This window comes from Frondihabitans peucedani (assembly GCF_039537585.1).
Taxonomy (GTDB): domain Bacteria; phylum Actinomycetota; class Actinomycetes; order Actinomycetales; family Microbacteriaceae; genus Frondihabitans; species Frondihabitans peucedani.
In genome coordinates this window covers 1-57671 of record NZ_BAABAU010000005.1, presented here as the reverse complement: position 1 = coordinate 57671, position 57671 = coordinate 1, and the positions used below count along the sequence as shown (strand labels likewise).

The 57671-nt window shown below is 70.3% G+C and carries 50 protein-coding genes and 1 tRNA gene (1 of these 51 running past the window's edge); 28 read left to right on the top strand and 23 right to left on the bottom strand.

From position 1 onward, the window contains the following. On the bottom strand, positions 1-122 hold the 5' end (the start) of the coding sequence (gene rsmI, locus ABD733_RS16235; protein ID WP_344798136.1) for a 16S rRNA (cytidine(1402)-2'-O)-methyltransferase. 694 nt of this gene lie to the left of the window's left edge; only the first 122 of its 816 coding nucleotides appear in the window; its start codon is at positions 120-122; the stop codon falls past the left edge of the window. 39 nt (positions 123-161) lie between these two features. Here rsmI and ABD733_RS16230 point away from each other — a divergent pair, with 39 nt between their 5' ends. Then, positions 162-1832: a dolichyl-phosphate-mannose--protein mannosyltransferase gene (locus ABD733_RS16230; RefSeq protein WP_344798134.1), complete on the top strand. Its 1671-nt coding sequence runs from the start codon at positions 162-164 to the stop codon at positions 1830-1832. A 6-nt stretch (positions 1833-1838) separates the two neighbouring features. Here ABD733_RS16230 and ABD733_RS16225 read toward each other — a convergent pair whose 3' ends face one another. Further along, positions 1839-3695, bottom strand: coding sequence for a thioredoxin domain-containing protein (locus ABD733_RS16225; protein WP_344798132.1), 1857 nt, complete (start codon positions 3693-3695; stop codon positions 1839-1841). A 105-nt stretch (positions 3696-3800) separates the two neighbouring features. Between ABD733_RS16225 and ABD733_RS16220 the strand changes: the two genes are divergently transcribed. The 5 genes from ABD733_RS16220 (at position 3801) to ABD733_RS16200 (ending at position 9944) form a co-directional block, all read left to right on the top strand. Beyond that, a complete protein-coding gene (locus tag ABD733_RS16220; protein ID WP_344798130.1) occupies positions 3801-4514 on the top strand; it encodes a hypothetical protein in 714 nt (237 codons plus the stop codon). Between the two features lie 225 nt (positions 4515-4739). Further along, positions 4740-6293, top strand: coding sequence for a long-chain-fatty-acid--CoA ligase (locus ABD733_RS16215; protein WP_344798128.1), 1554 nt, complete (start codon positions 4740-4742; stop codon positions 6291-6293). Between the two features lie 63 nt (positions 6294-6356). Further along, positions 6357-7892: an MmgE/PrpD family protein gene (locus tag ABD733_RS16210; protein WP_344798126.1), complete on the top strand. Its 1536-nt coding sequence runs from the start codon at positions 6357-6359 to the stop codon at positions 7890-7892. After that, positions 7892-8794 carry a methylisocitrate lyase gene (gene prpB, locus ABD733_RS16205; protein ID WP_344798124.1) on the top strand — a complete coding sequence of 301 codons (903 nt, stop codon included), beginning with the start codon at positions 7892-7894 and terminating at the stop codon, positions 8792-8794. Before ABD733_RS16210 ends, prpB begins: the two co-directional genes overlap by 1 nt. Before the next feature lie 4 nt (positions 8795-8798). After that, positions 8799-9944 carry a bifunctional 2-methylcitrate synthase/citrate synthase gene (locus ABD733_RS16200; RefSeq protein ID WP_344798122.1) on the top strand — a complete coding sequence of 382 codons (1146 nt, stop codon included), beginning with the start codon at positions 8799-8801 and terminating at the stop codon, positions 9942-9944. Between the two features lie 5 nt (positions 9945-9949). On the opposite strand, the gene ABD733_RS16195 is transcribed toward ABD733_RS16200, so the two are convergent. Then, positions 9950-10426, bottom strand: coding sequence for a hypothetical protein (locus tag ABD733_RS16195; RefSeq protein ID WP_344798120.1), 477 nt, complete (start codon positions 10424-10426; stop codon positions 9950-9952). 115 nt (positions 10427-10541) lie between these two features. On the opposite strand from ABD733_RS16195, the gene hrpA reads away from it, so the two are divergent. The 5 genes from hrpA to arfA all read left to right on the top strand — a co-directional run bounded on the left by hrpA (position 10542) and on the right by arfA (position 18177). Beyond that, a complete protein-coding gene (gene hrpA / locus ABD733_RS16190; RefSeq protein WP_344798118.1) occupies positions 10542-14333 on the top strand; it encodes an ATP-dependent RNA helicase HrpA in 3792 nt (1263 codons plus the stop codon). A 30-nt stretch (positions 14334-14363) separates the two neighbouring features. Beyond that, positions 14364-15182, top strand: coding sequence for a 4'-phosphopantetheinyl transferase family protein (locus tag ABD733_RS16185; protein ID WP_344798117.1), 819 nt, complete (start codon positions 14364-14366; stop codon positions 15180-15182). A 75-nt stretch (positions 15183-15257) separates the two neighbouring features. Beyond that, complete coding sequence (locus ABD733_RS16180; RefSeq protein ID WP_344798115.1) at positions 15258-16265, top strand: LacI family DNA-binding transcriptional regulator; 1008 nt, start codon at positions 15258-15260, stop codon at positions 16263-16265. A gap of 73 nt (positions 16266-16338) precedes the next feature. Continuing rightward, the gene (locus ABD733_RS16175; RefSeq protein ID WP_344798113.1) at positions 16339-16581 is read left to right on the top strand and encodes a PLDc N-terminal domain-containing protein; all 243 of its coding nucleotides are present in this window, start codon (positions 16339-16341) and stop codon (positions 16579-16581) included. A 60-nt stretch (positions 16582-16641) separates the two neighbouring features. Further along, complete coding sequence (gene arfA, locus ABD733_RS16170) at positions 16642-18177, top strand: arabinosylfuranosidase ArfA (RefSeq protein ID WP_344798111.1); 1536 nt, start codon at positions 16642-16644, stop codon at positions 18175-18177. Here arfA and ABD733_RS16165 read toward each other — a convergent pair. Beyond that, positions 18174-18689 carry a GNAT family N-acetyltransferase gene (locus ABD733_RS16165; RefSeq protein ID WP_344798109.1) on the bottom strand — a complete coding sequence of 172 codons (516 nt, stop codon included), beginning with the start codon at positions 18687-18689 and terminating at the stop codon, positions 18174-18176. The two genes, arfA and ABD733_RS16165, sit on opposite strands and share 4 nt — an antisense overlap. A gap of 131 nt (positions 18690-18820) precedes the next feature. Between ABD733_RS16165 and ABD733_RS16160 the strand changes: the two genes are divergently transcribed. Genes ABD733_RS16160 through ABD733_RS16140 form a run of 5 tightly spaced genes read left to right on the top strand, consistent with a single transcriptional unit; the run spans position 18821 to position 22674 of the window. Continuing rightward, positions 18821-19873, top strand: coding sequence for an amidohydrolase family protein (locus tag ABD733_RS16160; RefSeq protein WP_344798107.1), 1053 nt, complete (start codon positions 18821-18823; stop codon positions 19871-19873). Next, on the top strand, positions 19870-21150 hold the full coding sequence (locus ABD733_RS16155) for a kynureninase (protein ID WP_344798105.1): 1281 nt from the start codon (positions 19870-19872) through the stop codon (positions 21148-21150). The genes ABD733_RS16160 and ABD733_RS16155 overlap by 4 nt, the downstream gene beginning before the upstream one ends. A gap of 16 nt (positions 21151-21166) precedes the next feature. After that, positions 21167-21994, top strand: a complete 828-nt coding sequence (locus tag ABD733_RS16150; RefSeq protein WP_344798103.1) for a class I SAM-dependent methyltransferase — start codon at positions 21167-21169, stop codon at positions 21992-21994. Further along, positions 21991-22146 (top strand): hypothetical protein, encoded by a 156-nt coding sequence (locus ABD733_RS16145; RefSeq protein ID WP_344798101.1) that lies wholly within the window; start codon positions 21991-21993, stop codon positions 22144-22146. Before ABD733_RS16150 ends, ABD733_RS16145 begins: the two co-directional genes overlap by 4 nt. A 60-nt stretch (positions 22147-22206) precedes the next feature. Then, entirely contained in the window at positions 22207-22674 is a 468-nt protein-coding gene (locus ABD733_RS16140; RefSeq protein ID WP_344798100.1) for a GNAT family N-acetyltransferase, read from the top strand. A 684-nt stretch (positions 22675-23358) separates the two neighbouring features. Here ABD733_RS16140 and ABD733_RS16135 read toward each other — a convergent pair. The 3 genes from ABD733_RS16135 to ABD733_RS16125 are packed head-to-tail and all read right to left on the bottom strand — an operon-like array spanning position 23359 to position 26597. Next, on the bottom strand, positions 23359-24264 hold the full coding sequence (locus ABD733_RS16135) for a carbohydrate ABC transporter permease (RefSeq protein WP_344798098.1): 906 nt from the start codon (positions 24262-24264) through the stop codon (positions 23359-23361). Between the two features lies 1 nt (position 24265). After that, positions 24266-25222, bottom strand: coding sequence for a carbohydrate ABC transporter permease (locus tag ABD733_RS16130; RefSeq protein ID WP_344798096.1), 957 nt, complete (start codon positions 25220-25222; stop codon positions 24266-24268). Between the two features lie 34 nt (positions 25223-25256). Next, positions 25257-26597, bottom strand: a complete 1341-nt coding sequence (locus ABD733_RS16125) for an extracellular solute-binding protein (RefSeq protein ID WP_344798094.1) — start codon at positions 26595-26597, stop codon at positions 25257-25259. A gap of 184 nt (positions 26598-26781) precedes the next feature. Here ABD733_RS16125 and ABD733_RS16120 point away from each other — a divergent pair, with 184 nt between their 5' ends. Continuing rightward, entirely contained in the window at positions 26782-28281 is a 1500-nt protein-coding gene (locus tag ABD733_RS16120) for an MFS transporter (RefSeq protein WP_344798092.1), read from the top strand. On the opposite strand, the gene ABD733_RS16115 is transcribed toward ABD733_RS16120, so the two are convergent. From ABD733_RS16115 to nrdH, 5 genes are all read right to left on the bottom strand, one after another. After that, the gene (locus ABD733_RS16115; protein WP_344798090.1) at positions 28254-30434 is read right to left on the bottom strand and encodes a phosphocholine-specific phospholipase C; all 2181 of its coding nucleotides are present in this window, start codon (positions 30432-30434) and stop codon (positions 28254-28256) included. The two genes, ABD733_RS16120 and ABD733_RS16115, sit on opposite strands and share 28 nt — an antisense overlap. Positions 30435-30656: 222 nt before the next feature. Continuing rightward, positions 30657-31658, bottom strand: coding sequence for a class 1b ribonucleoside-diphosphate reductase subunit beta (nrdF, locus tag ABD733_RS16110; RefSeq protein ID WP_344798088.1), 1002 nt, complete (start codon positions 31656-31658; stop codon positions 30657-30659). 61 nt (positions 31659-31719) lie between these two features. Further along, a complete protein-coding gene (nrdE, locus tag ABD733_RS16105) occupies positions 31720-33864 on the bottom strand; it encodes a class 1b ribonucleoside-diphosphate reductase subunit alpha (protein WP_344798086.1) in 2145 nt (714 codons plus the stop codon). Beyond that, positions 33861-34277: a class Ib ribonucleoside-diphosphate reductase assembly flavoprotein NrdI gene (gene nrdI / locus ABD733_RS16100; protein ID WP_344798084.1), complete on the bottom strand. Its 417-nt coding sequence runs from the start codon at positions 34275-34277 to the stop codon at positions 33861-33863. Before nrdI ends, nrdE begins: the two co-directional genes overlap by 4 nt. 19 nt (positions 34278-34296) lie before the next feature. Next, the gene (gene nrdH, locus ABD733_RS16095) at positions 34297-34530 is read right to left on the bottom strand and encodes a glutaredoxin-like protein NrdH (RefSeq protein WP_344798082.1); all 234 of its coding nucleotides are present in this window, start codon (positions 34528-34530) and stop codon (positions 34297-34299) included. 446 nt (positions 34531-34976) lie between these two features. On the opposite strand from nrdH, the gene ABD733_RS16090 reads away from it, so the two are divergent. The 4 genes from ABD733_RS16090 (at position 34977) to ABD733_RS16075 (ending at position 38035) form a co-directional block, all read left to right on the top strand. Further along, positions 34977-36188 carry an MFS transporter gene (locus ABD733_RS16090; RefSeq protein ID WP_344798080.1) on the top strand — a complete coding sequence of 404 codons (1212 nt, stop codon included), beginning with the start codon at positions 34977-34979 and terminating at the stop codon, positions 36186-36188. An 85-nt stretch (positions 36189-36273) separates the two neighbouring features. Continuing rightward, a complete protein-coding gene (locus ABD733_RS16085; protein ID WP_344798078.1) occupies positions 36274-37104 on the top strand; it encodes an aldo/keto reductase in 831 nt (276 codons plus the stop codon). A 71-nt stretch (positions 37105-37175) separates the two neighbouring features. Beyond that, positions 37176-37703 carry a ribonuclease H family protein gene (locus tag ABD733_RS16080; protein WP_344798076.1) on the top strand — a complete coding sequence of 176 codons (528 nt, stop codon included), beginning with the start codon at positions 37176-37178 and terminating at the stop codon, positions 37701-37703. A gap of 17 nt (positions 37704-37720) precedes the next feature. Beyond that, on the top strand, positions 37721-38035 hold the full coding sequence (locus ABD733_RS16075) for a hypothetical protein (RefSeq protein ID WP_344798074.1): 315 nt from the start codon (positions 37721-37723) through the stop codon (positions 38033-38035). 127 nt (positions 38036-38162) lie between these two features. Here ABD733_RS16075 and ABD733_RS16070 read toward each other — a convergent pair whose 3' ends face one another. The 8 genes from ABD733_RS16070 to galU all read right to left on the bottom strand — a co-directional run bounded on the left by ABD733_RS16070 (position 38163) and on the right by galU (position 47234). Beyond that, positions 38163-40733 carry a DEAD/DEAH box helicase gene (locus ABD733_RS16070; protein ID WP_344798072.1) on the bottom strand — a complete coding sequence of 857 codons (2571 nt, stop codon included), beginning with the start codon at positions 40731-40733 and terminating at the stop codon, positions 38163-38165. A gap of 259 nt (positions 40734-40992) precedes the next feature. Beyond that, positions 40993-41652 carry a hypothetical protein gene (locus ABD733_RS16065; protein WP_344798070.1) on the bottom strand — a complete coding sequence of 220 codons (660 nt, stop codon included), beginning with the start codon at positions 41650-41652 and terminating at the stop codon, positions 40993-40995. Between the two features lie 113 nt (positions 41653-41765). Next, the gene (locus tag ABD733_RS16060) at positions 41766-43346 is read right to left on the bottom strand and encodes a DUF7059 domain-containing protein (protein WP_344798068.1); all 1581 of its coding nucleotides are present in this window, start codon (positions 43344-43346) and stop codon (positions 41766-41768) included. Between the two features lie 441 nt (positions 43347-43787). Continuing rightward, entirely contained in the window at positions 43788-44066 is a 279-nt protein-coding gene (locus tag ABD733_RS16055; RefSeq protein WP_344798066.1) for a hypothetical protein, read from the bottom strand. A gap of 112 nt (positions 44067-44178) precedes the next feature. Continuing rightward, a tRNA-Ala gene (locus ABD733_RS16050) sits at positions 44179-44254 on the bottom strand. Positions 44255-44316: 62 nt separating this feature from the next. Next, positions 44317-45519: a DUF3040 domain-containing protein gene (locus ABD733_RS16045; protein WP_344798064.1), complete on the bottom strand. Its 1203-nt coding sequence runs from the start codon at positions 45517-45519 to the stop codon at positions 44317-44319. Positions 45520-45673: 154 nt separating this feature from the next. Continuing rightward, positions 45674-46312, bottom strand: coding sequence for a GNAT family N-acetyltransferase (locus ABD733_RS16040; protein ID WP_344798062.1), 639 nt, complete (start codon positions 46310-46312; stop codon positions 45674-45676). A gap of 28 nt (positions 46313-46340) precedes the next feature. After that, complete coding sequence (gene galU, locus ABD733_RS16035; protein WP_344798060.1) at positions 46341-47234, bottom strand: UTP--glucose-1-phosphate uridylyltransferase GalU; 894 nt, start codon at positions 47232-47234, stop codon at positions 46341-46343. 51 nt (positions 47235-47285) lie between these two features. Here galU and ABD733_RS16030 point away from each other — a divergent pair, with 51 nt between their 5' ends. The 3 genes from ABD733_RS16030 (at position 47286) to mscL (ending at position 48872) form a co-directional block, all read left to right on the top strand. Beyond that, on the top strand, positions 47286-47867 hold the full coding sequence (locus tag ABD733_RS16030; protein ID WP_344798058.1) for a 5-formyltetrahydrofolate cyclo-ligase: 582 nt from the start codon (positions 47286-47288) through the stop codon (positions 47865-47867). Between the two features lie 18 nt (positions 47868-47885). Continuing rightward, a complete protein-coding gene (locus ABD733_RS16025) occupies positions 47886-48284 on the top strand; it encodes an FmdB family zinc ribbon protein (protein ID WP_344798056.1) in 399 nt (132 codons plus the stop codon). A gap of 81 nt (positions 48285-48365) precedes the next feature. Next, a complete protein-coding gene (gene mscL / locus ABD733_RS16020) occupies positions 48366-48872 on the top strand; it encodes a large conductance mechanosensitive channel protein MscL (RefSeq protein WP_344798054.1) in 507 nt (168 codons plus the stop codon). A 127-nt stretch (positions 48873-48999) separates the two neighbouring features. On the opposite strand, the gene ABD733_RS16015 is transcribed toward mscL, so the two are convergent. Then, positions 49000-49194, bottom strand: coding sequence for a hypothetical protein (locus tag ABD733_RS16015; protein WP_344798052.1), 195 nt, complete (start codon positions 49192-49194; stop codon positions 49000-49002). Positions 49195-49204: 10 nt separating this feature from the next. Continuing rightward, positions 49205-53077, bottom strand: a complete 3873-nt coding sequence (locus ABD733_RS16010) for an AAA family ATPase (RefSeq protein ID WP_425552942.1) — start codon at positions 53075-53077, stop codon at positions 49205-49207. Between the two features lie 164 nt (positions 53078-53241). On the opposite strand from ABD733_RS16010, the gene ABD733_RS16005 reads away from it, so the two are divergent. The 4 genes from ABD733_RS16005 to ABD733_RS15990 all read left to right on the top strand — a co-directional run bounded on the left by ABD733_RS16005 (position 53242) and on the right by ABD733_RS15990 (position 55782). Further along, positions 53242-53706 (top strand): hypothetical protein, encoded by a 465-nt coding sequence (locus ABD733_RS16005; RefSeq protein WP_344798050.1) that lies wholly within the window; start codon positions 53242-53244, stop codon positions 53704-53706. A gap of 90 nt (positions 53707-53796) precedes the next feature. Beyond that, positions 53797-53994: a YegP family protein gene (locus ABD733_RS16000; protein ID WP_344798048.1), complete on the top strand. Its 198-nt coding sequence runs from the start codon at positions 53797-53799 to the stop codon at positions 53992-53994. 130 nt (positions 53995-54124) lie between these two features. After that, positions 54125-54817 carry a DUF4166 domain-containing protein gene (locus ABD733_RS15995; protein WP_344798046.1) on the top strand — a complete coding sequence of 231 codons (693 nt, stop codon included), beginning with the start codon at positions 54125-54127 and terminating at the stop codon, positions 54815-54817. After that, entirely contained in the window at positions 54814-55782 is a 969-nt protein-coding gene (locus tag ABD733_RS15990; protein ID WP_344798044.1) for an epimerase, read from the top strand. The genes ABD733_RS15995 and ABD733_RS15990 overlap by 4 nt, the downstream gene beginning before the upstream one ends. A 46-nt stretch (positions 55783-55828) precedes the next feature. On the opposite strand, the gene ABD733_RS15985 is transcribed toward ABD733_RS15990, so the two are convergent. Further along, on the bottom strand, positions 55829-57073 hold the full coding sequence (locus ABD733_RS15985; RefSeq protein WP_344798042.1) for a GAF domain-containing protein: 1245 nt from the start codon (positions 57071-57073) through the stop codon (positions 55829-55831). Between the last annotated feature and the right edge of the window lie 598 nt (positions 57074-57671).

The window sequence follows — 57671 nt, the reverse complement described above, 5'->3', positions numbered from 1 at the left end:
ATCAGGTGAACGGCCGTCCGGGTGTCCTCCGCGGCGATCACCTCCGTGTTCGACAGCGCTTCCACCAGCCGCTTGGAGGCGTCTCCGAGGTTGCCGATGGGGGTTGCGGCGAGAACGATCACCCGACCATTCTCCCTGTCCCTGCCCTCTACGATGGCCGAATGACCCTGAGGCCCGGTGACGACTTCGACCAGCTCGTCGAAGAGTCCCCGGCTCCGGCTCCCGCTTCGGAGGGGGCCGGGCGTCACGCCGACGCCCTGCGCGAGCCCCGGCTGACCCGTCTCGACGCGTGGTGGGGACGGGTGCTCTCGACCCCGACCAGGCAGCGGGTATGGGCCTGGGGCGGGCCGGCGCTGGTCACGCTGGTGGCGGCGATCCTGCGCCTGTGGCATCTCGGTCACCCCGATGCGCTCGTCTTCGACGAGACGTACTACGTCAAAGACGCGTGGACCCTGCACAACCTGGGCTACGAGGGCACCTGGCCGAACGACGTCGACGGAAAGTTCGCCGCCGGTCAGACGAGCCTCTACACCTCGGCGGCGGAGTTCATCGCGCATCCGCCGCTCGGCAAGTGGCTGATCTCGCTCGGCATGTGGGCCCTGGGCCCGAGCAATCCCGCCGGGTGGCGGCTCAGCACGGCCATCGCCGGCACCGTCGCCGTCCTGCTCGTCACGGTGATCGCGCGGCACCTCCTGAAGTCGACGCTGCTCGGCGTCCTGGCGGGGTTCTTCCTCGCCATCGACGGCCAGGCCATCGTGATGTCGCGGGTGTCGCTGCTGGACAACTTCGTGATGCTCTTCGCACTGATGGCGTTCGGCGCGATCCTGCTCGACCGGCACCGGACGAAGCGGAAGCTCGACGAGTGGGTGGTCCGGATGGACCACCGGGGCCGCGACCTCGCCTGGGGCCCGGCGCTCTGGAACCGGCCGTGGCTGATCGTCGCGGGCCTCCTCCTCGGAGCGGCCACCGGGGTGAAGTGGAACGGCCTCTACTTCCTCGCGGTCTTCGCCGTGTACACGATCGCCGTCGACATGGCGGCCAGGCGACGCGTCGGCGTCGAGTTCTGGGGCACGGGCACGCTGTTCAAGCAGGGTCCGGTCACGTTCGTCCTGATGATCCCGATCGCCGTCGTCACGTACGTCGCGACCTGGACCGGCTGGTTCGTGACGAAGGGCGGCTACTACCGCGAGTGGGTCACCTCGGCTCCCGGGCTGCACTGGACGGGCGCCCTCGCGTGGGTGCCCGACGTGGTGCAGAACTTCTGGCACTACCAGGCAGGCATCTACGCCTTCAACGTCGGGCTCTCGACTCCTCACCCCTACCAGGCGAATCCGCTGCTGTGGCTCCTGATGCAGCGCCCGACGAGCATGTACTACCTCGGCCTGACCACCGGCCAGGAGGGGTGCACCGCCGACCGCTGCGGCCAGGCGATCACGGGGATCGCCAACCCGCTGATCTGGTACGCGGCCGTCATCGCCTGCCTGTACCTCGTCTACCGGCTGGTCCGCCACCGCGAGTGGCAGTCGGGCGCGATCCTGATCGGTGTGGCGGCGGGCTACGTGCCGTGGTTGATGTACCTGAACCGGACGGTCTTCCAGTTCTACACGATCGCCTTCGAGCCCTACCTCGTGATCGCGCTCGCGGCCGCGCTCGGCCACATCCTCGGCCGGCGCACCGACGACGAGATCAGGAGGCTGAGCGGCATCCGGGTCGTCGGGATCCTCGTCATCGTCGCCGTCCTCCTCACCGCCTTCTACTACCCGATGTGGACGGCGATCCAGGAGCCCTGGTCGTTCATCAACCTCCACTACTGGATCCCCAGCTGGAAGTAGCCGCTCTCACACCTGCGCGACGAGCTCCTCGAGCGAGGTGACCGGCAGCGCGCAGACGAAGTCGCGGCAGAGGTAGGCCGTGTCGGAGCCACCCTGGGCGACTCGCCCGTCGAACAGGTCGAAACCCGCGTCCGACCACGAGGCGGCGGCGGCGGGCGACACCACGACGGACGCCAGCCCGGGCCGGAACCAGGCGTGAGCGAAGGAGGTCAGCCCGGATCCTGCGCCGCCCGGGGAGACGACCACGAGCTGCGTCGCAGGAGTCGCGAGTCCGGCCGCCACCGAGAGCATCGCCCCGAAGGCGGTCGGGTTCTCGACGGCCCGCTCTGACACCAGGGCCACCGCGCCCTCCGAAGCACGGCGGTATTGCGGCTCGTGGACGAGCTGGGCCAGCGTCGCCGCCGCAGACGCGATCGCGCTGAGCCCCGAGGGATACGCGCCCTCCGACGGGTCGCTCGCGAGGCCGAGGCCCTGCGCGGCAAGGACGGGGTCGCCTCCGCCCGGTGCGGCGAAGACCCTCTCGTCGCCGGTCAGGCAGGCGTCGACGAGAGGGCGGGCCTCTGCCGCGTACCGGGGCTGCCCGGTGGCCAGGGCGAGACGCAGGATGCCGTCGGCGAGCATCCCGTAGTCCTCGAGCGTCGCGACCGCGGTCGACACCCCGCGCTCCGTCGCCGCCCGGAGGAGCGTCCCGTCGGCCGAGCGGTGGCGGGCGAGGAGTCGATCGGCCGCTCGCACCGCGGCGGCGGTCCAGTCCGGCCGGTCGTGGCGGGCCCCGGCTTCGGCGAGAGCGCCGATCGCCAGGCCGTTCCACCCGGTCAGCACCTTCTCGTCGACGCGCGGGGGTGCCGCCTCGCGCCGCTCCTCGACCGAGAGGGCGTAGTAGGCGCCCTCGCCGAGCTCGCTCTCGCTGTCCTGAGCGGAGCCGAAGCCGCCGTCGGGGCGCTGGAGGGTGCCCAGCAGGAACCCGGCGATGCCCGTCGCCGCCTCGGTCGCCGCGGCGCTCTCGTCGCCCTCGGTGAGAGCGGAGAGGCGCGAGTAGGCGGTCAGGAGCAGGGCGTTGTCGTAGAGCATCCTCTCATAGTGCGGCTCGTGCCAGTCGCGGCGGACCGCGTATCGGAAGAACCCGCCCTCGACGGGGTCGCGGAGCGGCGAGGCGGCCATGGCTCCGAGGGTCCGGCGGACGATATCCCGGGCCGCACCGTCACCGCGGGCAGCGAGGTCGACGAGCAGCAGCTGCACGGGAGCGATCGGGAACTTGGGCGCCCGACCGAAGCCGCCGAACTCGTCGTCCTCGAAGGAGGCCAGCCGGTCGACGATGCCGGACAGCTGCTCGGCCGTGGGCAGGCATCCTGCGCTCGCGGACTGCGACGACGCGAGAGCCGCAGCGATCTGCGACGCGTTCTGCTCGACCTCGTCACGGCGTCCGGTCCAGGCGTCGGTGACGGCGTCGAGCACCTGCGAGAAGGAGGGTCGGCCCTGCACGGGGACCGGGGGGTGGTAGGTGCCCGCGTAGAAGGCCCGACCCTCAGGGGTCGTGAAGACAGTGAGCGGCCAGCCCAGCTCGGAGGTGAATGCGGAGGCCGCCGCCAGGTAGCTGGCGTCGACGTCGGGGTGCTCCTCGCGGTCGACCTTGATCGCGACGAAGCGCTCGTTCAGCTGTTCGGCGATCGCAGGATCGCTGAAGCTCTCGCGCGCCATGACGTGGCACCAGTGACATGTCGAGTACCCGATCGACACCATCACGGGCACGCCCCGCCGGGCCGCCTCGGCGAACGGCTCGGGCCCCCACTGCTGCCACGCGACGGGATTGCCGGCGTGGCTTCGGAGATACGGGCTGACGGCGTCACCGAGGGCGTTCGACATCCGTCCACGCTACGCGCACCGGCGAAGAATCGACGATCGGGCGATATGAGATGTATCGTGAGGATAGCTCTGGCGAATGGCCTGACCGAGGACGAGGATGACCCCATGGAGCAGACGATGAAGTCGCAAGCACTCGACACCCACGGCGCCTCTCTCGACACCGGAGCAGCTCTCGCGGCCGGGGGCGGTGTGGCCTTCATCGCGGTGACGCACCTCCTGCCCTCCGGCGCGTACTACCTGCTCCAGCCGGCCCTCGGCCTCGTCGCGGCGCTCGCCGGCTTCGCAGCCTTCGCCGCCCTCGCGTTCGGCATCCCGCGCGTCGGAGCGCACCGACCGACCGGGCTCGTGGGCACCAGCCGCCTCACCCGCTGGTCCCTCGTCCTGAGCGGCGCCCTGCCCCTGGCGACCGCTGTCGCACTGCCTCTGCTGCCGCGCGACTCCGATGAGCTGTTCGCCCCCGCGGGCCGGATCGCCTCCGGAGCCGTCGGGGCCGCGAGCTACGCCGCCCTCCTCGCCCTGCTCCTCGCTGCCGTGTCGGTCTCGTGGTCTGACGGCGCCTGGCGGACCGCGCGCACCGCTCTCCGCGTGCTCGCCGTGATCGCCCTGGTGCAGACACTCCTCCCGCTGCCGCTGCTGCAGCTCGACGCCGACTCCCTGCAGGTCGCAGGGATCGCGCTCACCTGGATCGAGCGCCTCTTCGCCCTCGCCTCGCTCGCCGTCGGCATCGGCCTCGCCTGGCCATGGCTCGCGCCCCGCGTCGCCCGGCTCGCGGCACGGGCGACTGCCGCTCGCGACCGCTGGGTCGACTCGACGCCCTGACATCCGCCAGCCGCCCAGCGGGCGGACGATCAGGTGATTCGAGCACGCGGTCCTCGCGGCCACAAGCATGCACTCGTATGATTCGACGAAGAAGGGCTCCGGGCGGAGCAGCGACAGGATCAGTCGCCGCGGCCCGGCCAGTCGGACCGACAGACCAGTCGCACCGCCTCCGCCCTCCGAACCACTCCGCAGCACTGCCGTCACCGTCGACGAAAGAAGAGCCCGATGAGCCACACCTCCACCGCCTCGGTCGCATCGATCCTGAAGGAGTCCGCCGACCGGTTCCCCGACGAGGTCGCAGTCACCGTCGGGCCGGTCTCCACGACGTACTCCGAGCTCTGGGATCAGACCCGCGCCTACGCGGGCGCCCTCCGCCTGAAGGGAGTGACCGAGGGCACCAGGGTCGCGATGCTGGTGCCGAACGTCGCCGACTTCCCGCGCGTGTACTACGCGGTCCTCGCGCTCGGGGCCGTCGCCGTCCCGATCCACGCCCTCCTCAAGCAGCACGAGATCGAGTACGTGCTCCGCGACAGCGGCGCGACGATGCTCGTCTGCGCTGCCCCGCTCCTAACCGAGGGCGCTCCCGGCGCAGGCCTCGCCGGGGTCGACGTCGTGACCGTCCTGGCGCCAGCCGACGCGGCCACCGGGTTCGACCGCCTCGAAGCGCTCGCGGAGGCCGCCGAGCCCCTCGACACGTACGTCCCGCGCGACCCGTTCGACACCGCGACGATCCTCTACACGAGCGGCACCACCGGCCAGCCGAAGGGCGCCGAGGGGTCGCACTTCTCGCTCCTCGAGCAGGCCAACGTCCTCCTGCTCAGCACGTTCCAGATGACCGCGGGCGACAAGGTCCTCGGCGCACTCCCCCTGTTCCACACCTTCGGCCAGACCTGCACGATGAACGTCGCGTTCCGCGCCGGTGCCACGGTGGTCATGGTCCCGAAGTTCTCCGGAGACGCCGCCCTCCAGGTCATGGCCGAGCAGGGCTGCGACATCTTCATGGGCGTCCCGACGATGTACATGGCGCTGCTCGACGCCGCCACGCGCTCGGACGCCCGCCCCGCCCTGAAGTACGCGATCTCGGGCGGCGCAGCACTGCCGGTCGCCGTCATCGACCGCTTCCGCGAGGTGTACGGCGCCGAGATCCACGAGGGCTACGGCCTCACCGAGACCTCGCCGGTCGCGACCTTCAACCACGTGGGCAGGACGCCGCGGCCGGGGACGATCGGCACGCCGATCTGGGGCGTCGACGTCGAGATCGCCGACTCCAGCGTCGCCGACTCGGTGGTCCTGATGCCGAGCGGATCCATCGGCGAGATCGTGATCCGCGGCCACAACCTGATGAACGGCTACCTCAACCGGCCGGAGGACACGGCGCACGCGATCGTCGACGGCTGGTTCCGAACGGGCGACCTCGGCACCAAGTCGGACGACGGCTACATCACGATCGTCGACCGGACGAAGGACATGATCATCCGCAACGGCTACAACGTCTACCCGCGCCAGGTCGAGGAGGTCCTCGCCGCGCACCCGGACGTCCAGATGGCAGCCGTCTTCGGCGTGCCGCACGAGACCCACGGGCAGGAGATCGAGGCGGCCGTCGTGCTCCGCGCCGGCGCCACGACGACGCCGGAGGAGCTCATCGCCTTCGTCAGCGACGAGATCGCCGCCTACAAGTACCCGCGGGTGGTCCACATCCTCGATGCCCTGCCCCTCGGCCCGAGCGGCAAGGTCCTGAAGCGCGAGCTGGTGACGCGGTTCGCCCCGGCGCACGCGTGATCCTGCACCCGAGCCGCCAGGAGGCGCGCAGGATCCCGAGACGGGCGGCCTAGAGTGAGCCGGGTGAGGCTCAACGAGGTGCAGGTCCATCGAAGCGGCGACGACTTCGCCCGAGACGACGAACTCGCGTGGAAGATCGCGACCGTCGCCGCCGACCCGGTCGCGGTCGACGCCGACGTGACTCAGATGATCGTCAACCGCGTCATCGACAACGCCGCGGTCGCCACGGCGTCGCTCCGGCGGCCGCCTGTCGTCGCGGCCCGCTCGCAGGCGGAGGCGCGGCCGCTCACGGGCGATCGACCCGAGGGCAAGCGGGGCGCGACCGTCTTCGGCACCGCCGCCGACCGGCGCTTCGAGCCGGAGTGGGCGGCCTGGGCGAACGGTGTGGCGGTCCGGGAGCTCGATTTCCACGACACGTTCCTCAGCGCCGAGTACTCGCACCCCGGCGACAACATCCCGCCGATCCTGGCCGTCGCCCAGCACACCGGGCGGAGCGGCGCCGACCTCGTGCGCGGCATCGCGACCGGCTACGAGATCCAGGTCGACCTCGCCCGGGCGATCAGCCTCCACCAGCACACCATCGACCACGTCGCGCACCTCGGCCCGAGCGCAGCCGCCGGCATCGGGACGCTCCTCGGCCTGGACACCGAGACGATCTACCAGGCCGTCGGCCAGGCTCTTCACACGACGACGGCGACGAGGCAGTCCCGCAAGGGCCTCATCTCGACCTGGAAGGCGTACGCACCGGCCTTCGCCGGGAAGCAGGCCGTCGAGGCCGTCGACCGGGCCATGCGCGGGCAGACGAGCCCCTCGCCGATCTACGAGGGCGAGGACGCCGTGATCGCCACCCTCCTCGACGGACCGGGCGCCCTCTACCGGGTGCCGCTGCCCGAGGTCGGCGAGCCGAAGCGCGCGATCCTCGACACGTTCACCAAGGAGCACTCGGCCGAGTACCAGGCCCAGGCGTGGATCGACCTCGCCCGGCGGCTCGGCCGGGAGCGGCCGGAGCTGAGCGACCCCGAGCGCGTCGAGGGCATCGTGCTGCACACGAGCCACCACACGCACAAGGTGATCGGCTCCGGCGCGAACGACCCGCAGAAGTACGACCCGCGCGCGAGCCGCGAGACCCTCGACCACTCCATCCCCTACATCGTCGCGGTCGCCCTCCAGGACGGCGAGTGGCACCACGAGCGCAGCTACGCGCCGGAGCGCGCCCAGCGCGCCGACACCGTGGCCCTCTGGCGCAGGATCACGACGGCCGAAGACCCCGAGTGGACGCGGCGCTACCACTCCCTCGACCCTCGCGAGCAGGCCTTCGGCGGCCGCATCGAGGTGCGCTTCACCGACGGGACGACCCTCGTCGACGAGATCGCGGTCGCCGACGCGCACCCGCTCGGCGCGAGGCCGTTCGGCCGGGCCGACTACGTCGAGAAGTTCCGGACCCTGGCCGAGGGCGTCCTCGACGACGCATCGGTGGACGCGTTCCTCGACGCGGCGGAGCGCCTCCCCGACCTCCAGGCGGACGAGCTCGCCGCACTCACGGTCACTCCCCCGGCCGGCTACCTCGACGGCCTGGCCGTGCCGCAGGGACTCCTCTGATGCTGTACTCATCGAAGACCCCCGCCGAGAAGCGCGTCGCCCTGCGTCAGGCGCTCGCGGGGCCCGGGCTCGTCCGGTTCCCGGGCGCGTTCAACCCGCTGAGCGCGAGGCTCATCGAGAGCAAGGGCTTCGAGGGCGTCTACGTCTCGGGCGCCGTCATCAGCGCCGACCTCGGACTGCCCGACATCGGCCTCACGACCCTGACGGAGGTCGCGACGCGGGCCGGGCAGATCGCGCGGATGACCGACCTGCCCTCGCTCGTCGACGCCGACACGGGCTTCGGCGAGCCGCTCAACGCCGCGCGCACCGTGCAGACGCTCGAGGACGCCGGCCTCGCCGGCATGCACCTCGAGGACCAGGTCAACCCGAAGCGGTGCGGACACCTCGACGGCAAGAGCGTCGTCGACCTCGACACGGCCGTCAACCGGATCAAGGCGGCCGTCGATGCGCGCCGCGACGCGAACTTCGTCGTCATGGCCCGGACCGACATGCGCGCCGTCGAGGGCTTCGCGGCCGCAGTCGACCGGGCGAAGGCCCTCGTCGACGCGGGAGCCGACGCGGTCTTCCCCGAGGCGCTCGAGGGGCTCGCCGAGTTCGAGGCGATGGCCGAGGCGCTGGACGTTCCGATCCTGGCCAACATGACCGAGTTCGGCAAGGGCCGGCTGCACACGCAGGACGAGCTCCGCGACGCCGGTGTGCGCATGGTGATCTACCCGGTCACCCTGCTGCGCCTGGCCATGGGCGAGGCCGAGCGGGGGCTCGACGAGATCATCGCGAGCGGCACGCAGGAGGCCCTGCTCGACCGGATGCAGCACCGAAGAGACCTGTACGACCTGATCGACTACGAGGGCTATTCGCAGTTCGACGACACCGTCGCCGGCTTCACCGTCACGAAGGAGTAGACGCATGACCGACACCCTGAACGCCCAGGCACCCGAGATCCGCAAAGGACTGAACGGGGTCGTCGTCGACGAGACCCGCGTCTCGAAGGTCGACGCCGCCTCGAACTCCCTGCTCTACCGCGGCTACCCCGTGCAGCAGCTGGCCGGCGTCGTGCCCTTCGAGGACGTCGTGTGGCTGCTCTGGCACGGTGAGCTGCCGACGGACGACGAGCACGCCGCGTTCACGCGCACCGAGCGCAGCGCGCGCCAGCTCGACCCCACGCTCCGGGCGCTCATCGACTCGCTGCCCGTGACGGCGCACCCCATGGACGTCCTGCGCACGGCCATCGCCGCCATCGGAGCGCAGGATCCCGAGCCCCAGCGTCCCAGCGCCGACCAGACCTACGAGCACGCCCTCCGCGTCCTGGCGCAGACTCCCGGCCTCATCGCCTACGACCAGCGCCGCCGGCGAGGGCTCGGCCCGGTCGATCCTCGCGACGACCTCGGCTACTCGGCCAACTTCCTGTACGTCGTGTTCGGCGAGGAGCCCGACCCGGCCGACGTCAGGGCCTTCGACGTGTCGATGACCCTCTACGCCGAGCACTCGTTCAACGCGTCGACCTTCACCGCGCGGGTCGTCGCCTCGACGCTCTCCGACCTCCACAGCGCTCTCGTCGGCGCGGTCGGCGCTCTCAAGGGCCCCCTGCACGGCGGCGCGAACGAGGCGGCGCTGGCGCTCCTCGACGAGGTGCACGACGCCGAGCGCGTCGACGCGTGGCTCGACGAGGCCCTGGCCGAGAAGCGCACGCTGATGGGCTTCGGGCACCGCGTCTACAAGAACGGCGACAGCCGCGTGCCGACGATGGAGGCGGCCCTGGAGCGGCTCCTCGACGCTCGCCCCGGGGGTGAGAACGAGCGGCTCCGCGACGTGTACGACTCCCTGCAGGCGGCGGTGCTCGAGCGGAAGAACCTCAAGCCGAACGTCGACTACCCGTCGGGCCTCGCCTACCACCTGCTCGGCTTCGACACCGAGGTGTTCACGCCCCTCTTCGTGGCCTCGCGGATCGCCGGCTGGACCGCCCACGTCGTCGAGCAGCGCCAGGCCAACGCCCTGATCCGCCCGCTCAGCGAGTACGTCGGCGAGCCCTACCGCGACCTGCCCGCCCGCTAGCCCCCTCACGCGACCTCGGACGCGTCGCCGGGCCACGGCTGTCCCAGCGTGTGCTCCGCGCAGCGCGCCCGGAAGCGCGCGCCGGCGGGCGAGCTCCGGAAGAGGGCGCCGAGGACCCGGCGCCCGGGATCGTCGCTCCGCGTGTTCCAGGCCGCGTCGATCGCCTCGACGCAGTCGAGGGCGTGCTCCTCCTCGCCGACCGCGCGCAAGAGGTCCAGCTGGTCGAGCGCGGCGTCGATGACGGCTCCGAGGTGACCGGGACCCCGCGGCTCGACGCGGCCGAGGCTCGTGCGGCTGACGTAGCCGATCCCGGCGAGCCCGTCGAGGACGGAGACCGATCGGCGCTCCGAGACGCCCAGGCGCTCGGCCACGCGTCGGGCGATCTCAGCCTCGGAGGTGACTCCGTCGTGGACGAGGTCGAGGGTGAAGACGCAGAGCGGGTCGGTGAGGACGATGAGGGCCTGGATCGCGTTCGGTTGCATGCCCGAGACGCTCCCGCACGAGGCGACCGCCCGCATCCTGCGCCATCACGCCTGGGGAGAACAGAGCCGCCGGACGGACCTGGGGAGAAGCGCCACGACCTAGACTGGAACGCTCATGAATCCCACCATCACGTTCCCGCCCGAGCTCCCGGTCAGCCAGCGGCGCGACGACATCGCCGAGGCGATCCGTGACAACCAGGTGGTGATCGTGGCCGGCGCGACCGGCTCCGGCAAGACGACGCAGCTGCCGAAGATCTGTCTCGAGCTCGGCCGCGAGATGATCGGTCACACCCAGCCCCGCCGGATCGCGGCCCGCACCGTCGCCGAGCGGATCGCCGACGAGCTCCACGAGGAGGTCGGCGGGCTCGTCGGCTACCAGGTGCGCTTCACCGACCAGGTCGGCGCCGACACGCGCATCAAGCTGATGACCGACGGCATCCTGCTGAACGAGATCCACTTCGACCGCGACCTCACGAAGTACGACACGATCATCATCGACGAGGCGCACGAGCGCAGCCTCACCATCGACTTCCTGATCGGCTACTTCAAGCAGCTCCTCCCCCGCCGCCCCGACCTCAAGCTCATCATCACGAGCGCGACGATCGACCCCGAGTCGTTCTCGAAGCACTTCGGCGGCGCCCCGATCATCGAGGTCTCCGGCCGCACCTACCCGGTCGAGATCCGGTACCGGCCGCTGGTCGCCGAAGACGACGCCGCGGGCGACGACGACGACCTCGACGACGAGGCACCCGGCGACCGGACGCGCGCCGCGCGGGCCGACGACAAGGACTACCTCCAGGGCATCAACGACGCGCTCGACGAACTGGCCCGCGAGGGCAACGGCGACGTGCTCGTCTTCCTCTCGGGCGAGAACGAGATCCGCGACGCCGAGGAGTCGATCCGCAGCCGCAACCTCCCCTTCACCGAGGTCCTCCCCCTCTACGGCCGCCTCAGCGCGGCCGACCAGCACCGCGTCTTCGAGACGAGCCGCACAGCAGGCACCAGGCGCAGGATCGTCCTCGCCACGAACGTCGCCGAGACCAGCCTCACGGTCCCGGGCATCCGGTACGTCGTCGATGCGGGCACCGCCCGCATCAGCCGCTACTCGACGCGCGCGAAGGTGCAGCGCCTCCCGATCGAGGCGATCTCGCAGGCCAGCGCCAATCAGCGCTCCGGCAGGTCGGGGCGCACCAGCGACGGCATCGCGATCCGCCTCTACTCCGAGCAGGACTACGACCGGCGCCCGGAGTTCACCGAGCCCGAGATCCTGCGCACGAACCTCGCCGCGGTGATCCTGCAGATGATCTCGCTGGGCCTCGGCGACATCGCGGGGTTCCCCTTCCTGCAGCCGCCGGACTCCCGCGGCATCAAAGACGGTCTCGACCTCCTGCGCGAGCTCACGGCCGTCGACGCCGAGGGCAGGATCACGCGCGTGGGCCGGCAGATCACGCGGCTCCCGATCGATCCTCGTCTCGCCCGCATGGTGCTCGAGTCGAAAATGCACGGCACCACGCGCGAGGTCATGGCGATCGTCGCGGCGCTCAGCATCCAAGACCCACGCGAACGCCCTCTCGAGAAGCGCCCGCAGGCCGACCAGCAGCACGCCCGCTTCACCGACCCGTCGGGCGACTTCCTCACCCTCCTCAACCTCTGGAACTACCTCGAGGAGAAGCAGCGCGAACTCGGCTCGAGCGCGTTCCGGCGCCTCTGCAAGGCCGAGTTCCTGAACTACCTCCGCATCCGAGAGTGGCAGGACGTCTACCGGCAGCTCGTCCGAGCGTCGAAGCCGCTCGGCCTCCACATCGGCGACCCGTCGGCCAACCCCGACGGAGTCCACAAGTCGCTGCTCGCCGGGCTCCTCAGCCAGATCGGCCTGAAAGACCTCCAGAAGAAGGACTACGTCGGCGCCCGCCAGTCGAGGTTCGTGATCTTCCCGGGCTCGGCGCTGGCGAAGAAGCAGCCGAACGCGATCATGAGCGCCGAGCTCGTCGAGACCAGCCGCCTGTTCGCCCGCGTGAACGGTGCCATCGATCCTGCCTGGGCCGCCCCGATCGCGGGCGACCTCGTCAAGCGCAGCCACTCCGAGCCGCACTGGGAGAAGAAGCAGGGCGCGGTCGTCGCCTTCGAGCGGGTGACGCTCTACGGGGTGCCGATCATCCCGAGGCAGCGGGTGCAGTTCAACAGGATCGACCCGGTCTACGCGCGCGAGCTGTTCATCCGCCACGCCCTCGTCGAGGGCGACTGGGAGTCGCACCAGAGGTTCCAGCAGCAGAACGCCGACCTGATCGACGAGCTGACCGAGCTCGAGGAGCGCACCCGCCGCCGCGACATCCTGGTCGACGGCGATGCCGTCTTCGAGTTCTACCACCGCAGGATCCCCGCCGAGGTCACCACGACCCGGAGCTTCGAGGGCTGGTGGCGGAAGGCCCGCGCCGAGACCCCCGATCTCCTCACGATGAAGGCCGAGGACCTCCTCGGCGACGACGAGCCCGAGGTCGACGACGATGCCTATCCGACGACCTGGCGGCAGGGCGACCAGCAGCTGGCGCTCCGCTACCGGTTCGAGCCGGGCTCGCACGACGACGGCGTGACCGTCCTCGTGCCGCTGCCGCTGCTCGCTCGCCTGAAGCCCTCGGGCTTCGACTGGCAGGTGCCGGCCTTCCGCGTCGAGCTCGTCACCGCGCTCATCAAGTCGCTGCCGAAGCAGCTCCGGAAGAATGTCGTGCCCGCCGCCGACTGGGCTGCGAAGATCACGGCCGAGCTGCCCGAGGCGCCGCTCGATCCCTCCGTCCCCTTCACCGCCACCGTCGCCGAGGTCATCAAGCGCCTCAGCTATACGCCGGTGACGTCGGCCGACTTCGACCTCTCGAGGCTGCCCGCGCACCTCCGGATGACCTTCGCCGTCGTCGACGAGAAGAACCGCGTCGTCGGGATCGACAAAGACCTGAGCGAGCTGCAGCGCTCTCTCGCCGCCGACACGCGCCGGAGCGTCGCCCGGGCGACGGAGGCTCCGGCGGCCGATGCGGGGCCGATGATCCAGCGCTCCGGCCTCGCCCGCTGGGACTTCGGCGACCTGCCGAAGACCGTCGACACGCGGCACGGAGACACGACGATCCGGGCGTACCCGGCCCTGGTTGACGACGGCTCCTCCGTGTCGATCCAGCTGATGGCGACCGCCGCCGACCAGGCGCTGCAGACCCCTCGGGGTGTGCGGAGGCTCCTGATGCTGCAGACGCCGTCGCCGATCGCCTACGTGCAGCAGCATCTGACCAGCGCCGAGAAGCTGATCCTGGCCACGAGCCCCTACCAGAACACCGCGGCGCTCTTCGCCGACTGCCTGACCGCGGTCGTCGACGACGTCCTCTTCCGGGTGAAGCCCGACGGCATGGTCTTCACCGACAAGGAGTTCGGCACCGTCCGCGACCGCGTCTCAGCGGCCGTCATGGACTCGATGTTCCAGACGGTGTCGCTCGTCGCGCGGACGCTGACGGCCGCCCGCGACGTCGACCGGGCCCTCAAGCAGGCGACCAACATGGCCCTGCTGCCGGCGCTCACCGACGCCCGCGAGCAACGCGACCGCCTGCTCCAGCCCGGCTTCGTCTCCGCCACCGGGCTGGCGCGCCTGCAGCGGGTGCCGGTCTACCTCGTCGGCATCCAGCGCAGGATCACGAAGCTCCTCGAGAATCCGGCCCGTGACCGCGCCTGGATGGTCGAGGTGCAGCAGGCGACGAGGCTCTACGCGGACGCGGGCGGCACGTTCCCACCGGCGCCCGGTGCCGACCCCGCCCTCGTCCGCGCGCGCTGGCTCCTCGAGGAGTTCCGCCTGTCGCTGTTCGCGCAGGATCTCCGCCCCTCCGAGTCGGTCTCCGTGCAGCGGATCCAGAAGGTGCTCGCCGCCGTCGCCTGAGGTGGCCGCGTGGCGAGAGGGGATGGTGGCGTGAGAGGTCCGACGCGCAGCGGTTCCGTCGTCGCGGTTCTCTGGACGAGTGCCCCTGACGACGAGCGGTTCGTGGAGACGGTCCTGCCCGGGCTCTCTCCCGAGGAGGCGGGGCGTGCCCGGCGCACCTCGGTCTCAGCGGCGCGGTCGGAGTTCGCAACAGGCGCCTGGCTGCTCCGTGCCACTGCGGCGCGACTGCTCGGCGTCGAGGAGTCCGAGGTCGTCGTCGACCGCCGCTGCGCCTCCTGCGAAGAGCCCCACGGCCGTCCCAGGATCGCAGGACTGCCCGGCTTCGACGCCTCCCTCACGCACTCGGCGGGCCGGGTCGGCCTGGCCCTGGCGGCCTTCGCCTCGGTGGGACTCGACGTCGAGAGCGTGGCCGGCCCGCCCGACGCCGCGCTGGTCGAAACGGCGTGCACGCCGGACGAGGCGGCGGCACTCGACTCCTCCCCTGCGGACGTCCGAGGGAGCTTGTTCACGCACCTCTGGTGCCGCAAGGAGTCTCTCCTGAAGGCCGCCTCGGTGGGCCTCCGCGTGTCGCCGTCCGAGGTCGACGCTTCCGGCGTGAGGCCCGTTCTCAGACGCCGGCGATCGACCGCTCCGCTGTCACCGGCCGAAGCGACCCGTCTCGCCCGCGTCGCGAAGTCGGGCCGCTGGATCGCCCTCGCGCGGACCCCCGAGGCCTTCGAGAGCGCCCTCTTCGCGACCGGCTCGGCATGTCTGAGCGCCGAACTCGATGAGGGTGATGTCGAGACGCTGACGAGGAGCGACGACTACGCGGCGCTCGTCGAGGGGCTCGGCCGGACACTGCGAAGCTGAACGACTCTCGCTTTTCTCCGGGCAGACCGCCGATCGCCGCGTGAGCGTCCGCCGGACCACTACCCTGGGGTCACGATGCGCGCAACAGTGCGAGACGTGGCCGCCCGTGCCGGGGTGAGCCCGAAGACCGTCTCCAACGTCATCAACGGCGTCGTCTTCGTGCGCCCGGAGACCCGCGAACGGGTCGAGGCCGCCGTCGAGGAGCTCCAGTACGTCCCGAACCTCTCCGCGAGAGGGCTCCGCAACGGCCGCACCGGCGCGATCGCGCTCGCCTTCCCCGACATCTCGATGGAGTACAGCGCCGAGATGCTCGACCAGTTCATCGAGGTCGCGCACGAGAAGGGCTGGAGCGTCCAGCTGGAGCAGACCGGCAAGCGCCCGGAGCGCGAGGGCGAGCTCCTGTCGCGAGGCCGCGAGCACCTCGTCGACGGCCTGATCCTCAACCCCGTCAACCTCGAGTCGAGCGCCATCGTCGGCGCCGACACCCTGCCACCGGTCGTCGTCATCGGCGAGGTCGAGCAGGATCTCGTCGACCACGTCGCTCTCGACAGCGTCGCCGCCGCGCGCGAGATGACCGAGCACCTCCTCGGCCTCGGACACGAGCGGATCGCCGTGATCGGCGCACCCGGTCCGACCTTCGACACGGCGACCGCCCGCGCCCGCACCACGGGGTATCACCAGGCCCTCGACGCGGCCGGCATCGCGCGCGACCCCCGGCTGGAGCTCGTCGCCGACGAGTGGGTGCAGGACGACGGGGGGCGCGCGATCCTGCGGGCCCTCGATGCCGGCGTCGAGATCGATGCGGTCTTCGCCTACACCGACTCGATGGCCGTCGGAGTGCTGAGCGCCCTGTCCAGCCGCGGCATCCGGGTGCCCGACGACCTCTCGGTGGCGGGCTTCGACGACGTGGCCTCGGGCCGGTTCTCGTCGCCGCCGCTGACCACGGTCTCGTTCGACAAGCGCGCGTTCGCCGAGGTGACCCTGTCGCTCCTCGCCGAGCGGATCGCCGACCGATCCCTGCCGCCGCGCGCGGTCGTCATCGAGCACCTGGTCGTCCCCAGGGCCAGCACCCGCCAGAGCTGACGGCACCGCAGTGCCACGGGCCGTGTGCCCGAGACCGACTGCTGCGCGCCGCGCGGACCGTAGCGTCGAGGTCATGGAAAACCTCCCTCACCTCGTCCCCTCGATCGCCCTCCTCGTCGTCCTGGTCGGCCTCGCCGCCCTCTGGGTCGCAGCCGTCGTCAGCATCCTGCGGTCGGCGCTCCTCACACCGGTCGTCAAGGCCCTCTGGATCCTGGCCGTCATCGCGTTCTCGTTCGTCGGCCCACTCGTGTGGCTCGCCGTCTCGGCCTACCAGCGCAGGCGCGACACCCCTGCGCTCACCCCGTCCGCCTCTTGATCACCAGCCCCATTACAACGATATAATGGGGCGTCGTCACACACCGATCACTGGAGATCCATGTCCCGCGCAACCATCGTCCTCGACCGCGACTTCACCATCGGGGAGGTGCCGCGCAGACTCTTCGGATCGTTCGTCGAGCACATGGGCCGGTGTGTCTACACCGGCATCTACGAGCCCGGGCACCCGGAGGCCGACGAGCGCGGCTTCCGCCAGGACGTCCTGAAGCTCGTCAAGGAGCTCGGCGCCACCGTCATCCGCTACCCCGGCGGCAACTTCGTCTCGGGCTACAACTGGGAGGACGGCGTCGGCCCGGTCGAGGACCGCCCTCGCCGTCTCGACGGCGCCTGGCACACCGTCGAGACCAACGCCTTCGGCCTGCACGAGTTCGCGGAGTGGTCGAAGGAGGCCGGCACCGAGATCATGGAGGCCATCAACCTCGGCACCCGAGGCGTCGACGCGGCCCGCGAGCTCGTCGAGTACGCGAACCACCCCGGCGGCACCGCCCTCTCCGACCGGCGCATCGCCAACGGCGCGAAGGAGCCGTTCGACATCAAGCTCTGGTGCCTCGGCAACGAGCTCGACGGGCCCTGGCAGATCGGCCACAAGACCGCCGACGAGTACGGCCGCCTCGCGCAGGAGGCCGGCAAGGCCATGCGCTTCGTCGACCCGACCATCGAGCTCGTCGCCGTCGGCTCGTCGAACTCCGGCATGCCGACGTTCGGCTCGTGGGAGCACACGGTGCTCTCGCACGCCTACGACGAGGTCGACTACATGTCGATGCACGCCTACTACCAGGAGCACGACGGCGACGCGGCCTCGTTCCTCGCGAGCGCCGTCGACATGGACTACTTCATCGAGTCGGTCGTCGCCACCTGCGACGCCGTCCGCGCGAAGCGCAAGGCGAAGAAGCACATCAACCTCTCGTTCGACGAGTGGAACGTCTGGTACCAGCGCGGACTCGACACCGACGACCAGCCGCACAAGGTCTCGGCAGGATGGCGTGAGCACCCGCGCCTCATCGAGGACGCCTACAACGTCACCGACGCGGTCGTCGTCGGCACGCTCCTCAACTCGCTCCTCCGCCACGGCGACCGGGTCTCGATCGCCAACCAGGCACAGCTCGTCAACGTGATCGCGCCGATCCGCTCGGAGGAGAACGGCCCCGCCTGGAAGCAGACCATCTTCTGGCCCTTCGCCCGGATGGCGGCGCTGGCGAAGGGGCAGATCCTGCGTGCCTCCGTCACCTCCGACCGGGTCGAGACGGCGCAGTTCGGCGATGCCGACCTCGTCGACGTCTCGGCGACCTACGACGAGGCCACCGGCCGCGTCGCCCTGTTCCTCGCCAACCGCGGGCTCGAGGAGGCGGCCTCGGTCGACGTCGCGCTGCGGGGCTTCGCGGGTGCCCAGGTCGTCCGCGCCGAGCTGCTCGAGGTGCCGGAGGGCGGGTCGCGCCACACCGCCAACACCCTCGAGGCGCAGGATGCGGTCGGCCTCGTCCCGCTCGAGGGCGTCACGGTCGACGGCTCGTCGGCGACGCTCAGCCTGCCGGCGCTGTCGTGGGCGGTCGTCGAGCTCGAGGTGACGAGGGGCTAGTCGGTCCGCCCGAGTCGGCGGCTGTGCCCGAGCCTGCGGTACATGACGTGCAGGCCGACGAGACCGAGCGTCGGGTGGTCGAACGCCTCGGGCACGGTGCCGACGATGTCGAACCCGAGCGACGTCCAGAGCCGGACCGCCGCCGCGTTCGTCTCGACCACGGCGTTGAACTGGATGCTGCGGAACCCGGCTTCGGCCGCCGCGGCGACGACGTGCTCGCCGAGCGCCCGTCCGACGCCCTGCCCCGCGGCCTCGGGCGCGACCATGAAGCTCGCCGTCGCCACGTGCGAGCCGCGCGCCGGGCGATTGGGCCCGTAGTGCGCCGACCCCAGGATCGCGCCGTCGTCGCCCACTGCGACGACGACGGCGTGCCCGGGAACGAACCACTCCGAGACGGCCTCGGCCTCGCTCTGCCCGGTGGGCAGCGAGTACGTCTCGCCCGCCTCCGCGATCCTGCGGTAGAACGGCCAGATGGCCGGCCAGTCGGCCTCGGTCGCGGGTCGGATCAGCATGCCCCGAGGGTAGCCGCACCGCGTCTCGTGATACGCAGCGCGTCTCGTCGTGCCGGGACGCCGTGCGTATGACGAGACGCGGTACGGGCGACGGCGGTGAAGCCGCAGCGACCGGCTGGCAGGATGGGGGAATGCTTTTCACCTGCGACGACGCCTGGTTCGGCGGCTGGCGCGGCAGGAGCATCCTGCGCATCGAAGCGGGCCGGCTCTCGTATGCCGGCCCTGCCGAAGGCACCTCGGTGGAAGCGGACGTCGACGGCCACGTCGGCGCGACCGTCCTCGCCCCGCTCACCGACTCGCACGTGCACCTCGGCCTGATCGACGTCGGGGCCCTCGTCGGCGGCGGGATCGCCCGCGTCGTCGACCTCGGCTGGGACCCCGCCCTCGCGACGACCTGGCCCGCCCGTGGCGCGGCTGCCGACAGCGACTGGCCGGAGGTCTCCACCTCGGGCGGCCTCCTCTGCGCGCCGGGCGGCTACCCGAGCCGATCCGCGTGGGCTCCCCCGGCCGCAGCCCTCGAGGCCGCCGACGCCGCGCAGGCCCGCGAGGTGCTCCAGAGCCTGCAGGATCGCGGCGCCACCGTCGCGAAGATCACCCTCAACACCGACGCCGGTCCGGTCTGGGACGACGACCTGCTCGCCGCCGTGGTCCGCGAGGCGCACGACCTCGGACTGCCCGTCGTCGCGCACGCGCAGGGCGTCGGCCAGACCCGTCGCGCCGCCCGCGCCGGAGTCGACGCGCTCGCCCACACCCCCTTCTCGGAGCGGCTCGACGACGACCTCCTCGACGACCTGGCCGGCCGCATGACCTGGATCTCGACCCTCGCCATCCACGATCGCGACGGCGCCGGCACCGGAGGCAGCTCCGCGAGCGCGGCCGCCTCCGCGTACCCGACCGCCGTCGACAACCTCGCGCGCTTCCACGCGCGCGGCGGCCACGTGCTCTACGGGACCGACCTCGGCAACGGCGACCTGCCCGTCGGGCTGAACGGACGCGAGCTCGCCGCCCTCGCGGAGGCCGGTCTCGGGACCGACGCGATCCTGCACGCCCTCACGCCCGGCAGCGGCGAGCCGACCTTCGACACGCGGCTCGTCTCGCTGATCGCCGAGCGCCCCACCACCGTCGCCGAGCTGGCCGCGGCCCGCGTGACGACCCTTCCCGAGCTCGCGAGGAGCGCCGAATGACCACCAGCCCGAATGCCGATCCTGCGTTCCTCGATCCTGCAGGCCACGACCCTGCGCCCCTCGATCCTGCGCTCCTCGACGCCGCCGACCCGCTCGCCCCGTTCGTCGACCGCTTCGTGCCGGCCGAGGGCGTCGTCGCCTACCTCGACGGCAACTCGCTCGGGAGGCCGCTCAAGGCCACCGCCGACCGCTTCGCCGACTTCGTCGCGCACGAGTGGGGCACCCGGCTGATCCGCTCGTGGGACGAGCGCTGGATGGACCTCCCCACCGAGATCGGCGACCGCATCGGCTCGCTGAGCCTGGGTGCCGCTCCCGGTCAGACCGTCGTCGGCGACTCGACGACCGTGCTGCTGTACAAGGCGATCCGGGCGGCGCTCGAGCTCGGACTCCGCGAGGGCCGCCGCGAGATCCTGCTCGACGACGACCAATTCCCGACCGATCGATTCGTCATCGACGGCATCGCCCGCGAGCGCGGCGCGACCGTCCGCTGGATCGCCGTCGACAAGACCCTCGGCGTGACGCCGGAGCTGCTCGCTGAGGCGCTCTCCCCCGACACCGCGGTCGTCGTGATCAACCACGTCTCGTACCGGTCGGGCTTCATCGCAGACCTCCCCGAGCTGACCCGCCTGACCCACGAGGCGGGAGCCCGGGTCGTCTTCGACCTGTGCCACTCGGCCGGAGTCGTGCCGATGTCGCTCGACGACGCCGGGGCCGACATCGCGGTCGGCTGCACCTACAAGTTCTTGAACGGCGGGCCGGGCGCACCGGCGTTCCTCTACGCGCGGCGCGACCTGCACGACGCGCTCGAGCAGCCGATCCAGGGGTGGATGGGCGCCGCCGACGTCTTCGCGATGGCGCCGGCGTACGTCCCGGCCCCGAGCATCCGGCGCTTCCTGAGCGGCACTCCCCCGATCGTCGGCATGCTCGCCCTCATCGACATGCTCGACCTGATCGAGGAGGCAGGCCTCGACCGCATCCGCGCGAAGTCGCTCGAGCTGACCGACTACGCCTTCGCCCTGGCCGACGAGCGTCTCGCGCCCCTCGGGGTGACGACGGCGACCCCCCGCGAGCGCAGGATCCGCGGGAGCCACCTCACCCTCGCCCACCCCGCGTTCCGGGAGATCCTGCCCCGCCTCTGGTCGGCCGGGGTGGTGCCGGACTTCCGAAACCCCGACGCCCTCCGCCTCGGTCTCTCGCCTCTCAGCACGACCTTCGCCGAGGTGGAGCTCGGCGTCGAGGCCATCGCGGAGGCTCTCCGTGACAGGGTGGACGCATGACCGAGGAGACCGCACGATGACCGACAGCGACGCCTTCGAACCAGACCAGCGCCTCGAACAGCAGGCCACCTCCTTCGGCTCGGCCGCCGACCTCTACGAGCGCGGTCGCCCGAGCTACCCCCGCGAGGCGGTCGCCTGGCTCCTGCCGGAGGGGGCGCAGGATGTCCTCGACCTCGGTGCCGGGACCGGCAAGCTCACGAGACTCCTCGTCGAGGACGTCCCCCGGGTCACGGCGGTCGAGCCGTCCGCCGGGATGCGCGAGCAGCTCATCCGGGCGGTGCCGGGGGCGCAGGTCCTGCCGGGCTCCGCGGAGCGCCTGCCGATCGACGGCGAGAGCATCGACGCGGTGCTCGTCGCGCAGGCCTGGCACTGGGTCGATCCCGAGCGCGCGGTGCCGGAGGTGGCTCGGGTGCTGCGGCCGGGCGGCGTCCTGGGACTCCTCTGGAACATCCGCGAGCGCGGGGCCGGCTGGGTCGACGAGCTCGAGAGGATCATGACCGCAGCGAGCACCGGCAGCGAGAGCGACCTCGAGTCGGAGTCGCCACGGGTCGGACCGCCCTTCGAGCCGATCGAACGCCGCGACTTCCGCTGGACCGTCGACATGACGCCCGACACCGTCGAGGCCATGGTCGCGTCGCGGAGCTACGTCATCACCCTGTCACCGGCCGACCGCGAGTCGCTCCTCGGCGAGGTGCGCGAGCTGCTCCGCACGCACCCCGAGACGGCCGGCCGCCCCACCGTGCCGATGCCGTACGTGACGCGCTGCTCGCGGGCGGTGCTGCCGGCGCAGCCGGGGCGGCCGAAGCTGCCGGAGCAGCCGTCGCGGCCGTCGCTGCCGGCGTGAGGCGGGCCCTCGCGGCAGCGGCCATCGTGCTGCTCGTCGCGGCGTTCGTGACCGTCGGTGTCGTCGCCGCGCTCGTCGCCGGGCACCAGCTCGATCGTGGACGGCCGACGCCGAGCCCTGCTCCGGTGCCGTCGTCGTCGCCTGTGCCGTGACCGCGCGACACGGGGTGGCGAGCGCTTGCGCAGGATCGCGGGCGCCGCGAGGCTGAGAGCATGACCGTCACGCTCCAGACCATGGCCGGCGAGCGTCTCGCCGAGTGGCTCGACCGCAGCCGCGCCCACTACATCGAGTCCCGGCGCGCGGCGGGCGAGACCCTGGAGCAGGCCGAAGCCAACGCGGCGAAGACGGACGGCCTCTACTTCCGTGACGGCCGGCCGGTCGAGGGCCAGCATGTCTACACCGTGCACGCCCCCGACGGACGCGACGTCGGCGAGCTCTGGATCGGCGTGATCGACGCCGCGTCTCGAGGCTGGTGGGTGTTCGACGTCGAGATCGTCGAGGCGGAGCGCGGTCATGGTTTCGGGCGCGCCGCCATGCAGCTCGCCGAGGCGGAGGCCGCACGCCTCGGCGCCGCCACGCTCGGGCTGAACGTCTTCGGCTTCAACACGGTCGCGCGAGGACTCTACGAGTCGCTCGGCTACGAGACCACGGCGGTGCAGATGCGGAAGCCGGTGGGCTGAGTTCGTCTCTGCTGCTGCCGCTGCTGCTGCTGCTGCCTGGGCGCAAATGGACGGAGATCCTGCGATCCGCGCGCGTTTCATGCCGATCGGAGGGGCATCACTCGAGAATCTCCGTCCCTATGCACGGAGCTGGCACCCAGCAGAGCCTCCGGGGCGCATAACGACGGAGATCCTGCGCCCCGCACGCAACTCAAGCGGATCGGAGGGGCATCGCTCGAGAATCTCCGTCCATATGCACGGAGCCAGCACCCCGCAGACCTTCCCGGGCGCATAACGACGGAGATCCTGCGATCCGGACGCAACTCATGCGGATCGGAGGGGCATCGCGCGAGAATCTCCGTCCATATGCACGGAGCCAACCTCCCGGGCGCATAACGACGGAGATCCTGCGCCCCCGGACGCAATGCATGCCGATCGGAGGGGCGTGATCCGAGAATCTCCGTCCATATGCACGGAGCCAACACCCCGCAGAGCTTCCCGGGCGCATAACGCAGGAGATTTTCGAATTCGCGCGGGGTTCGTGCGGATCGGAGGGGCATCACGCGAGAATCTCCGTCCATATGTACGGAGTAACGAGCACGAGCCCACAACCACGAGCCCACAACCACAGCACGAGCCAGCACCCCACAAACCACAACGCGCACCCGAGCCGAAGCCCGGGCGCGCGCCGCGTGATCCTGCGCCCTACCCCTTCAGCCCGGAGCCGGTGACGCCCTCGACGATCTGACGCTGGAACGCCAGGTACAGGACGATCAGCGGCAGAGCGGCCAGTAGCGCGCCGGCCTGGATGTCGGCATAGCGGAGACCGAACGAGCCCTGCACCGAGGCGAGCCCGACCGGCACCGTCATCAGGTTGGGGTTGGACAGTACGAACAGCGGCAGCAGCAGGTTGTTCCAGACGCCCACGAAGGTCAGGATCGTGACGGCCGCGATGACGGGACGCGACAGGGGCAGGATCACCGACCAGAAGATCTTCCAGAGCCCGGCACCATCGATTCGGGCCGCCTCCTCGAGCTCCCTCGGGATGCCGTCGAAGAACTGCTTGAAGATGAACACGGCGATGACCGCGGGCACCTGCGGGAAGATGACCGACCAGTAGGTGTTCAGCAGGTTGACGGCGCCGAGCTCCTGGAAGATCGGCACGATGAGCACCTGGGTCGGGATCATGATGCCGAGCAGGATGAGCAGCAGCACCGTGTTCTGCCCGCGGAACTTCAGCCGCGACAGGGCGTAGGCGGCCATCGAGCCGAACAGCACGGTCAGGACGGCCGTGACGACCGAGGTGATGGCGCTGGCGGCGTACCAGTTCCAGATGTCGCCGGCTTGGAAGTACGACGCGAACGAGTGGAGCGTCGGGTTCCAGTTCTTCAGGATGTTCGTGGCGCCAGTGGCCGCGACGCCGTTGTCGGTGAGCGACGTCTTGAGGGCGAAGAGGCTCGGGATCAGCCAGACGATCGCGAACACCGTGAGGACGACGGCCGAGACGATGCTGAACGTGCGCCCGGAGACGCCCGCCTTGCCGGACGTCGCGACGGGAGCAGCCGCCGAGATGGGTGACTTCGTGCGCGGACGCGCTTCGGTGAGAGCCATGTCAAGCCGCCTTCCGGGCCAGCGAACGGTCGATGATCTGTCGGACGACGGCGATCACGATGATGACGATGAAGAGGAGCACGCTGGCGGCCGATCCTGCACCGACGCGGTTGTCGGTGAAGGCGGTGCCGGTGATGAGGGTCAGGGCCACCTGGGTCGAGATGCCCGGGCCTCCCGAGGTCATCAGGTACACCTGGTCGAAGATCTTCAGGCTGGCGATGATCTGGAGCAGGATCACGAGGGTCGTGGTCCGCCCGAGGAGCGGCAGGGTGATGAAGCGGATCTGCTCCCAGGTCGTGGCGCCGTCGACAGCGGCGGCCTCGTACAGCTCACGCGGGATCTCCTGGAGTCCTGCCAGGTAGAGCACGAAGTTGAAGCCGAGGGTCCACCAGACGGTGGCGATGGCGATGCCGATCATCGCCGTCGCCGGGCTGGCCAGGACGCCGGCGCCCGGCGTGATGCCGACCGCCTGCTGCGCCGAGGCCCAGAGGCCCGATCCCGGCGTGAAGATGAACACCCAGATGAGCGAGATCGTCGCCGACGGGAGGATGTACGGCAGGAAGAACGCGAGGCGGAAGAACCACTGGCCGCGGCGCACGCGGTTCGTCAGGATCGCGAACACGAACGCCAGGACGACGAGGGGCGGCGTCGTGTAGAGGGTGAACTGGAGCGTGTGCCACATGGCGCTCCAGAAGTCGGCGCGGCCCAGCATCTCGCCGTAGTTCTTGAATCCGGCGAAGGAGCCGAGGCCGGTCTTGACCGTGGAGGTGTTGAAGAAGCTCGTGATGAGCATCCACACCGTGGGGCCGAGCAGGAAGGCCACGTAGAAGAGGCCGAAGGGGGCGAGGAAGAGCCAGGCGCCTCGGCTGTCGCCGCCCGACAGGGGCGAGCGGCGCTTCGTGGCGAGCGTGTGTGGACTCGTGCGTGTGGCGCGGGTCATGGCGGGTGCGGCGGTCACGTCGTTGTACCTCCAGGGGTGAGAGCGGTCGGGGTCAGAGGGGGCTGGGAGTGTTGAGGTAGACCTTGAGCTGGTCCTTGATGGCGGACAGCGCGCCCTGGGGCGTGATCGCCAGCTGCTGCACGAGACCGAGCTGGGCGCCGACCGTGTTCTCGAAGGTCGATCCCGATCCGCCGTACCACGCCGGGTCGTCGTAGACGGCGTACTCCGCCGACTTGACGTAGTCGGACTGCGGCTCGAGGGCCTTGTACTTCGCGCTGTCGAGCGTCTTGAGGTAGGCGGGCACGTGGCCGCCCTCGGCCCAGGTGTAGCTCTGGTCGAGCATCGACTTGATGAAGCCCATCGCCTGCTTGCGCTGCTCGGGCGTGCGGTTCTTCCGGGGCAGGACGAACGTGTGCGAGTCCGCCTGCGCGGCCGGCACGTCGAACAGCGTCGGCACCGGGACCATGCCGAACTTCAGTCCCTTGACCGCCTGCGCCGTCGTGATCTCCCACTCGCCCTGCAGGAAGAAGCCCGCCTTTCCGGCGAACATGGTCGACATGGCGCCGGCGTAGTCGAGGCCCTTGTTGAGCCAGCCCTTCTTGACCCAGCTCTGGATGCGAGTGCAGACCTCGATGAAGTCGTCCTCGTTGACCGTCAGCTTCGAGCCGTTGTTGGAGATGAACGGGGTCGAGCCCTTGATCTGGTGGTAGAGCGTGGTGAAGACGCGCCACGGGGTCGCGGTCTCCGAGACGTTGCCGTAGGCGATCGCGGTGCCTCCGGTGACCTTCGAGACGGCGGCGAGGGCCTTCTCGAAGTTCTCGAGGCCGTCGAGATCGACGAGCTTGCCGTCGGAGCCGAGCAGCCCGGCCTTCTTGCAGACGTCGGCGTTGAAGAACATGACGAGCGGGTGCGTGTCGAGGGGGATCGCGATGTTCTTGCCGCCGGTCTTCTGCGCCTCCCACGACTTCTGGTTGAAGTCGGTCGACGACAGGCCGACCGATGCGAGGTCGGCCTCGGTGATCGGCTCGAGGATGTCGCCCTCGAAGAGCGGCTTGGCGCGTGTCAGGTGCGAGATGGCGACGTCGGGCGGCTGGTTGCCGACGGTCGCGAGCGTCACCTTCGAGTAGTAGGGGTTGCCCCAGGCGAAGACTGTCGCCTGGAGCGAGCCCGCACCGCCGTGCGTCTTGCGGTAGCCCGCCTCCATCGTCTGCATGCGGCTGCCGTCGCCGCCGCCGAAGAGGTTCCAGAAGATGAGCTGCTCGGGGTTGAGCTTGCTGCCGACGAGGCCTGCCCCGATCGGGCTGCTCGCACAGCCCGCGAGGGCGGCGGTGGCGACTCCGGCGAGTCCCGCTCCGAGGAGACTTCGTCGGGTGAATGAGCTGTGTGCTGACATGTGATCACTCCATCGTGACGGTGCTGGCCGGCCGGGGATTCGGCAGGTTAGCGCTCACTTGCTGTGGCTGGGCTCCTGCATGGACAGGGGTGCCCGGGTCAGGTCATCGTATGCCCATTGCAACGTTGGAATCAAGCACCGCCGAAGACTGAGTGCGGCCCGAGCGGGGGCGTTGAATGGACGGGTGACGACACTCCCCTCGCGCTACCAGCACAAGTACGGGATCCTCGCGATCTGCTGCATGAGCCTCTTCATCGCGTCGATGGACGCGACGGTCGTGAACGTGGCCCTGCCCTCGATCGGCCGGGAGTTCCACTCGACCATCTCCGGGCTCCAGTGGACCATCGACGGCTACACGCTCGTCATCGCGAGCTTCCTGATGCTGTCCGGCTCGACGGCCGACCGCTTCGGGCGTCGCAGGATCTTCCAGATCGGCCTGGTCGTGTTCGTCACCGGTTCGCTGCTCTGCTCGCTCGCGCCGAGCATCCCGATCCTGGTGGCCTGCCGCATGCTCCAGGCCATCGGCGGGTCGATGCTCAACCCGGTCGCGCTGTCGATCATCTCGGCGACCTTCACGGACGGCGCCCAGCGCGCCAAGGCGGTCGGCGTGTGGGGTGCCGTCGTGGGCATCTCGACAGGCTTCGGCCCGCTCATCGGCGGCGCGCTCACGGACTCGGTCGGCTGGCGCTCGATCTTCTGGATCAACATCCCGATCGGTCTCGCCGCGATCGTCCTGACCTTCGCCTTCGTCCCCGAGTCGAAGTCCGACACGGTCCGTCGCTTCGACCCGGTCGGGCAGCTCCTCGTGATCGTGCTGCTCGGCACGGTGGTCTCGGGGCTGATCGAGGGGCCGCGGTTCGGCTGGGGCTCCCCGGCGACCATCGGGCTGTTCGCGGTCGGGGCCCTGGCTCTCGTCCTCCTGCGCCACTACGAGTCGAAGCGCGACGACCCCCTGCTCGACTTCCGGTTCTTCACGAGCATCCCCTTCTCGTCGGCCATCGCGACCGCCGTCTTCGCCTTCGCGGCGCAGGGCGCCTTCATCTTCGTGACGGCGCTCTACCTGCAGGAGGTGCGCGGCTTCTCCCCCTTCGTCGCAGGACTCCACCTGCTGCCCCTCGGGCTCGCCCAGCTCGTCGCCGCCCCGATCTCGGGACGGCTCGTGTCGTCGTCCGGGACGCGCAGGCCGCTGGCACTCGGCGCGACGGGACTCGGAGCGGGCGCGATCCTGCTGCTCTTCGTCGGCGGGACGACGCCCACCTGGTTCCTCGTCGTCACCTACCTGCTGCTCGGCGCGGGGCTCGGACTCATCAACCCGCCGCTCACGAACACCGCGGTGTCGGGCATGCCCCGCAACCGCTCGGGCGCGGCGGCGGGCGTGGCCTCGACCTCGCGTCAGACGGGCGTGTCGCTCGGAGTGGCGCTGGCCGGCACCCTGACCGGCGCGAGCGCGTCCGCGAGCGCGGGGGCCGGCTTCGTGCCGGCCACCCACGCCCTCTGGTTCGTCCTCATCGGCTTCGCGGCCGTGATCCTGGTGCTGGCGTTCCTCGCGAACTCGGCCGCGGCGAAGCGCTCGACGGACAGGATCACCGAGCTGCTGTCCGACGATCCTGCGCCAGCCGGACCCGGCGCCGACGCCGACGCGGGCGGAGACCGCTCTCAGCTCACGCGGCCGGCGAACCGGTAGCGGAACCCGTCGCCCGTGTCGGCCGTCACGATCACGTCGTAGTAGCCCCACTCGTCGACCGGCCACGCCACCGTCGACGAGTGCCCGCCGCGGACCTCGACGCGGGAGGTCTTCGTCACGAAGTCGTTCGACGTCAGTGTGAAGGTCACGTCCGGCCGGCCGCCGCTGGTGAGCTGCAGCCGGAGTTCGGGCCGCGGGCGGACGACGAGCGTGGCCGAGGCCCCGGGCAGCGCGACATCGGTGTGGAACCCGGGCACGACGGTGCCGGCGAACCGACGCAGGAAGCGGTCGGGGCCGTAGACACTGAAGTCGTACCGCCCGCCGGTGGCCAGCGCGTCCCAGGTGTAGGTCGACGTCGAGTGCGGCGCGACCGTGTGCGGCGCCGACTCGAACGGCAGCCAGGCGTTCGGGAACACCTGGTGGGAGACGCCCTGCGTGCCCTCGTTGTGGAGGCTCAGGAGCACGCGTCCGCGACCCCGGTCGATGGAGACGTTGCCGAACTGGCGGTACGGGAGGGGGCGGCGGCGCATCGTGCCCGCATCCTGCGTCGGCATCCTCTGCGCACCGACCGCGGGCTCGGTGATCGGCGGCTTCGCAGCGTCGGCGTCGGCTGCGGCCACCAGCTTCTGCGTCTCGCTGAGCGGGGGGACCTCGCTCGCCGTGGGCAGCGAGAAGTCGGGGTTCCGGAAGTCGAAGCAGGAGGTGAGGTCGCCCGAGATGCTGCGGCGCCAGGCCGAGATGTTGGGCTCGTGCACGCCGGTCCAGGTCTCGAGGAACCGGATGATCGACGTGTGGTCGAACACCTGCGAGTCGACCCAGCCACCACGGCTCCACGGCGAGACGACTGTCAGCGGCACGCGGGTCCCGTAGCCGACGGGCAGGCCGTCGACGTACTCGTCCTTCGTGCCGGGCTCGGCGAACGGCGGCAGCATGTGGTCGAAGTAGCCGTCGTTCTCGTCGTAGTTGATCAGGAGGACCGTGCTCGCCCAGGTCTCGGCGTTGCTCATCAGCGCCTGGAGGACGGCGTTCGTGTAGTGCGCGCCGTAGTCGGGGCTGGCCGCAGGATGCTCCGACCACCCGTACGGAGCGACCACGTACGACACCTGCGGCAGCGTGTTCGCGGCTGCGTCCTTCCCGAACTCGCTGAGCAGGTGGTGCACGTCGAGGCCCTTGCCGGAGTCGGGCTTCCAGCCGGTGTTGAGGCCGCCGTTCTCGGCGAGGGCCCGCACCTTCGGGTCGGTCGACGCGAGCGCGTCGTGGTACTGCTGGAACAGCCACAGCGGGTTGTCGCCGTAGTCGCCGACGTAGGGGTGCGACCCGTCGTCGCCGACCTCGTCGTTGCTGTAGGTCTTCCAGGTGACGCCGGCCTTCTGGAGGCGCTCCGGATAGGTGGTCCAGCTGTAGACCGGTTCGTAGTCCGCCGGGTTGTCGGTCGCCGGGCCGCCCTTCGCGCCGGCGGCGTCGATCATCCCGGTCCACTGGAAGAGGCGGTTCGGGGTCGTCGGGCCGATGAGCGACGAGTGGTAGTGGTCGGCGATCGTGAACGACGACGCGAGCGTGTGGTGGAACGGGACGTCCTCGCGGGTGAAGTAGCCCATGGTCTGCTCCGACTTGGCCGCCACCCAGTTGTCCCAGGCGCCCTTGTTCCACGCGGTGTGCCCGCCGCCCCAGGAGTGGTCGAGCCCGCCCGCGTTCTGCGCGTTGTGGTTGGCGGAGTCGAGGGGGAACGGCAGGAGGTGCCCGCCGTCTGTGCGGGTCGGGTCGGGCTGGGCGAAGATCGTGCCGCCGCCGGGGAGCTCGAGCGCCTGCTTGTCGCCGAAGCCGCGCACCCCGGGGAGGGTGCCGTAGTAGTGGTCGAACGACCGGTTCTCCTGCATCAGGATCACGACGTGCTTGACGTCCTTGATCGACCTCGTCGTCTTCGCGGCGGGGGCGGGACGGGTCGCGGCCTGCGCGGAGGCGCCCGGGCCGAAGACGCTGCCCGCGGATCCTGCGGCGACACCGGCCATGATCGCGGCGGCACCGCCGAGCAGGATCGTGCGGCGGCTCACCCCCGGGCGGACGTCGCTCTCGTACGCGTGCTGCGGGTCGAGCGGCGGAGCGGCGTTCAGGCGCACCTCGGGTGCTGCGTCCTCGGGCTTGGATCGGCTCATGTCGGGGTTCCTTCCTGCTGGTCGGCGGTGACCGCCTGGCGAGGCGCCGGATCGACGCCGCGCGCCACTCTTCGACCCGTCGGTGAACCGCCCGGCATTCGTGCGTGACGTGCACCGAAATGGCGCCTGAACCTCTGGTCGAGGTCACCTGCTGTTCGCACGCACGAAAGAAGGGCGCCGACCCGGAGGTCGACGCCCTTCTGTGCTGGGTGGAGCGGGTGCTTAGAAGTCCCAGTCCTCGTCTTCGGTGTTCTCGGCCTTGCCGATGACGTAGCTGGAGCCCGAGCCGGAGAAGAAGTCGTGGTTCTCGTCGGCGTTCGGCGAGAGCGCCGACAGGATCGCCGGGTTCACGTCGGTGATGTTCTTCGGGAACATGGGCTCGTAGCCGAGGTTCATCATCGCCTTGTTGGCGTTGTAGTGCAGGAACTTCTTGACGTCCTCGGTGAGCCCGACCTCGTCGTACAGGTCTTGCGTGTACTTGATCTCGTTGTCGTACAGCTCGAAGAGGAGGTTGAACGCGTAGTCCTTGATCTCGGCGCGGCGCTCCTCGGAGACCCCTTCGAGACCCTTCTGGAACTTGTAGCCGATGTAGTACCCGTGCACGGCCTCGTCACGGATGATGAGGCGCACCAGGTCGGCCGTGTTGGTGAGCTTCGCCCTGGACGACCAGTACATCGGCAGGTAGAAGCCGCTGTAGAAGAGGAACGACTCGAGCAGCGTCGAGGCGACCTTCCGCTTCAGGGGGTCGTCGCCGGCGTAGTACTCGAGCACGATCTGCGCTTTGCGCTGCAGGTTCTCGTTCTCTTCGGACCAGCGGAACGCCTCGTCGATCTCGGGGGTCGCCGCGAGCGTCGAGAAGATCGACGAGTAGCTCTTGGCGTGCACCGACTCCATGAACGCGATGTTCGTGTAGACGGCCTCCTCGTGCGGGGTGATCGCGTCGGGGATCAGGCTGATCGCGCCGACCGTGCCCTGGATGGTGTCGAGCAGGGTCAGGCCCGTGAACACGCGCATCGTGAGCTTCTGCTCGGCCGGGGTGAGCGTGTTCCACGACTGGACGTCGTTCGACAGCGGCACCTTCTCGGGCAGCCAGAAGTTGTTGACGAGGCGGTTCCAGACCTCGACGTCCTTGTCGTCCTGGATGCGGTTCCAGTTGATCGCCGAGACCGTTCGGGCGAGCGGGATGCTCGTGCCGAGGGCGTGGACCGGGTCGGTGAGTGTCATTTTCGATCCTGAATTCTTGTCGGTGTGGCGAGGCTCGGAGCGTGCATCGTGAGCCTGCGGCTCACAGCATGCAGCTGACGCAGCCGTCGACCTCGGTGCCCTCGAGCGCGAGCTGACGGAGACGGATGTAGTAGATCGTCTTGATGCCCTTGCGCCACGCGTAGATCTGCGCCTTGTTGATGTCGCGCGTGGTGGCGGTGTCTTTGAAGAACAGGGTCAGCGAGAGGCCCTGGTCGACGTGCTGCGTGGCCGCGGCATAGGTGTCGATGATCTTCTCGGGGCCGATCTCGTACGCGTCGGTGTAGTACTCGAGGTTGTCGTTCGTCATGAACGGCGCCGGGTAGTACACGCGGCCGAGCTTGCCCTCCTTGCGGATCTCGATCTTCGAGGCGATCGGGTGGATCGACGAGGTCGAGTGGTTGATGTACGAGATCGAACCGGTCGGCGGGACGGCCTGGAGGTTCTGGTTGTACAGACCGTGCTCCATGACGCTGGCCTTGAGGGCGCGCCAGTCGTCCTGGGTCGGGATCTCGACGTTCGCGTCGGAGAACAGCGAAGCGGCGCGGGCCGTCTGCGGCACCCACTCCTGCTCGGTGTACTTGTCGAAGAACGTGCCGTCGGCGTACTTGGAGTCCTCGAAGCCGCCGAAGGTCGTCTTCCGCTCGATCGCGATCGCGTTCGAGGCGCGCAGGGCGTGGAACAGCACCGTGTAGAAGTAGATGTTCGTGAAGTCGATGGCCTCTTCGGTGCCGTAGTGCACGTGCTCGCGCGCCAGGTAGCCGTGCAGGTTCATCTGGCCGAGGCCGATGGCGTGCGACGAGTCGTTGCCGACCTCGATGGAGCGGACCGACGAGATGTGGCTCATGTCGCTGACCGCGGTGAGGCCGCGGATCGCGGTCTCGACCGTGCGGCCGAAGTTCTCGCTGTCCATCGCCAGGGCGATGTTCATCGATCCGAGGTTGCACGAGATGTCTTTGCCGATCTCGTTGTACGACAGGTCTTCGTTGAACGTGGTCGGCGTGTTGACCTGCAGGATCTCGCTGCACAGGTTCGACATGTTGATCCGGCCCTTGATGGGGTTGGCCTTGTTCACCGTGTCCTCGAACACGATGTACGGGTAGCCCGACTCGAACTGGATCTCGGCGATGGTCTGGAAGAACTCGCGGGCGTTGATCTTGGTCTTCTTGATGCGCGAGTCGTCGACCATCTCGCGGTACTTGTCGCTGATCGAGATGTCGCCGAAGGGGATGCCGTAGACGCGCTCGACGTCGTACGGCGAGAAGAGGTACATGTCCTCGTCTTTCTTCGCCAGCTCGAACGTGATGTCGGGCACGACGACGCCGAGGGACAGCGTCTTGATGCGGATCTTCTCGTCGGCGTTCTCGCGCTTGGTGTCGAGGAAGCGCAGGATGTCGGGGTGGTGCGCCGAGAGGTACACAGCGCCCGCGCCCTGGCGTGCGCCGAGCTGGTTCGCGTAGCTGAAGCTGTCTTCGAGGAGCTTCATGACGGGGATGATGCCCGAGGACTGGTTCTCGATCTGCTTGATCGGGGCGCCGGCCTCGCGGATGTTCGACAGCGACAGGGCGACGCCGCCGCCGCGCTTCGACAGCTGCAGCGACGAGTTGATGCCGCGGGAGATCGACTCCATGTTGTCTTCGATGCGCAGCAGGAAGCACGAGACGAGCTCGCCGCGCTGGGCCTTCGCCGTGTTGAGGAAGGTCGGGGTCGCCGGCTGGAAGCGGCCGGCGATGATCTCATCGACGAGGTCGACGGCCAGCTTCTCGTCGCCCTGGGCGAGGCCGAGGGCGGTCATGACGACGCGGTCTTCGAAGCGCTCGAGGTAGCGCTTTCCGTCGAAGGTCTTGAGCGTGTACGAGGTGTAGTACTTGAACGCACCGAGGAAGGTCTGGAAGCGGAACTTCTTCGAGTACGCCAGGTCGTTCAGCTTCTCGATGAAGGCGAAGTCGTACAGGTCGATCGTCGCCTGCTCGTAGTAGTCGTTCTCGACCAGGTAGTCGAGGCGCTCCTTGAGGTTGTGGAAGAAGACCGTGTTCTGGTTCACGTGCTGCAGGAAGTACTGCTTCGCAGCCTCACGGTCTTTGTCGAACTGGATCTCGCCGTTCGGGCCGTAGAGGTTGAGCATCGCGTTCAGCGCGTGGTAGTCCAGCCCCTGGGTGCCGGAGAGCCCAGCGGGAGCCGAGATCACTTCGAGGTCATCGACTGCTGCGTCCAAAATTGGTCCAATCCTTCTTGTACTGCTGAGACATCGTCTGGCGTGCCGAAGACCTCGACACGGTAGAGGAGGGGCACCCGGCACTTGGCCGCGACGATGTCGCCGGCCAGGCAGTAGCCCTCTCCGAAGTTGGTGTTGCCCGTGGCGATCACGCCTCGGATGAGCGACCGGTTGCCCTCGTCGTTGAGGAACCGGATCACCTGCTTCGGCACGGCGCCCCCGCTCTCGCCGCCGCCGTAGGTGGGCAGGACGAGGACGTAGGGGTCGCGTGCGAGAAGGGGCTCGTCGCTCGGGAAGAGCGGGATGCGCTCGGCCGGCACACCGACCTTCTCGACGAATCGGGCGGTGTTGCCCGAGACGCTCGAGAAGTAGATCAGGTGGGTCACGGCTGAGCTCCGGGAGGTGCTACGCGATCGCGGCGGCGAGGCCGGCGATCTTGTCGGGGCGGAAGCCCGACCAGTGGTCTTCGTCGGTGATGACGACGGGGGCCTGGAGGTAGCCGAGGGCCTTGACGGTCTCGAGGGCCTTCTCGTCGACGGAGACGTCGAAGACCTCGTACTCGATGCCCTTGTTGTCGAGCGCGCGGTAGGTGGCGGTGCACTGGACGCAGGACGGCTTGGTGTAGACGGTGATTGCCATGGTTTCCCCTTGTTGATGAGGCCGGATCCGAGACTTTCGGCCGGGTCTCGACTCGTGAGATGGAACGCTCTGTCGGGGTGTCGGATTCCCGGTGGACGGGCCCTCTCGGACCTCGTCTCGCGGGTGGGTGGGGCTGCCTCCGGAATGATCCGGATGAAGCTGGTCACGGCCCCCGACGCTCTCGAGCAGTGGTGGTGCTTGGTGTGGATCGATACTACATCTAGGGGCCGACATCGGAAGGCACAACTAGATGCAGTGTTACAGCCGTGTAATTACGTGATCCGGATTATCCACAGGTTTTGCCACTGCTGGGGATCGTTATCCCCGGATTTGCGCCTCTCTGCACAGGCTCCTCCACACCACCGACATCGCGCTTGTGGATAAGAATCCCCCGGCCTCATTTCGGAGGCACGGCGTGTCGCCTTCTTCCGTAGACTTGCTCCCTCGTGGGCGCCTATTCGAATCTCCTCAAGACGCCGGGCGTAGCGCGGATCATCGCCGCACAGCTGACGGCCCGGTTCCCGTTCGGCATGCTCTCGCTCGCCTTCCTGCTCCACGTCGAGCACAACACCGGCTCCTACGGCGCCGCGGGCCTCGTGCTCGCCGCGACGAGCATCGGGCAGGCCATCTCGGGCCCCCTCACGAGCCGCTGGATGGGCCAGTGGGGCATGCGTCCCGTCCTCCTGCTGACCCTCTCCGTGTGCGTCGTCAGCCTTCTCGTCTTCGCCCTGGCGCCCCTCTCGCTCGTCCTCTACATGGTGGTCGGCTTCATCGCCGGCCTGAGCGTGCCGCCGGTGCAGCCCGCCGTCCGCACCATCTACCCCAAGATGGTCAACTCGACGCAGCTCACTCCCCTCTTCTCCCTCGACGCCTCCGCGCAGGAGCTCATCTGGGTGCTCGGCCCCGTCATCACGACGTTCGTCGGCACGCAGATCGGCACGGTCTACGCGATCCTGGTGGCGGCTGCGTTCCTGATCGGCGGCGGGGCGTGGTTCGTGGCGTCCCCCGAGGTCGGCCGCGTGCGCATCCCCAAGAGCAAGCGCTCGTTCGGCAAGGTGCTGGCGCGGCCGACGGTGCTGCTCTCGACGGTCACCGGCTTCCTCCTGATCGGCACCTGCTCCGCGGTCGAGGCCGGCGTCATCAGCGCGTTCGGCGACGGGAGCCCGAACTCCGGCTTCGTTCTGGCCGTCTTCGCGCTCGGGTCGCTCGCCGGCGGACTCCTCCTCGGCCACCTCGCCGTCGGCCCGTGGTCGCTGCCGATCCGGATGGCCATCGTCTTCGTCGGCATCGCCCTCACCGTCATCATCCCGACCTCGTTCGTCTGGCTCTGCGCCACCCTGCTGATCGCCGGCGTCGGCATCGCGCCCGCCCTCGCGGTCATGTTCGCAATCATCTCCTCCAGCGTCCGCTTCAGCGACACGGCCGAGGCCTACGGCTGGTCGGGCACCGGGCAGCTCATCGGCGCGGCCATCGGCTCGGCCATCGCCGGCGTCCTGATCGACCAGAACGGCACCGTCGGCGGCCTCAGCGTCGCCGCCGGGTTCGCCCTCCTCGGCGCCCTCGTGCCCGTCATCTTCAAGCGGGTGCTGCCCGACCTCCGCGGCACCGACGCCAGCCCGATCGCCGACACCGAGCCCGTGCCGGTCCAGGCGAGCTGACCCTCGCTCTCGCCGCGACCCTCCTCTGCGCACACGCGAGCCCCCGCAGCGGCCGCCGGTCAGACGCGGGGCCGATAATCGAGGCATGACTCCCGACGCTGTCCCCCGGATCCGGCTGAACGACGGCAACTCGATCCCGCAGCTCGGCCTCGGGGTCTACAAGGTCGACGACGACGAGGCCGAGCGCACTGTCGCCACCGCGCTCGAGCTCGGCTACCGCCACCTCGACACAGCCGAGTACTACGGCAACGAGGCCGGTGTCGGCCGCGCGCTGGCCGCCTCGGGCGTCGACCGCGACGACGTCTACGTCACCACCAAGGTCTGGAACGACCAGCAGGGCTACGACTCGACCCTCCACTCCTTCGACCGGAGCCTGGCGAAGCTCGGACTCGACGTCGTCGACCTCTACCTCATCCACTGGCCGGCCCCGCGACAGGACCTCTACGTCGAGACCTACCGCGCGATGGAGAGGATCCGGCAGGAGGGGCGGGCCCGATCGATCGGCGTGTCCAACTTCCAGACGCACCACCTCGAGCGGCTCCTGGGCGAGACCGACGTCGTGCCGGTGATCAACCAGGTCGAGGTGCAGCCGTGGCTGCAGCAGCGCGAGCTCCGGGCGTTCGGCGAGGCCCGCCACATCGTGACCGAGGCCTGGTCCCCTCTCGCGCGCGGCCGCATCCTGGAAGACCCCGTCCTGCTCAGGATCGCGAGCGCCCACGACATCTCCACCGCCCAGGTCGTGCTCCGCTGGCACCTGCAGCAGGGGCTCGTGGTGATCCCGAAGTCGGTCACGCCGTCGCGCATCGCCGAGAACCTCGACGTCTTCGGCTTCGATCTGACGCCTGACGAGACGGCGGCGATCGACGCCCTCGACTCCGGCGAGCGCGTGGGCTCGCACCCCGACGAGGTCGGCTAGGCGGCGGTCCCCTCGCCGCGCGCGGGCCTGTACCGTTGACGGGCAACCCGCAGAACCAGCAAGGAGCCCCCGTGACCATTCGCGCCGCCGCAGACGGATCCGCCCTCGGAAACCCGGGGCCTGCAGGATGGGCGTGGTACGTCGACGACGACCGCTGGGCTGCAGGCGGCTGGCCCCGCAACACGAACAACGTCGGCGAGCTCACGGCCGTCCTCGAGCTGCTCCGCGCCACGGCCGACGAGGACGACGACCTCCTGATCCTGTGCGACAGCCAGTACGCGATCAAGGCGTGCACCGAGTGGATGGCGGGCTGGAAGCGGAAGGGCTGGCGGAAGGCCGACGGCAAGCCCGTCATGAACGTCGAGATCATCAAGGAGCTCGACGAGGCCCTTCAGGGGCGGCGCGTGACCTTCGAGTGGGTCCGCGGTCACGTGGGCCACGTGATGAACGAGGCGGCCGACATCCGGGCCCGCACCGCTGCTGAGGCCTACCAGGCGCGGAAGCCCGTGCCGTCCGGGCCGGGGTGGCCGGGCAAGCCCGTCACGACCGTGTCGGCGGAGGCTGCTGCTGCGCCGGTGGAGCCGCCGGCGCTCTTCTAGCGCGACTCGACGCCGAGATGATCATCCTCTGGACGGGCATCGTGGGCGCGGCGGGCCTGCTTCTCGGTGTGTTGGCGTACGCCGGTGTCTGGCGGGGGTGGGCCGAACGGGCGGGCTGGACCAATCTCGGGTTCCTGCTCTTCTACGCGGGGCTGTGCGGCGTGCTTCTCTCGGTCGGCTCTGCGCTGGCTGGTGCGGGTGCTGCTGCCGTCGCGGCTTTTCTGCTGATGCTCGGCATGCTGTCGGCACTCCTGACCATCGTGAGCTGGTTCTGGCTTCCGTCGTTCCTTCTCCCGCGGTGGTACCGCATGCTGAGAGCCGCGCAGCACTGAGCGCCGATGGTGTGCCGCCCACCGTTGCACGGACAAAACACCCTGCCGCGGCACGGTGCCTTGTCCGCCAGACGTTGCACGGCACCGCGATCCACACCAGGGGCGCGAGCACCCCGCAGGCGCAGCGCTACACCCCCGCCACCGGCCCCACCGCGGTCACCCGCAGGACCGCGACGCCCTGCTCGTTCGACTCCGCGAGGTCGACGGTGCCGGTGATGCCCCAGTCGTGGTCGCCGGCCGGGTCGTCGAAGATCTGGCGCACCTCCCACGCGGTGGGCCCCTCCGACACGACGAGGAGGGCGGCGCTCCGGGCGTCGGGCCCGGTGCCGATCGAGTCGTACTCGGCGTAGTACCCGTCGAGGGCCGCACCCCACTCGTCGACTCCGAAGCCGGCGGCAGCGTCGAGCTCGGCGAGGGCGGTCGCTTCGTCGAGGGCGGCGAGCTGCACGCGCCGGAACAGCTCGTTCCGCACCAGCACGCGGAAGGCGCGGTGGTTGCCGGTGAGGGTCCGGAGAACGGGAGGGACGATCTGATCCTGCGCGGCGATCTCGGTCGGGTTGACCATCTCCTCCCACTCGTCGAGCAGCGAGGAGTCGACCTGCCGGACGAGCTCGCCGAGCCACTCGATGATGTCGAGCAGGTCGTCGGTCTTGGACTCGTTCGGGATCGTCTGCCGGAGCGCGCGGTACGCGTCCGACAGGTAGCGCAGCACGAGGCCCTCCGACCGGGCGAGCCCGTAGAAGTTCACGTAGTCGCCGAACGTCATCGCCCGCTCGTAGAGGTCGCGCACGACCGACTTCGGCGACAGCTCGAAGTCGCCGATCCACGGCTGCGACGCCTTGTACGTCTCGAACAGCGCGCCGAGCAGCTCGTCGAGGGGCTTCGGCCAGGTGACCTCCTCGAGCAGCTCCATGCGCTGGTCGTACTCGATGCCCTCCTGCTTCATCGCCGCCACGGCCTCGCCGCGCGCCTTGAACTGCTGCTGCGACAGGATCGGCCGCGGGTCGTCGAGCGTCGACTCGACCACCGAGACCATGTCGAGCGCGTACGTGTCGGACTCGGGGTCGAGCACCTCGAACGTCGCGAGCGCGAAGGGCGACAGCGGCTGGTTGAGGGCGAAGTTCGGTTGCAGATCGACCGTCAGCTGGATGCGGGGTGCAGGATCCTGGTCTCCCGCGGTCGCCACACCCGGCAGCTGCTCCACGACGCCCGACTCGCGCAGCGCTCGGTAGATCGAGATCGCCTGCCGGGCGAGCGCGAACTGCTGCGCGGGCGACGAGTGGTTCTCGAACACGAGCGCTCGCACGTTGCCGAAGACGTCGCCGCCGCGGGCGATCACGTTGAGGAGCATGGCGTGCGTGATCTGCATGCTCGAGGTGAGCGGCTCCGGCTCGGCGTCGATCAGCTTGAAGAACGACGGCTCGCCCCACGACACGAAGCCCTCCGGGGCCTTCTTGCGGATGATCTTCCGCTTCTTCTTCGGGTCGTCGCCGGCCTTCTTGATCTGCTGCAGGTTGTCGATCTCGTGCTCGGGTGCCTGGAGAGTGACCGTCCCGGCCGTGTCGTAGCCGGCCCGGCCGGCGCGCCCCGCGACCTGGTGGAACTCGCGGGCGGTGAGCTGCCGCATCCTGGTGCCGTCGAACTTCGTGAGGGCCGTCAGGAGCACGGTTCGGATCGGCACGTTGATGCCGACGCCGAGCGTGTCGGTGCCGCAGATGACCCGGAGGAGCCCGCGCTGGGCGAGCTGCTCGACGAGCCGCCGGTACTTCGGCAGCATGCCGGCGTGGTGCACTCCGATGCCGGCGCGCACGAGGCGGTTCAGGGTCTTGCCGAAGCCGGTCGAGAAGCGGAAGCCCGCGATGAGCGTGCCGATCTCGTCGCGCTGCTCGCGGGTGGCGATCTTGAGGCTCGACAGGGCCTGGGCGCGCTCGAGCGCGGCCGCCTGCGAGAAGTGCACCACGTAGATGGGCGCCTCGCCGGTCGACAGGAGCTCCTCGACGGTCTCGTGCACGGGCGTCGTCGCGTAGAAGTAGTGCAGCGGCACCGGCCGCTCGACGCCGGTGACGAGCGCGACCGGCTTGCCGGTGCGGCGGCCGAGGTCGTCGCTGATCTTCTCGACGTCGCCGAGCGTCGCCGACATCAGCAGGAACTGCACGTCCGGGAGCAGCAGCAGCGGCACCTGCCAGGCCCAGCCGCGCGACGGGTCGGCGTAGAAGTGGAACTCGTCCATCACGACCTGCCCGACCTCCGCGGCCGGGCCGTGCCGGAGCGCGAGGTTCGCCAGGATCTCGGCGGTGCAGCAGATGATCGGGGCGTCGGCGTTCACCGACGAGTCGCCGGTGACCATGCCGACGTTCTCCGGCCCGAACAGGTCGACGAGGGCGAAGAACTTCTCGCTCACGAGCGCCTTGATCGGCGCGGTGTAGTAGCTGCGCCTGCCGGTCGCGAGCGCGACGAAGTGGGCGCCGGCCGCGACGAGCGACTTCCCCGTGCCGGTGGGCGTGCTCAGGATCACCGACGCCCCCGACACGAGTTCGATCATGGCCTCGTCCTGCGCCGGATACAGCGGGAGCCCGCGCGACTCGGCCCACCCCGCGAAGTCCGTGTAGACGGTGTCGGGGTCGAAGGTGCCGTCGCCCGTGGTGTCGTTGGGTCCGTAGTAGGCGGACAGCAGGGCGGCGAGTGGGGCGTCAGGCATGGTGCTTCGATCCTGCCCTACATCCGCTGTCCCGGGCGCCGAGAGAGGGATGCGCCCCCGTCGACGCACGAGGCGGACAGGGGCGCATCGACACGTCCCCGGTGGCCGGCGAGCGGAATCGGATCAGGTGACTGCCGCGCGACGGGTCGGTTGTGGACGTGGTGCCTCGGTAACCAGCCGAGTGCGATTCCAACTTATATGCCTTTGCATAGGCATACCGGGTGATTTGCGGGTGATTGCGCCCGGAGCTGCCTCCGTGTCAGCAGCCGTCGAGCTGCCCGACCCGGAAGTGCGAGTCGATCAGCACGATCCTGGTGGCCGACCCGGTGCCCTGAGTGGTCGCGACGACCCCGGTCACGGACTTCGCCGTGCTGCCCGCGTCGGGCGCCAGCAGGACCTGGTACCGCACCGGGTTCGTGTAGGCGATCTTCGCGCGGTGCGAGGCCGGGGCGTTCGCTATGAGCGCCGCTCCGCTCTGACCGACCTTCTCCCCCTTCGGCCCCTCCAGGATGACCGCGCCGCGCGTCCGACCGGCGACGATGCCCTTCGTGATCTCCACCGTGAAAGAGGTCTGCTTCGCCGTCCGCTTGTCGGTGATCCGGAGCCCCGAGCCCCAGGTGTAGGTCGTCGGGACGACCGTGCAGACGTTCGTGCCGTCGCCGGGCGTGCCCTTCACGACCTTCGGCGTGCCGAGCACGCGCGTCAGAGTGGCGACGGCGGTCGACGTCGTGCGGTCGGGGACCGTGGTGATCCTCGTCGTGCCGTGCAGCAGGACGAACCCGGACGGTGCGATCGAGACGGAGTCGACCCGCGTGAGCGGATCGGCGGTGGCGGCCGAGGCCGAGGTGGCGGCGAGGCTGCCTGTGAAGACGAGTGCTGCGGTTGCCGCGACGGCTGTGATTCGTGTGATTTTCCCCATGGCCCTGACGGTACGGCCGGTGCCACCGGTGCTGCGTCAGTCGTCCGGGTGACCTCGCGGTTCCTCACTGTCGGCGGATTGTCAGGGTCGTGCTCCGCCCGCACGTGCGGGGGTCAGAGACGCAGGATCGCGCACCGCACCAGTTCGCGCACCCGCGGCACCAGCTCGGCGAGGAGGTCGTCCTCCGGCACGTCGAGCAGCTGCGCGAGCGCACCCACGATCGCACCGACGCTGAGGTCCCCGTCGCAGGCCCCGACCAGCGCGGACAGGGCGGTGCCCGACTCGACGGTGCGCGCGAAACCGCCGCCCTGACGGAGGGTGATCACCGTCGGATCGTCGTTGCCCGGCCAGTAGTGCCGCTCCTCGGTGACGTCGCCGGCGACCCGGAGCGTCTGGAGCAGGAGCTCGCCGTCGGAGAGCGAGCGGAGGGCGTCCTGCGCGTCGAGGCACTCGAGCACGTGCGAACCGAGTCCGGTGTCGTTGCCGCCGAGAGCGCCTGCGAGACGCTCGATGGTCTGCGCAGGGTGAGTTGCGGGATCCTGCGCGCGTCGGAGGGTGATGTACCCGAAGCCGACCTCGCTGACGCCCCGCGCCTCGAAGTCGTCGAGCCAGGCCTCGTAGAGGCGCTCGAAGTCTGCTGTGCCTGGGCGCGTGCCGCCGTCGCGGATCCAGGTCTCGGCGTAGGTGGCGGGATCCTGCATCTCGCGCTCCACGACCCAGATGTCGACCGGTGCGGCGTTCTCGTCGTGAGCGCCGTCGGAAGCGCCGCCGCGCGCAACCCAGTCGACCACCGAGTACGCCCCGCGCTTGGAGCCGCGGCCGGTCTCCCAGTTGCCGAGGAACTGCGCGACACCGCCCGGGGTCAGGTGCGCCGCGGCCTGCTCGACGACGGTCGCCACGAGCGCGTCGCCCACCATGCCGCCGTCGCGGTACTCGTACGACGGGACACCCTCGGTGCGCGGGGTGATGACGAACGGCGGGTTCGAGACGATGTGATCGAACCGCTCGCCGCTGACCGGCTCGAACAGGCTGCCGAGGCGGAACTCGATGCCGTCGATGAGGTTCAGCTCGGCGTTGAAGCGGGCGAAGTCGAGGGCCCGCTCGGAGATGTCGGTGGCGACGACGTGCCTTGCGTGGCGGGCAGCGTGCATCGCCTGGATCCCGCAGCCGGTGCCGAGGTCGAGAGCGCGCTCGACGGGCCGCGGGATCATCAGGCCGCTGAGCGTCGTCGATGCGCCGCCGATGCCGAGGACGTGGTCTTCGCGGAGGGGCCCCTGGAGGGCGAGCTCGCCGAGGTCGGAGGCGATCCACCAGGCGGCCTCGCCGGCGGAGTCGACGAACGAGTACGGCCGCAGGTCGACGAGGGGACGGACCGTGACGGGGGTGTCGGCGGTGCGTTCGAGCAGGGCCAGCTCTTCTGCGCCGTCGAGCCCCAGGGTCGGCAGGGCTGCGGCGACGTCCTCCGCGGGCTGCGGGTAGCCGAGCACGAAGAGCAGCGCGAGCGTGTCGGAGGCGCGCTCCTCGGGCGACGCGGGGCGGCGGCTCGCCAGCGCGCGTCGGGCGGCGATGCGCTCCCCGCGGAACAGGGCGGCCCCGCCCGTGGCGCCCCACGCACCCGCTCCCGTCAGCCGGGCGACCGTGAACAGCGAGCGGTCGAGGTCGTGACGGAGGCGGGTGATCAGGTCGGAGCGCACCCGTCCATCCTGCTACACGGGGCGGGGCCTGCCTGCTGGTTGCTGCGTGCGTGCATATGGACGGAGATCCTGGGTCTGCCTGGCCTTGCTCCGTGCATATGGACGGAGATTCTCGACCGACACCCCTCCGATCCGCCTCACTTTCGCAGAATCAGCAGGATCTCCTTCGTTATGCGACACCGCCGAGAATCTCCGTCCATATGTACGGAGATCCTTGTTCTGCGGGGGTGCTGCGTACAAATGGACGGAGATCCTCGTTCCTGGAGGGTCCGGCGAACAAATGGACGGAGATACTCGCCCGATGCCCCTCCGATCCCCCTCACTTTCGCAGAATCAGCAGGATCTCCTTCGTTATGCGACACCGCCGAGAATCTCCGTCCATATGTACGGAAGGGAAGAACACAGGACGCAGGCCAGACGCCCCAGCGACGCCCGCCCCGCCTACCGGAGCCGCCCGCGCCCGACCGGCAGGAGCGGCGCGCGGTACCGCAGCGTCGTGGTGCCGGCAGCGACGACGGCCTCGGCTGCGCCGAACCTCCACAGGCGGTTGAACAGGAACACCCCCACGCTCTCGCCGGGCTCGACCTGCCACGTGCCCGTGCCCCACTGCGCAGGATGCCCGCGCCCGCCGACCACGACGGTCGGCTTCGGGTACCAGCCGATGGCCGGCCTGGTGAGGATCAGTTCGATGCGGGTGGGCTGCGCTGCGTCGTCGGGCACGGTTCCAGCCTACGGGTGCGCTGCGCCGCGCCGATGTGTGGGCGTCCGGGCAAAGAAGAATCGGCCCTCCCCGTCGCACTCATCGAGTGCGAACCGGAGAGGACCGATCCTGTGGTGGAGCTAAGGGGATTCGAACCCCTGACCTTCTCATTGCGAACGAGACGCGCTACCAACTGCGCCATAGCCCCAAACTGCGGTTCCACGATAGCACCCGTGGAGGCCCGCTCCAGACCACCGGGAGCGAGCAGGATCAGACGGCGCGGCGACGCTGCAGGATCTCGTCGATCCGCAGCTCCTCGAGGTCGGTCTCGTCGACGTAGCCCATCCGAGCGAAGCGGCTCGACTGGGCGGGCGCCACCGGGGCAGCAACCTCGACGCGAGCGACCGGAGGCGCAGCAGGCGCAGCCTCAGCTCCGACGCCAGAAGCGCCGGCAGCAGCCGCACCAGCAGCAGGCGCACCAGCGGCACCAGCACCAGAAGCACCAGCACCACCACCACGCGCCACAGCCCCACCATCCCGATGCGTCTGCAGCGCCGCCTCGGCCCGAGCCACCTCGCGGAGGGCCTGGCGCTGGGCCTCGAGGCGTGCGGCATCCTGCTGCTGGCGGAGCTGCTCGGCCGAGCGCGTCGCGGCCTCGCGCAGGGCGTCCGTGTCGGCGGCCGACGTCGGAGACGAGGCCACGGCGGAGGAGCGGGCCAGCGCGCGGGCACTCCCGCGGCGGAGGTAGAGCGGGCGGGGCAGGGCGACGGGGGTCCACTCGCGGGCGTCGGTCGAGGTGCCAGCGGCAGCGGGATCCTGCGCGCTCTCGGCTTCGACCGACGCGGAGGGCGAACCGGCGTCGGACGTCTGCGGGGCGAAGTCCTGGAACGGCTGAGCGACCGGAGCGCCGGCGGCGACGGGGGCCGAGACCGCGCGGCGAGCCCGGGCCTGCGAGACGGCGGCGAGCTGCACGAGGACGAGCACGGACCCGACCGAGGCGATCGATCCCGTGACCGCGAGCAGCCAGCCCATGCCGGTGACCCCCAGCACGAAGCCGACGAGGCCGGCGACGAGAACGAGGGTCGAGACGAGACGGGTGCGGCGCAGGCGACGGGCGGCCATCGCAGGATCGGAGTCCGCGGCACGGAGAGCAGGCCCGGTCGCCGCGAGCTCGCGGGTGATGGCCCGCTGACGTGCGGCCTCCTGGGCTCGGCGGATGGCCTCGCGCTTGGCCTCCTCGGAGCGGAGGATCTTCTGCGCCGTGGCGACCGACTTGGCGTTGGCCTCGACGCGGACCTCCTCGGGGAGTTCGGCGGTCTGAGCCAGGATGCGGAGCGTCTGCTGCAGGCGGACGGCGTTCCGCTCGGTGGCGAGGTACTGCTGGCGCTTGGCCCACGACGGGATCAGGTACACCAGCCAGAGCACGGCGACCAGCCCGAGGACGATACCTCCACCCCACGACCCGATTCCCATGGTGGCAAGGGTAGGAGGCGGCGGCGTCTCAACTCGCGCCATCGCCGGGTGTGTCCGAGCAGGATCACCAAAACCCTCCCGTCCGGCTGCCGCGGTGGTCCTAGGACCACCGCGGCAGCCGATCGCGAGGGTTCAGCGTCGTGCGGGGCTCAGCTCACGGCCGCGCGGCCTCCGCCAGCGCCTCCGGCGGCACGCTCCCCTGCCCGGGAGGCACCCGCCCGTCGAGCCAGCGGCGGAGCACCCCCTCCGGCACCTCCTCGGCCACGAGGCCGAAGCAGAAGTGGTCGCGCCAGTCGCCGTTGATGTGGATGTAGCGGCGGCGGAGCCCCTCGTACCGGAAGCCGAGCTTCTCGACCACGCGGAGCGAGGGGCCGTTCTCGGGCCGGATGCAGATCTCCATGCGGTGGAGGCCCAGCCGCTGGAAGCAGTGGTCGGTGGCCAGCGCGACCGCGGTGGGCGTCGCGTTGTGGCCGGCGGCCGACTGGGTGACCCAGTAGCCGATGGTCGCCGAGGCGAGCGAGCCGTAGGTGATGCCCGACACGTTGAGCTGCCCGACGAACCGCTGGTCGAGCTCGATCGCGAACGGGAGGCCGAGCCCCGCCCGTGCATTGGTCTGCAGCGAGCGGATGCTCGACCTCACGTCGATGGTCGTGAAACCGTGCGGGTTGGTGGCCTCCCACTGGCGGAGCCACGAGCGGTTCTCCGCCAGAGCGCGATCGAGGTCGCGGGTGTCACGCAGGCGCAGGGGTCGGATTCCGACCCGTCCCGACGCCAGCGTGGGGATGGTGGTCACTTCTTGGTCTCTACCTGTCTCGGGCGGCCTACTCGAGGCCGGACGTGTACTCCTTCAGCCACGACTTGAGGTCGGAGCCGAGGTCGTCGCGGTCGCTGGCGAGCTGGATGATCGCCTTGATGTAGTCGAGTTTGTCACCGGTGTCGTAGCGGCGGCCCCGGAACACGACGCCGTACACGCCGCCGGTCCACTCGTCGGCGCCGGCCATCTTCTCGAGGGCGTCGGTCAGCTGGATCTCGCCGCCCTTGCCGGGCGCCTGCTTCTCGAGCACGTCGAACACCTCGGGACGCAGCACGTAGCGGCCGATGATGGCGAGGTTCGAGGGCGCTTCGCCCTGCGGGGGCTTCTCGACGAGGCCGGTGATCTTCACGACGTCGTCCTCGTCGGTGGTCTCGACCGTGGCGACGCCGTAGAGGTGCGTCATCGACTCGGGAACCTCGAGCAGCGCGACGACCGAGGCGTTCTTCTTGCCCTGGACCTCGATCATGCGGCTGAGGAGCGGGTCGCGCGCGTCGATGATGTCGTCGCCGAGCAGGACCGCGAACGGCTCGCGACCGACGTGCATCTTGGCGCGCAGGACGGCGTGGCCGAGGCCGAGCGGGTCGCCCTGGCGCACGTAGTGCATGTCGGCCAGGTCGGTGGACTGGTTGACCTTGGCGAGCTTGTCGTGGTCGCCCTTCTTGCGGAGGCTCTCCTCGAGCTCCGACACGTGGTCGAAGTGGTTCTCGAGCGCGTTCTTGTTGCGGCCGGTGATCATCAGCACGTCGGTGAGCCCGGCTGCCACCGCCTCTTCGACCACGTACTGGATGGCCGGCTTGTCGACGACCGCGAGCATCTCCTTCGGGATGGCTTTGGTTGCGGGGAGGAATCGTGTTCCCAACCCTGCTGCGGGAATGACGGCTTTAGAAATGGTGAATCCCATGCCGATCAGCGTATCTATTTGTCGCGTTACCGTGCGGTTAAGATTGCGCACATGACCGATCTCGTAGGCGACGCCAAACGCGTCCTCCGGAAAGAGCTCCGTTCGAGGCGCCGCGCGATGACCGACACGGAGGCCTCGTCGTCGACCGAGTCGCTGACCCGCCACCTCGTCGAGCTCGCGTCGAGCCTCGGGGTGAAGTCGATGTCGGCGTACCTGTCGGCCGCCTTCGAGCCGAACACGCGGCCGTTCCTCAACTGGGCGAACGAGCGGGGCATCCGGGTGCTGTTCCCGATCACGAGGGCGGACGGCCTGCTCGACTGGGCGGTCTCGACCGACTTCGAGTCGGAGACCGAGGGCCTCTTCGGCCTGCCCGAGCCGGTGGGCGAGGTCCTGAGCCCGATGGCCATCTGCGACGTCGACCTGATCGTGGTGCCCGCGGCCCAGATCGACCACACCGGCATGCGCATGGGCTGGGGCAAGGGCTACTTCGACAAGACGCTCGGTTCGATGGAGAAGCGGCCGCCGGTTTATGCTGTGGTGTTCGACAGCGAGTACGTCGAGCAGGTGCCGAGCGAGCGGCACGACCAGCCGGTCGACGGCGTCGTCACGCCCTCCGGCATCCACCGCTTCTAGCCCGGCGAGAGGTCTCCCGTGCCCACCTACTCCTACCGTTGCACCGAGTGCGACAACGCCTTCGACATCCACCAGTCGTTCTCCGACGATTCGCTGACCGTCTGCCCGGTCTGCGGCGGCAGGCTCCGCAAGGTCTTCAGCCCGGTCGGCGTCACGTTCAACGGCTCCGGCTTCTACCGCACCGACTCGCGCGCGAAGCCCGGCTCGTCGGGCTCCGGCTCGCCGGGCTCCGGCTCGTCCGGCTCCGGCTCGTCCGGATCGTCGTCCTCGTCCGACTCCTCCTCCTCGAAGGGCGACGGCGCAGGATCCGGCAGCACCACCAAGGCCGACTCGAAGCCCGCCTCCTCCTCCTCCTCGTCCTCCCCCGCGAAGTCGTCCGGCTCGAAGCCCTCCGGCGGGTCGGGCAGCTCCTCCTAGCGTCATCCCGCAGCTTCTGGTTGAGTCGACGGAGCCTCACACTCTCGTTCCACGCCCCGTCCCTCGACCGAAGGAGCACCTGTGAAGGGCTTCAAAGAGTTCATCCTGCGCGGCAATGTCATCGATCTGGCCGTCGCGGTCGTCATCGGTGCTGCGTTCACCGCCATCGTCACGTCGCTCGTGACCAACATCTTCAATCCGCTCATCGGCGCGCTGTTCAAGGCGCAGATGCTCGACGATGCCCTCAAGGTCGACATCCCGACTCTCGGCGGCGGCAAGCCGGCGACCCTGCTGTTCGGCGCGGTGATCGGCTCCGCGATCAACTTCCTGATCATCGCCGCGGTCGTCTACTTCTGCCTCGTCCTGCCGATCAACCACCTGCTGAAGACGGCGTTCGCCAAGCAGAAGGAGACGGAGGGCACCCCCACCGAGGTGCCGCCCACCGACGTCGAGCTGCTCAGCGAGATCCGCGACCTGCTGCGGGCGCAGAACACGTCGCTCGGCGACACGCACGGCTCGCACGCGGCCCCCGTCGACCCGCCGACCCCCACCGGCACGACGGGCGTGCCCGGCATCCCCTCCGCCTAGCCGCCTGCTGCTGCCGGCGCCGCTGGCCGGCGCCGGCGCCGCAACGAGAGGGCCGAAACGCACGCTCACGACAGTGGGACCGTGCGTTTCGGCCCTCTCGGCTTCGGGAGGAGAGCGACAGCCGCCCTCAGCCCCAGTGCGGCGGCTTGTCGGCCTTCAGGCGGGCGTCGTTGTCGTGCGTGTCGCGACGTCGGTCGATCGGGGCCGGGGTCGGGTCGCTCCCGGGCGCGGGCTCCGTGGTGACCCGGCGGCCGGGTCGGCGACGGCCGCGCGGGGGCTCCGCCGGGGTGGCGGAGGCGTGATCCTGCGCGTCGTCGACCATCGGCGAGCCTCTAGTGCGAGTTGACGTGCTGGCGCGCAGCGACGCCGGGGCCGGTCTGGATCGGCACCGGCTGCGTGTGCGACGCACCGAGCCCCAGGACGTCCGCGATGCGGGTCGCGACGGCGTCGGGGTCGGTGAACAGCTGGAACGCGTGCACCCGCACGTAGTGCCAGCCGAGCCGGCGCAGGATCTCGGGACGCAGCCGCAGCGACTCGCGGAGGCTCGACGCGACCAGGGTCGAGTCGGTCTCGATCGTCACGCAGACGCCGTCGTTGGCGCAGACCAGGCCGAGCTTGCCGCGGTGTCCGAGGGCGACGGGGATGCCCTTCGCCTCCAGCCTCCTGGCCAGGTCGACCAGCATGGGATCGCTGTCGTCGGGCACGTGCTCGGCGGTGGTCCGGACCTGGACCTCGCTCAGGATCTCCGAGAGCGCGACCGTGCCGTGGCCCATCCGGTCGGCGTCGATGTCGCTCGGCTGGAAGCAGGTCACGATCACCATGGACCGCCGGGCCCGGGTCATCGCGACCGCGAGCAGCCGCTCGCCGCCGGGCTGACCGAGCGAGCCGAAGTCGCTCAGCACGCGGCCGTGCGGGGTGCGGCCGTAGCCGATCGAGAAGATGACGTGGTCGCGGCTCTGGGCGACGCTCTGCTCGAGGGTCGCGACCATGAACGGCTCGCGGCGGTCGCCCACGACGAACTCGGTGAGGTCTTTGTGGCCGGAGACGGCGGTGAGCACAGCCTGCTGCACGCGCACGGCGTGCTTGGCGGAGGCGGTGATCACCATCAGCGACTCGGCCGGGCGCGTGCGGGCGTGCTCGAGCACCAGGGCAGTGACCCGGTCGACCTCGGCGTCGACGCTCTCGACGGCTCCGGACTCGGGATCGGGGATCGCCGTGCCGCCGGAGACGTAGTCGAGCGCGATGCTGCCGTGGCCGAGGAAGCTCCCCGCCCAGGGCAGCGACTCGATGCGGCCGCCGTAGAAGCGCCGGTTGACCAGCTCGGCCAGGTCTTCGCCGCCGGCCCGGTAGCTGCGCGTCAGGGCGAGCGTGGGCAGGATCGTGGAGAGGCGGGCGAGTGCCGACTCCTCGTGCAGTTCGGACAGTCGCGACTCGGCCGTGGCGACCGCGTCGAAGTCGGCGTCGTGGTGCTCCCCCTCGGCGTCGCCGGCCTCGGTCGTCACGGAGCGCGTCGGCCGGACGGGCGGCTGCTCGTCGACGAACGGCGCCACGGCGATGGAGAAGTCGGACGGCGTCTCGGTCACCGGGTCGCCGAACGCGACGGTCTGCCGGCCGCGCCGGATCGCACCGACGTTCTCGGCGAGGGTCGTCGCACCGGCGTCGACCAGGATGACGGTGTCGAACGGGACGGTGTCGGCGATCCTGTGCACCTCGTACGGCGACGCGATCCAGACCGGCGCGACGGAGCGCGAGAGGTGGGGCGCGGCATCCTGCAGGAGGCGGCTGCTCACCCGGTCGTGCCGCAGCAGCTGCTTGAGCTGCGCGGCCTCCTCGGGCCAGTCGACGAGGCCGAGCTTCCAGTTCTCGGCGAGCTGCCACCCGAGCGACTGGGCGGAGCCTGCTGCGTGCGCCTCGTCGACGAGGCGGAAGTCGGCCTCGAGGCGGTCGAGCATCGGCGTGTTGGCGCCGAGGAGCGCGCGGTCGGCCTCGAGGAGCGACTCGAGCGCCGAGCGCCACCAGGCGAGCTCGAGCTCGGCGGCGACCTGGGCCTCGGGGACGTGGCGGTTCGCGAGGTCGGTGATGAGCGGTGCGAGCTCCAGGTCGCGGAGCGTCGTCATCAGCTCGGTGCGCTCCTGGAGGTTGTTCAGCACGTCGCTCTCGGCGGCGAGCACCTGGAGCTTCTGCTGGAGCTCGTCGATGCCGATCTGCTCGAGGAGGTCGTCGCCGGTCAGGCCGAGCGGCCGGTCGAGCTGCGCCAGGTCGGCGGCCACGTGGGTGTAGAGCGAGAGGGCGTCGGTCACGCCGGTCGGCACCTCGGGCGGCGTGCCCGCCGCGACGTAGCGCTGCCAGAGGATCCGCTGCTGCTGCACGCGCTCGAGGGCCTCGTGGAGGTCGGGGACGTGCATGCCCGGACGGACGTACTCGCGGGCGAGCTTCTTCAGGCGGCGGCGGTTCGACCCGCTCATGTCGCCGTCGCGGCGCCCGGACGTCGCCTCGACGAGCTCGGTCACCGAGCGGTCGAAGACCACCGGCAGGAACTTGTCGAGGGTGTCGCGGACGTCGGCCAGCAGGCGCAGGTAGATGCCGAGCTCGTGGATGCTGACGAACGGCCGCATCCGTGTGGCGCCGACGACCTCGCCGGCCCGCTCGAGGAGGTGCGGCACGTCGCGGTGGTAGAGGTTCTTCGCGAGCTGGTGCGCCTGGCCCGCGGTGAGGCTGCCGCCGCCCTGACCGTCGTCGAAGCGGGCGCCGTACCAGGGCGAGTCGCCCGGGCCGTAGCGGAACTCGCCGAGGTTCGCCGCGCCGACCATGGTCTCGGCCACGCGGCCGCGGCCCTCGACCATGGACTCGACGCTGTGCCGGCTGAGCCTCGCGGTGGTCGCGGGAGCGGCGGGCAGCAGAGCGAGGCGCGCGAGCTCGGTCAGGCAGTCGAGCACCGAGACCCCGAGCGCAGGATCCCTCCGGCTCAGAGCGCCGCGGTAGTCCACGAGCACCCGGCGGAGCCGCACGAGCGCGTCGTCGACCTCGGCCATGCCGGGCTGCTTCGCCTTCTCGTTGCGGGCGATGGCCTTGATGACGTCGCGGCGGAGCGTGGCCGGCGACACGGCGACGCCGGGCAGGCCGATCTCGGTGAGACGCGCGGAGATGCCGCGGAGGGTCGCGCGCCGGGCGCTGACGACGAGCACGCGCTTGTTCTGGGCGACCAGGGTGCCGATGGTGTTGACGATGGTCTGGGTGCCGCCCGTGCCGGGGAGCGTCTTCACGACGACCGAGTTGCCCGCCGTGATCTGCGCCACGACGTTCTCCTGCTCGCCGTCGGCGTCGAGGAGGAGCGTGTCGGTCTCGGGGCTCCGCTCGTCTTGCGGGGTCGGCGAGACGGGGCGGTACGACGAGCGGATCTGCTGCAGCGAGGTCGGGTTGCCGGCCAGCGCGTCGAGCACCGGGTGGCTGAGCTCGCGGGCGTCTTCGACCATGTCGGCCGCGACATCGGCGAACGACGAGACCACGAGGCGCGGCTGGACGGTGAAGCCGTCGAGGTGCGCGGTGAGGCCGCGGAGGCGGTCGATCACCGGGTTGGGCGTGAACGAGCCCTCCCGGTCGGCGAGCGCGACGAAGGCCGACGCGTCGAGCACGATGCCGAACTGGTCGTGGAGAGCGTCGGCGAGGGCCGGGTTCAGGAAGGGGCTGCCGAGCAGCTTGACCTCGAAGTCGCGGCCGTGGCGCCGGATCGCGAGCGGGCGCAGGAGGAGCGGCGCGCGGAACGACTCGCCCGAGAAGGTCCAGTGGGCGACGCCGATGGCGAGGTGCACGGCGTCGATGCCGCGGACGGCCTGGAGCTCGAGCCCCTTGGCGGCGATCTCGCCGGCGGCGAGGCGGGCGGCGCGGAGCGCGAGGTCGTCGCGGATCAGGCTCGACAGCAGGGTCGTCTTGCCCGTGATGAACTGGGCGAGGCCGCCGGGGTGCGTGGTGCTCAGCTCGATCCGCGTGCGCGGGGCGTCGCGGAAGTGCAGGAGGGTCGAGGTGCCGCCGACGTGGGCCAGGCGGCTGCGCCACGACTCCCAGACCGGCTCGGCCACGTTGCCCACCTGGAGGCCCGGCTCACCGAGGCTCAGCGTGTGCGGTGCCGTGGTGTTGTCGGGCGCGCGGAACGGCACGTCGGACTCGTTCCCGTCGCCGTCGTCCTGATCTCTGTCCACTCGCCACACACATCGACCTTAAGGCGTCCGGCCGGGGAATTCCGACAGGACGAGCCCTTTTTCGACTCCCCACGGGCGACTCGCACCCCGCCCGCTCGTTTCCATATCGCTGACGGGGCTAATATGCGCATATAACCCGAGCCGTACTGTCACACCGACCAGGAGACTCACGCATGCCGTTCGAACAGAAGTACACCAGCGAGACGCGAGACGCCTCGCTGGCCCGAGTCCTCGAGCGGCGAGCGGCCGAGCCGGGCAACCGGAGCATCATCCGCGAGACGGCGGAGGAGTTCCAGGTCGGCGAGCAGTCGCTCCGGGGCTGGATCCGCGCGTGGGAGAAGGTCAACGCCCCCGAGGAGGAGGCTGCGACCGAGTCGGCACCCGCCTCTCCTCCGACCCCGCAGGCGGCGACGCCGCTCGCCGCGGTCCCCCAGACCGCTGCACAGGCCGCTTCCTCGCAGACCAGCGCCGCACCGACCGCTGCCGCGCCCGAGGCGCCGGCCAGACGCTCCCCCGGCCGGCCATCGGCCGCCGCCGCGAGCGAGGCCCGCGTCGCCGAGCTCGAGGCCGAGGTGGCCAAGCTCCGGCGCGACCGCGAGGCGCTGAAGAGCGCGCTCGGCGTCCTGCTCTCCGACTAGCACCTCGCAGACCGGCCAGGCCTTCACAGACCGGCTCCCTCCGACCAGCTTCCCTCTCCACCAGCGCTCGACCGACGACAGGACACCGAGATGGCAGCACGCGGCGGCAAGTACATCCTCACGAGGTCGGAGTCGGGCTCGTTCCACTTCACCCTGGTCGCGCAGAACGGCGAGGTGATCGCGACCTCCGAGAGCTACGCCACCAAGGGCGCGGCGCAGAACGGCATCGACGCGGTCCGCGGAGTGGCGGTCGACGCCGTCCTCGAAGACCAGACGCCTCACGACTGAGACGGGGCCGGCCGCACCGGCCGCCTCGACCGCACGGGCCGCCTCGACCGATCCGGAGGGCTCGGCGCGGAACCCTCGACATCGAGGGATCCTCACGCTGGGGCGGCCCGGGCGGCAGTACCGTCGGGGCATGCCCTCGCCCTACGAGCTCGTGCTGGGGCACCGCCTCGCCGATCTCCACCCGCGCCTCGCGGCGTACTTCGGCGAGATCCCTCCGGGCAGCGTCGGCCGCGGCTCCGGCACCTTCGACCGCGTCGGCACCCCGCGTCGCTGGCTGTGGCCCGCCCTCGCCGTGCTGGCGCGCGCCGGCGTCGCCTTCCCCGCCTGGGAGCACGACGTCCCCTTCACCGTGGAGAACCGGCCCGTCGTCGACTCCCGCGGCAGCACCGCCGTCTCGGCGAGGCGCACCTTCCTCTTCGGCAGGGGCGAGCGGACGATGATCGACGCCATCACGGCAGAGCCCGCGTCCGACGGCACCGGTGGCTCGGGCGGCTCGGGTGGCGCAGCCCTGCACCTTGTCGACCACCTCGGCACGGCCCGGAGGGTGACCACGCGGCTGCGGGCGTCGGTGATCGGCGGGGAGCTGCACCTGCACGGCGACCGGGTCGGGCTCCGCATCGGGCCGTGGCACGTCGAGATCCTGCGGCCCCTGTCGCCCACGGTCGAGCTCGTGGAGCGCTTCGACGACGAGGCCGGCCGCCAGCACGTGTCGGTCGAGCTCCGGCTGCCGGTCCTCGGCCGGATCTACGAGTACTCCGGGCACTTCGACTACGCCGTCCGCGCCGCGGACGCCTCGACCGACCGACCAGGGGGAACACCATGACCGACAGGATCGTGCTCGCCGGAGCCTCGGGCTTCATCGGCTCGCACCTCGCCGACGCATTCCGACGCGAGGGCGCCGACGTCGCGCTCATCGGCCGCACCGGGCCCGACGCCGCCTGGGGCGACACGAGCGCCATCACCCGGCTCGTCGACGGCGCCGACCTCGTGATCAACCTCGCGGGGAAGAGCGTGAACTGCCGCTACGGGGAGGGCGACCGGCAGGAGATCCTGCGCTCCAGGATCGAGACCACGCGCGAGCTCGCCACCGCCATCAGAGCCGCGGAGACGCCCCCGCCCCTGTGGCTGAACTCCTCCACCGCCACGATCTACCGGCACGCCGAGGACCGGCCGATGACCGAGTCGACCGGCGAGATCGGAACCGGCTTCTCGGTCTCGATCGCGACGACCTGGGAGGACGAGTTCTTCGCGGCCGACCTCCCGTCGACCCGTCGCGTGGCCCTGCGGATGGCGATCGTCCTCGGCGACGGCAGCGCCCTGGTGCCGCTGATGAACCTCGCTAGGGCGGGGCTCGGCGGCCCGCAGCTCGACGGCGCCTGGCCGTCGACACGCGCGCGACGCGAGGCCGGGACGTATCACGCGCCGGGCGCTCGGGGCGGGCGGCAGCGGTTCAGCTGGATCCACATCGACGACGTGCTCGGCAGCATCCGGTTCCTCCGCGAGCACGCCGAGATCGACGGTGTCGTGAACCTGTCCTCGCCGAACCCCAGCGACAACCGGACCATGATGCGCGATCTGCGGCGGGCGCTCGGCGTGCCGTTCGGCCTGCCGGCCTGGCGCTGGATGCTCGAGCTCGGCTCGGCGGCGATCCGGACCGAGGTGGAGCTCGTGCTGAAGAGCCGGTGGGTGGTGCCGGAGCGGCTGACGGAGGCGGGCTACCGCTTCGAGCACCCCTGGCTCGACGAGACGCTCAAGGAGATCGTGGCGGAGCGGCGGGCCCGGCCCTAGATCTCCGCGGGCGTGGGGCGGTCACCCTCGGACGAGCGCTCCGTGCTCAGGCGGCCGCCGACTCCACCGGCGCGGTGACGGCGAGCTCCCGCTGCACCGACAGGGCGAGCTCGCGCAGCAGCACGAGGTCGACGCTCTCCGCGCCGCGCGGGTGCGGGTCGGTGACGCAGAGGGCTCCGATGCGGACGCCGTCCGGCGTCTCGACCGGGTGACCGGCGTAGAAGCGCACGGCGGGGTGCGTGACGAAGCGGTCGTCGTGCCAGACGTCCGGGACGACGAACGGCGTGCCGCTCTTGATCGTCACGGCGCACATGGCGCCGCGGAGCGGCACCTCGACGGCCCCGACGCCCGAGAACGACTTGTTGTAGAGGCGGTCCTCGTCGACGATCGAGAAGGCGGCTCCCGCGGTCCCGAGCAGCAGGCGTGCCCGCTCGGTGATGTCGTCGAAGCGCTTCTCCGGAGGCGAGTCGAGGAGGCCGAGAGCCCGGATCGCCGCGAGGCGGATCTCGTCGCTCTGCGCGGGCTCGTCGATGCTCCGCGCGGCCCGGCGGTCGCCGACGTGGCGGTCGAGGAGCGGCGCGAGGAGCTCGGCGTGGCCCTCGGCCCAGCGGCGGAACTCGTCGGCGGCGAGGCCCGTCGCCGCGGGCGACGTGTGGCCGAGCTCGGCGTCGCTCGGGGCGGAGCGGGGCCGCTCCGGCGGCGCGACGAAGGTCGTGTGGGTGCGGGCGTCGCAGAACTCGCGGGTGATGGCGTCCAGTCGGGCGGCGTGACGGTCGACGAAGCTGCCCTCCTTGACAGAGAGGATGCGGATGGAGCTCGGCCGGTGGATCCCGACGATCAGGACCTCCGCATTGGGTGCGGCCCTGGCGTTCAGGACGTCGATGAGGTCGAACAGCCCCCGCCGCCAGCGCCGCTCGGAGGTCAGGCGGAGGGCGTCGCTCACCCCGAGCACCACGACGATCGCGTCGTACTCGGCGAGGCGCTCGGCGGGCAGGGCCGCGGCTGCCGTCTCGATCGTGATCGCAGGATCGGCGACCGCGTCGACGTCCGTGCCGCGCCCGGTGAGCGCGGAGAGCCGCTGGGCGAGCTGGCCCGGCAGTGCGAGCCCGTGGCTGCGGACACCCCAGCCGACGGCCGCGCCGTTGCCGAACACCAGGATCCGGTCGGGGTCGATGCCCGGCGCGTGGGCCCGGGGTGCGTCATCCGGCCGCGGCACGCCCCGGAGCCCTCCGACGGAGATCGGCTGGGTTCGCGCGAAGGGGACGAGGAGGTGACGCAGCAAGGAGGGCACGGGCTGAGTGTCCCGCTCGCCGTCACCGCCGGACAATCCCCCAAGGGGGAGTCCGCGGAAGGGATGACAGCGTTAAGGGGGACACGCGCCGGGGCGCCGGGGTGAGCGCAGATCGGAGGACGACGGACCGCCAACACAGGCGACGAAGTCTCAGTGGTCACGAAGAGGTAACGAGATGAGGGCCCGCCAAACCCCTTGCGGGGTCTGTGGCGAACACATCACATCGGGCAAACGCCCACTGAACGCGGCAACAACGTTCACCTGTNTGCCGGAATCGGCACCGCCGCCAACGCGGCCCCCTCCGTCCACCTCGCCGCCTCGTCGGCGAAGATCCCGGCGCCCGTCGCCGCGGTCCCCGAGATCTTCGGCGGTGACACCGGAGTCGCCCTCGACAGCAACTTCCTCGCCGCGCTGAAGAGCCTCGGCCTGACCCCCTCGACTGACGGCTCGGCGACGCTTGCCGACGGCACGATCAAGTTCCCCATCACGGGCGGCTCGGTCGTGTACTGGTCCCCCAAGGGCGACTACCGCCCCTACGTCCAGGGCCTCCTCGAGCACGACGGGTCGGGCCTGAACCTGACCGCCGGCTCCACCAAGG

Excerpts from the sequence above, each read along its gene's own strand:
- ABD733_RS16230 (WP_344798134.1), top strand. The coding sequence starts at position 162 with ATGACCCTGAGGCCCGGTGACGACTTCGACCAGCTCGTCGAAGAGTCC.
- ABD733_RS16225 (WP_344798132.1), bottom strand. The coding sequence starts at position 3,695 with ATGTCGAACGCCCTCGGTGACGCCGTCAGCCCGTATCTCCGAAGCCAC.
- ABD733_RS16220 (WP_344798130.1), top strand. The coding sequence starts at position 3,801 with ATGGAGCAGACGATGAAGTCGCAAGCACTCGACACCCACGGCGCCTCT.
- ABD733_RS16215 (WP_344798128.1), top strand. The coding sequence starts at position 4,740 with ATGAGCCACACCTCCACCGCCTCGGTCGCATCGATCCTGAAGGAGTCC.
- prpB (WP_344798124.1), top strand. The coding sequence starts at position 7,892 with ATGCTGTACTCATCGAAGACCCCCGCCGAGAAGCGCGTCGCCCTGCGT.
- ABD733_RS16200 (WP_344798122.1), top strand. The coding sequence starts at position 8,799 with ATGACCGACACCCTGAACGCCCAGGCACCCGAGATCCGCAAAGGACTG.
- ABD733_RS16195 (WP_344798120.1), bottom strand. The coding sequence starts at position 10,426 with ATGCAACCGAACGCGATCCAGGCCCTCATCGTCCTCACCGACCCGCTC.
- hrpA (WP_344798118.1), top strand. The coding sequence starts at position 10,542 with ATGAATCCCACCATCACGTTCCCGCCCGAGCTCCCGGTCAGCCAGCGG.
- ABD733_RS16180 (WP_344798115.1), top strand. The coding sequence starts at position 15,258 with ATGCGCGCAACAGTGCGAGACGTGGCCGCCCGTGCCGGGGTGAGCCCG.
- ABD733_RS16175 (WP_344798113.1), top strand. The coding sequence starts at position 16,339 with ATGGAAAACCTCCCTCACCTCGTCCCCTCGATCGCCCTCCTCGTCGTC.
- arfA (WP_344798111.1), top strand. The coding sequence starts at position 16,642 with ATGTCCCGCGCAACCATCGTCCTCGACCGCGACTTCACCATCGGGGAG.
- ABD733_RS16165 (WP_344798109.1), bottom strand. The coding sequence starts at position 18,689 with ATGCTGATCCGACCCGCGACCGAGGCCGACTGGCCGGCCATCTGGCCG.
- ABD733_RS16160 (WP_344798107.1), top strand. The coding sequence starts at position 18,821 with ATGCTTTTCACCTGCGACGACGCCTGGTTCGGCGGCTGGCGCGGCAGG.
- ABD733_RS16155 (WP_344798105.1), top strand. The coding sequence starts at position 19,870 with ATGACCACCAGCCCGAATGCCGATCCTGCGTTCCTCGATCCTGCAGGC.
- ABD733_RS16150 (WP_344798103.1), top strand. The coding sequence starts at position 21,167 with ATGACCGACAGCGACGCCTTCGAACCAGACCAGCGCCTCGAACAGCAG.
- ABD733_RS16140 (WP_344798100.1), top strand. The coding sequence starts at position 22,207 with ATGACCGTCACGCTCCAGACCATGGCCGGCGAGCGTCTCGCCGAGTGG.
- ABD733_RS16135 (WP_344798098.1), bottom strand. The coding sequence starts at position 24,264 with ATGGCTCTCACCGAAGCGCGTCCGCGCACGAAGTCACCCATCTCGGCG.
- ABD733_RS16125 (WP_344798094.1), bottom strand. The coding sequence starts at position 26,597 with ATGTCAGCACACAGCTCATTCACCCGACGAAGTCTCCTCGGAGCGGGA.
- ABD733_RS16115 (WP_344798090.1), bottom strand. The coding sequence starts at position 30,434 with ATGAGCCGATCCAAGCCCGAGGACGCAGCACCCGAGGTGCGCCTGAAC.
- nrdF (WP_344798088.1), bottom strand. The coding sequence starts at position 31,658 with ATGACACTCACCGACCCGGTCCACGCCCTCGGCACGAGCATCCCGCTC.
- nrdH (WP_344798082.1), bottom strand. The coding sequence starts at position 34,530 with ATGGCAATCACCGTCTACACCAAGCCGTCCTGCGTCCAGTGCACCGCC.
- ABD733_RS16085 (WP_344798078.1), top strand. The coding sequence starts at position 36,274 with ATGACTCCCGACGCTGTCCCCCGGATCCGGCTGAACGACGGCAACTCG.
- ABD733_RS16075 (WP_344798074.1), top strand. The coding sequence starts at position 37,721 with ATGATCATCCTCTGGACGGGCATCGTGGGCGCGGCGGGCCTGCTTCTC.
- ABD733_RS16070 (WP_344798072.1), bottom strand. The coding sequence starts at position 40,733 with ATGCCTGACGCCCCACTCGCCGCCCTGCTGTCCGCCTACTACGGACCC.
- ABD733_RS16065 (WP_344798070.1), bottom strand. The coding sequence starts at position 41,652 with ATGGGGAAAATCACACGAATCACAGCCGTCGCGGCAACCGCAGCACTC.
- ABD733_RS16045 (WP_344798064.1), bottom strand. The coding sequence starts at position 45,519 with ATGGGAATCGGGTCGTGGGGTGGAGGTATCGTCCTCGGGCTGGTCGCC.
- galU (WP_344798060.1), bottom strand. The coding sequence starts at position 47,234 with ATGGGATTCACCATTTCTAAAGCCGTCATTCCCGCAGCAGGGTTGGGA.
- ABD733_RS16030 (WP_344798058.1), top strand. The coding sequence starts at position 47,286 with ATGACCGATCTCGTAGGCGACGCCAAACGCGTCCTCCGGAAAGAGCTC.
- ABD733_RS16015 (WP_344798052.1), bottom strand. The coding sequence starts at position 49,194 with ATGGTCGACGACGCGCAGGATCACGCCTCCGCCACCCCGGCGGAGCCC.
- ABD733_RS16005 (WP_344798050.1), top strand. The coding sequence starts at position 53,242 with ATGCCGTTCGAACAGAAGTACACCAGCGAGACGCGAGACGCCTCGCTG.
- ABD733_RS16000 (WP_344798048.1), top strand. The coding sequence starts at position 53,797 with ATGGCAGCACGCGGCGGCAAGTACATCCTCACGAGGTCGGAGTCGGGC.
- ABD733_RS15995 (WP_344798046.1), top strand. The coding sequence starts at position 54,125 with ATGCCCTCGCCCTACGAGCTCGTGCTGGGGCACCGCCTCGCCGATCTC.
- ABD733_RS15990 (WP_344798044.1), top strand. The coding sequence starts at position 54,814 with ATGACCGACAGGATCGTGCTCGCCGGAGCCTCGGGCTTCATCGGCTCG.